General features: G+C 37.7%; 50 protein-coding genes and 1 pseudogene (1 of these 51 only partly in view). 26 read left to right on the top strand and 25 right to left on the bottom strand.

Annotated elements, in window-relative coordinates; translation table 11 throughout:
• Positions 1 to 31 precede the first annotated feature (31 nt).
• Together O0931_RS03400 and O0931_RS03405 are read left to right on the top strand one after the other, a co-directional pair.
• Positions 32 to 625 (top strand): LOG family protein, encoded by a 594-nt coding sequence (locus tag O0931_RS03400; RefSeq protein WP_269414140.1) that lies wholly within the window; start codon positions 32 to 34, stop codon positions 623 to 625.
• Positions 626 to 703: 78 nt separating this feature from the next.
• A complete protein-coding gene (locus O0931_RS03405; protein ID WP_269414141.1) occupies positions 704 to 1,168 on the top strand; it encodes a MaoC family dehydratase in 465 nt (154 codons plus the stop codon).
• Positions 1,169 to 1,241: 73 nt separating this feature from the next.
• Here the strand turns inward: O0931_RS03405 and O0931_RS03410 are convergent, their stop codons facing one another.
• The gene (locus O0931_RS03410) at positions 1,242 to 1,685 is read right to left on the bottom strand and encodes a DUF2721 domain-containing protein (protein WP_269414142.1); all 444 of its coding nucleotides are present in this window, start codon (positions 1,683 to 1,685) and stop codon (positions 1,242 to 1,244) included.
• Between the two features lie 630 nt (positions 1,686 to 2,315).
• On the opposite strand from O0931_RS03410, the gene O0931_RS03415 reads away from it, so the two are divergent.
• From O0931_RS03415 to O0931_RS03440, 6 genes and pseudogenes are all read left to right on the top strand, one after another.
• The gene (locus tag O0931_RS03415) at positions 2,316 to 3,944 is read left to right on the top strand and encodes an acyl-CoA carboxylase subunit beta (protein WP_269414143.1); all 1,629 of its coding nucleotides are present in this window, start codon (positions 2,316 to 2,318) and stop codon (positions 3,942 to 3,944) included.
• A 558-nt stretch (positions 3,945 to 4,502) separates the two neighbouring features.
• Positions 4,503 to 5,459 carry a thioredoxin-disulfide reductase gene (gene trxB, locus O0931_RS03420; protein ID WP_269414144.1) on the top strand — a complete coding sequence of 319 codons (957 nt, stop codon included), beginning with the start codon at positions 4,503 to 4,505 and terminating at the stop codon, positions 5,457 to 5,459.
• Between the two features lie 184 nt (positions 5,460 to 5,643).
• Positions 5,644 to 7,554, top strand: a complete 1,911-nt coding sequence (locus tag O0931_RS03425; protein WP_269414145.1) for a beta-N-acetylhexosaminidase — start codon at positions 5,644 to 5,646, stop codon at positions 7,552 to 7,554.
• Positions 7,555 to 7,614: 60 nt separating this feature from the next.
• Entirely contained in the window at positions 7,615 to 8,217 is a 603-nt protein-coding gene (locus tag O0931_RS03430) for a hypothetical protein (protein ID WP_269414146.1), read from the top strand.
• A 162-nt stretch (positions 8,218 to 8,379) separates the two neighbouring features.
• Positions 8,380 to 8,757: pseudogene (locus tag O0931_RS03435) on the top strand (GxxExxY protein).
• A gap of 111 nt (positions 8,758 to 8,868) precedes the next feature.
• Positions 8,869 to 9,240 (top strand): diacylglycerol kinase family protein, encoded by a 372-nt coding sequence (locus O0931_RS03440; RefSeq protein WP_269414147.1) that lies wholly within the window; start codon positions 8,869 to 8,871, stop codon positions 9,238 to 9,240.
• Here the strand turns inward: O0931_RS03440 and O0931_RS03445 are convergent.
• The 3 genes from O0931_RS03445 to O0931_RS03455 are packed head-to-tail and all read right to left on the bottom strand — an operon-like array spanning position 9,232 to position 10,905.
• Positions 9,232 to 9,789, bottom strand: coding sequence for a DUF922 domain-containing protein (locus O0931_RS03445; protein ID WP_269414148.1), 558 nt, complete (start codon positions 9,787 to 9,789; stop codon positions 9,232 to 9,234). The two genes, O0931_RS03440 and O0931_RS03445, sit on opposite strands and share 9 nt — an antisense overlap.
• A 32-nt stretch (positions 9,790 to 9,821) precedes the next feature.
• On the bottom strand, positions 9,822 to 10,421 hold the full coding sequence (locus O0931_RS03450; protein ID WP_269414149.1) for a hypothetical protein: 600 nt from the start codon (positions 10,419 to 10,421) through the stop codon (positions 9,822 to 9,824).
• Positions 10,408 to 10,905, bottom strand: a complete 498-nt coding sequence (locus O0931_RS03455) for an RNA polymerase sigma factor (RefSeq protein ID WP_138821654.1) — start codon at positions 10,903 to 10,905, stop codon at positions 10,408 to 10,410. Before O0931_RS03455 ends, O0931_RS03450 begins: the two co-directional genes overlap by 14 nt.
• A 160-nt stretch (positions 10,906 to 11,065) precedes the next feature.
• Between O0931_RS03455 and O0931_RS03460 the strand changes: the two genes are divergently transcribed.
• The 4 genes from O0931_RS03460 (at position 11,066) to O0931_RS03475 (ending at position 15,049) form a co-directional block, all read left to right on the top strand.
• Complete coding sequence (locus tag O0931_RS03460; protein ID WP_269414150.1) at positions 11,066 to 12,442, top strand: dicarboxylate/amino acid:cation symporter; 1,377 nt, start codon at positions 11,066 to 11,068, stop codon at positions 12,440 to 12,442.
• A 198-nt stretch (positions 12,443 to 12,640) separates the two neighbouring features.
• The gene (locus tag O0931_RS03465) at positions 12,641 to 13,090 is read left to right on the top strand and encodes a hypothetical protein (RefSeq protein WP_269414151.1); all 450 of its coding nucleotides are present in this window, start codon (positions 12,641 to 12,643) and stop codon (positions 13,088 to 13,090) included.
• Between the two features lie 116 nt (positions 13,091 to 13,206).
• On the top strand, positions 13,207 to 13,569 hold the full coding sequence (locus O0931_RS03470; protein WP_269414152.1) for a BlaI/MecI/CopY family transcriptional regulator: 363 nt from the start codon (positions 13,207 to 13,209) through the stop codon (positions 13,567 to 13,569).
• 4 nt (positions 13,570 to 13,573) lie between these two features.
• On the top strand, positions 13,574 to 15,049 hold the full coding sequence (locus tag O0931_RS03475; RefSeq protein ID WP_269414153.1) for a M56 family metallopeptidase: 1,476 nt from the start codon (positions 13,574 to 13,576) through the stop codon (positions 15,047 to 15,049).
• Between the two features lie 36 nt (positions 15,050 to 15,085).
• Here O0931_RS03475 and O0931_RS03480 read toward each other — a convergent pair whose 3' ends face one another.
• Both O0931_RS03480 and O0931_RS03485 read right to left on the bottom strand, forming a co-directional pair.
• Positions 15,086 to 17,752 (bottom strand): TonB-dependent receptor, encoded by a 2,667-nt coding sequence (locus O0931_RS03480; protein ID WP_269414154.1) that lies wholly within the window; start codon positions 17,750 to 17,752, stop codon positions 15,086 to 15,088.
• Complete coding sequence (locus tag O0931_RS03485) at positions 17,749 to 18,711, bottom strand: GLPGLI family protein (protein WP_269414155.1); 963 nt, start codon at positions 18,709 to 18,711, stop codon at positions 17,749 to 17,751. Before O0931_RS03485 ends, O0931_RS03480 begins: the two co-directional genes overlap by 4 nt.
• 421 nt (positions 18,712 to 19,132) lie before the next feature.
• On the opposite strand from O0931_RS03485, the gene rplU reads away from it, so the two are divergent.
• The 3 genes from rplU (at position 19,133) to O0931_RS03500 (ending at position 20,904) form a co-directional block, all read left to right on the top strand.
• The gene (gene rplU / locus O0931_RS03490; RefSeq protein ID WP_056090270.1) at positions 19,133 to 19,444 is read left to right on the top strand and encodes a 50S ribosomal protein L21; all 312 of its coding nucleotides are present in this window, start codon (positions 19,133 to 19,135) and stop codon (positions 19,442 to 19,444) included.
• A 52-nt stretch (positions 19,445 to 19,496) separates the two neighbouring features.
• Entirely contained in the window at positions 19,497 to 19,913 is a 417-nt protein-coding gene (gene rpmA, locus O0931_RS03495; RefSeq protein ID WP_269414156.1) for a 50S ribosomal protein L27, read from the top strand.
• Positions 19,914 to 20,052: 139 nt separating this feature from the next.
• Positions 20,053 to 20,904: a hypothetical protein gene (locus O0931_RS03500; RefSeq protein WP_269414158.1), complete on the top strand. Its 852-nt coding sequence runs from the start codon at positions 20,053 to 20,055 to the stop codon at positions 20,902 to 20,904.
• A 46-nt stretch (positions 20,905 to 20,950) separates the two neighbouring features.
• Here O0931_RS03500 and O0931_RS03505 read toward each other — a convergent pair whose 3' ends face one another.
• The 6 genes from O0931_RS03505 to O0931_RS03530 form a co-directional block, all read right to left on the bottom strand.
• Entirely contained in the window at positions 20,951 to 21,925 is a 975-nt protein-coding gene (locus O0931_RS03505; protein WP_269414159.1) for a polyprenyl synthetase family protein, read from the bottom strand.
• Positions 21,926 to 21,933: 8 nt separating this feature from the next.
• On the bottom strand, positions 21,934 to 23,133 hold the full coding sequence (locus O0931_RS03510) for a carboxypeptidase-like regulatory domain-containing protein (protein ID WP_269414160.1): 1,200 nt from the start codon (positions 23,131 to 23,133) through the stop codon (positions 21,934 to 21,936).
• On the bottom strand, positions 23,134 to 25,263 hold the full coding sequence (gene rnr, locus O0931_RS03515) for a ribonuclease R (protein WP_269414161.1): 2,130 nt from the start codon (positions 25,261 to 25,263) through the stop codon (positions 23,134 to 23,136).
• A gap of 103 nt (positions 25,264 to 25,366) precedes the next feature.
• Positions 25,367 to 26,425 carry a sialidase family protein gene (locus O0931_RS03520; protein ID WP_269414162.1) on the bottom strand — a complete coding sequence of 353 codons (1,059 nt, stop codon included), beginning with the start codon at positions 26,423 to 26,425 and terminating at the stop codon, positions 25,367 to 25,369.
• On the bottom strand, positions 26,406 to 28,109 hold the full coding sequence (locus O0931_RS03525) for an ABC transporter ATP-binding protein (RefSeq protein ID WP_269414163.1): 1,704 nt from the start codon (positions 28,107 to 28,109) through the stop codon (positions 26,406 to 26,408). Before O0931_RS03525 ends, O0931_RS03520 begins: the two co-directional genes overlap by 20 nt.
• Positions 28,109 to 28,822 carry a 3'-5' exonuclease gene (locus tag O0931_RS03530; protein WP_269414164.1) on the bottom strand — a complete coding sequence of 238 codons (714 nt, stop codon included), beginning with the start codon at positions 28,820 to 28,822 and terminating at the stop codon, positions 28,109 to 28,111. Before O0931_RS03530 ends, O0931_RS03525 begins: the two co-directional genes overlap by 1 nt.
• A 99-nt stretch (positions 28,823 to 28,921) precedes the next feature.
• Here O0931_RS03530 and O0931_RS03535 point away from each other — a divergent pair, with 99 nt between their 5' ends.
• On the top strand, positions 28,922 to 29,422 hold the full coding sequence (locus O0931_RS03535) for a DUF1579 domain-containing protein (RefSeq protein WP_269414166.1): 501 nt from the start codon (positions 28,922 to 28,924) through the stop codon (positions 29,420 to 29,422).
• Between the two features lie 74 nt (positions 29,423 to 29,496).
• Here O0931_RS03535 and O0931_RS03540 read toward each other — a convergent pair whose 3' ends face one another.
• From O0931_RS03540 to O0931_RS03555, 4 genes are all read right to left on the bottom strand, one after another.
• A complete protein-coding gene (locus tag O0931_RS03540; protein ID WP_269414167.1) occupies positions 29,497 to 30,399 on the bottom strand; it encodes a DUF72 domain-containing protein in 903 nt (300 codons plus the stop codon).
• 274 nt (positions 30,400 to 30,673) lie between these two features.
• Positions 30,674 to 32,062, bottom strand: coding sequence for an arginine decarboxylase (locus O0931_RS03545; protein WP_269414168.1), 1,389 nt, complete (start codon positions 32,060 to 32,062; stop codon positions 30,674 to 30,676).
• Between the two features lie 152 nt (positions 32,063 to 32,214).
• Complete coding sequence (gene ctlX, locus O0931_RS03550; protein ID WP_269414169.1) at positions 32,215 to 33,126, bottom strand: citrulline utilization hydrolase CtlX; 912 nt, start codon at positions 33,124 to 33,126, stop codon at positions 32,215 to 32,217.
• A gap of 301 nt (positions 33,127 to 33,427) precedes the next feature.
• Positions 33,428 to 34,873, bottom strand: a complete 1,446-nt coding sequence (locus O0931_RS03555; RefSeq protein WP_269414170.1) for an arginine deiminase family protein — start codon at positions 34,871 to 34,873, stop codon at positions 33,428 to 33,430.
• A gap of 227 nt (positions 34,874 to 35,100) precedes the next feature.
• Between O0931_RS03555 and argS the strand changes: the two genes are divergently transcribed.
• A complete protein-coding gene (argS, locus tag O0931_RS03560; protein WP_269414171.1) occupies positions 35,101 to 36,873 on the top strand; it encodes an arginine--tRNA ligase in 1,773 nt (590 codons plus the stop codon).
• 258 nt (positions 36,874 to 37,131) lie between these two features.
• Positions 37,132 to 37,782, top strand: coding sequence for a DNA-3-methyladenine glycosylase family protein (locus O0931_RS03565; RefSeq protein WP_269414172.1), 651 nt, complete (start codon positions 37,132 to 37,134; stop codon positions 37,780 to 37,782).
• Between the two features lie 67 nt (positions 37,783 to 37,849).
• Here the strand turns inward: O0931_RS03565 and O0931_RS03570 are convergent, their stop codons facing one another.
• Together O0931_RS03570 and O0931_RS03575 are read right to left on the bottom strand one after the other, a co-directional pair.
• Positions 37,850 to 38,050: a YtxH domain-containing protein gene (locus O0931_RS03570; protein WP_269414173.1), complete on the bottom strand. Its 201-nt coding sequence runs from the start codon at positions 38,048 to 38,050 to the stop codon at positions 37,850 to 37,852.
• Positions 38,051 to 38,116: 66 nt separating this feature from the next.
• Positions 38,117 to 39,241: an AI-2E family transporter gene (locus O0931_RS03575; RefSeq protein WP_269414174.1), complete on the bottom strand. Its 1,125-nt coding sequence runs from the start codon at positions 39,239 to 39,241 to the stop codon at positions 38,117 to 38,119.
• A gap of 469 nt (positions 39,242 to 39,710) precedes the next feature.
• Here O0931_RS03575 and mnmE point away from each other — a divergent pair, with 469 nt between their 5' ends.
• A complete protein-coding gene (mnmE, locus tag O0931_RS03580) occupies positions 39,711 to 41,069 on the top strand; it encodes a tRNA uridine-5-carboxymethylaminomethyl(34) synthesis GTPase MnmE (protein WP_269414175.1) in 1,359 nt (452 codons plus the stop codon).
• A 76-nt stretch (positions 41,070 to 41,145) separates the two neighbouring features.
• On the opposite strand, the gene O0931_RS03585 is transcribed toward mnmE, so the two are convergent.
• Positions 41,146 to 41,367, bottom strand: coding sequence for a hypothetical protein (locus O0931_RS03585; protein ID WP_269414176.1), 222 nt, complete (start codon positions 41,365 to 41,367; stop codon positions 41,146 to 41,148).
• 311 nt (positions 41,368 to 41,678) lie between these two features.
• Between O0931_RS03585 and O0931_RS03590 the strand changes: the two genes are divergently transcribed.
• The gene (locus O0931_RS03590; protein WP_269414177.1) at positions 41,679 to 41,891 is read left to right on the top strand and encodes a hypothetical protein; all 213 of its coding nucleotides are present in this window, start codon (positions 41,679 to 41,681) and stop codon (positions 41,889 to 41,891) included.
• A gap of 70 nt (positions 41,892 to 41,961) precedes the next feature.
• On the opposite strand, the gene O0931_RS03595 is transcribed toward O0931_RS03590, so the two are convergent.
• Both O0931_RS03595 and O0931_RS20110 read right to left on the bottom strand, forming a co-directional pair.
• Positions 41,962 to 43,014: a hypothetical protein gene (locus O0931_RS03595; protein WP_269414178.1), complete on the bottom strand. Its 1,053-nt coding sequence runs from the start codon at positions 43,012 to 43,014 to the stop codon at positions 41,962 to 41,964.
• 39 nt (positions 43,015 to 43,053) lie between these two features.
• Complete coding sequence (locus O0931_RS20110; RefSeq protein WP_428982638.1) at positions 43,054 to 43,230, bottom strand: peptidoglycan-binding domain-containing protein; 177 nt, start codon at positions 43,228 to 43,230, stop codon at positions 43,054 to 43,056.
• Positions 43,231 to 43,598: 368 nt separating this feature from the next.
• Here O0931_RS20110 and O0931_RS03600 point away from each other — a divergent pair, with 368 nt between their 5' ends.
• The 5 genes from O0931_RS03600 (at position 43,599) to O0931_RS03620 (ending at position 48,824) form a co-directional block, all read left to right on the top strand.
• The gene (locus O0931_RS03600) at positions 43,599 to 46,037 is read left to right on the top strand and encodes a bifunctional YncE family protein/alkaline phosphatase family protein (RefSeq protein ID WP_269414179.1); all 2,439 of its coding nucleotides are present in this window, start codon (positions 43,599 to 43,601) and stop codon (positions 46,035 to 46,037) included.
• Positions 46,038 to 46,063: 26 nt separating this feature from the next.
• The gene (locus O0931_RS03605) at positions 46,064 to 46,906 is read left to right on the top strand and encodes a metallophosphoesterase family protein (protein WP_269414180.1); all 843 of its coding nucleotides are present in this window, start codon (positions 46,064 to 46,066) and stop codon (positions 46,904 to 46,906) included.
• Positions 46,907 to 47,345: 439 nt separating this feature from the next.
• Complete coding sequence (locus O0931_RS03610; RefSeq protein ID WP_269414181.1) at positions 47,346 to 47,552, top strand: helix-turn-helix domain-containing protein; 207 nt, start codon at positions 47,346 to 47,348, stop codon at positions 47,550 to 47,552.
• Positions 47,549 to 47,881 (top strand): HipA N-terminal domain-containing protein, encoded by a 333-nt coding sequence (locus O0931_RS03615; RefSeq protein ID WP_269414182.1) that lies wholly within the window; start codon positions 47,549 to 47,551, stop codon positions 47,879 to 47,881. The genes O0931_RS03610 and O0931_RS03615 overlap by 4 nt, the downstream gene beginning before the upstream one ends.
• Before the next feature lie 121 nt (positions 47,882 to 48,002).
• Positions 48,003 to 48,824: a HipA domain-containing protein gene (locus tag O0931_RS03620; RefSeq protein WP_269414183.1), complete on the top strand. Its 822-nt coding sequence runs from the start codon at positions 48,003 to 48,005 to the stop codon at positions 48,822 to 48,824.
• Between the two features lie 43 nt (positions 48,825 to 48,867).
• Here the strand turns inward: O0931_RS03620 and O0931_RS03625 are convergent, their stop codons facing one another.
• The 4 genes from O0931_RS03625 to treZ form a co-directional block, all read right to left on the bottom strand.
• Entirely contained in the window at positions 48,868 to 49,968 is a 1,101-nt protein-coding gene (locus O0931_RS03625) for an AI-2E family transporter (RefSeq protein WP_269414184.1), read from the bottom strand.
• Positions 49,969 to 50,016: 48 nt separating this feature from the next.
• The gene (locus O0931_RS03630; protein ID WP_269414185.1) at positions 50,017 to 50,547 is read right to left on the bottom strand and encodes a sigma-70 family RNA polymerase sigma factor; all 531 of its coding nucleotides are present in this window, start codon (positions 50,545 to 50,547) and stop codon (positions 50,017 to 50,019) included.
• Between the two features lie 393 nt (positions 50,548 to 50,940).
• A complete protein-coding gene (treY, locus tag O0931_RS03635; protein WP_269414186.1) occupies positions 50,941 to 54,993 on the bottom strand; it encodes a malto-oligosyltrehalose synthase in 4,053 nt (1,350 codons plus the stop codon).
• The gene (treZ, locus tag O0931_RS03640) at positions 54,986 to 56,857 is read right to left on the bottom strand and encodes a malto-oligosyltrehalose trehalohydrolase (protein WP_269414187.1); all 1,872 of its coding nucleotides are present in this window, start codon (positions 56,855 to 56,857) and stop codon (positions 54,986 to 54,988) included. Before treZ ends, treY begins: the two co-directional genes overlap by 8 nt.
• A gap of 297 nt (positions 56,858 to 57,154) precedes the next feature.
• On the opposite strand from treZ, the gene O0931_RS03645 reads away from it, so the two are divergent.
• A protein-coding gene (locus tag O0931_RS03645) for a glycoside hydrolase family 125 protein (protein WP_269414188.1) crosses the window boundary here: on the top strand, positions 57,155 to 57,671 show its 5' portion. It continues 908 nt past the right edge of the window; 517 of the gene's 1,425 nt are visible here — the first part of the coding sequence; it begins with the start codon at positions 57,155 to 57,157; the stop codon falls past the right edge of the window.

Raw genomic sequence — 57,671 nt, forward strand, 5'->3', positions numbered from 1 at the left:
AAGTATTAACTTCGGTAAATTTTTAATCTAAATGAATAAGCTTAAAGCAGTTTGTGTGTATTGCGGTTCAAATTTTAACGGCGATGTGCAATTGCGTAAGGCCATAAAACAGCTGGCAGAAACACTTGTAAAAGAAGAAATCAGGTTAGTTTACGGCGGTGGCAGTGTTGGCGTGATGGGTGTTTTGGCCAATGACGTTTTGGAATTGGGTGGTTTAGTTACCGGTGTAATTCCCCAATTTTTGATGGATAAAGAAGTAGGACACAAAGGTGTTACTGAAATGCTTGTGACCGAAAATATGCATCAGCGCAAGCAAAAAATGGCCGATTTAAGTGATGGTTTCGTAATTCTTCCGGGTGGTTTCGGTACACTAGAAGAATTTTTTGAAGTACTTACCTGGTTGCAATTAGGGCTACATAATAAACCAATTGGTGTATTAAATATAAATGGTTTTTACGATCCGTTGTTTGCGCAGATGGAAATGATGGTTCAAAGTAAATTTCTGAAACCGGCTAACCGGGACTTGGTTTTTAATGAGGCAGACGCCGGAACCTTAATCGATAAAATGGATAATTTTTCCGCAATACCGGATGAAGTCTGGTTTAAAGAAAGAAACTTAACTTAATTCAGGGATGGCAATTTTCGGTTTGCTAAACAGACAAATTAACAATACAACAATTCAGTAATCAATCATTTCATAAAAATGCAAATCATTACTTCTCACGCAGAATTTGAACAACATTTAGGTAAAGAGTTAGGTGTATCTTCATGGCACACCATTACCCAGGAACAAATCAACAAATTTGCAGATGCAACGTTAGATTATCAGTGGATTCATACCGATGAGGAAAAAGCAAAAAATGAGGGACCATTCGGTTCTACGATTGCTCATGGTTATTTAACGCTGTCGTTAATCCCTTATTTATGGAAAGAAATTGTTGATATCCAGAACCTGAAAATGGAAATCAATTATGGTATTGAAAGCTTAAGATTTGCACAACCGGTAATTGTAAACAGCAAAATCAGACTGAAAGCAAAACTGGCCTCGATCGTGAACTTGCGTGGTGTTACTAAAGTACATATGGGTATTGAAATGGAAATTGAAGGCCAGAAGAAACCTGCTTTTACCGGCGAGGTCGTATTCTTATATCACTTTATCACAGCTTAATATTTTATGATATAGGAATATAAGCTTTCGTGTAAACATTAAGCTTTCTTAAATGCCTTATATGATATATTTTTTAATCTTTCTTAAATTTCTTTTTAATTAATCCGCCCAGCGATTCATCTTCTAAATCTTCGAGTGTACTTAGCTCGAGTTCTAATGCTTTTGTGCTAATCTGAATTTCTATAAGGGAGATAATCAGCGAAATCATAAAGAATATCAAACTTAAAGCGAATAAAATTTCTGCTATTGTTTTCAAATCCAGGTAAATAAAGAACATGCAGAATAAACATGCACAAAAGCTCAGCACACCGAAAGCCTGCATATTTTTGATTAATCTTAACCGGTAGCGGAGGTTTTTAATCTGATTCTGCAAGCCTATATTTTTTTCACCCTCTTCGTATTTCGCTTTTAAACTCCGTACTAAAGCAGCCAAAGCCAGAAAGCGATTGGTATAAGCCAGCATAATTAAGCTGATGGCAGGAAATAATAGTGCGGGGATATTAACGGTTAACTCCATTTGATGAGATTTGTTCAAAAATATTATTTTAAATGGATATCCGTTTATTTAACCGCAAAGGGCGCTAAGTTTTTTCGCGAAGAACGCAAAGTTGGATGGTCAGATTAGTTTATTAAGAATTTACCACAGAGGGCACCGAGTTTGCACAGAGAAACACCGAGCCGGAAAAAATCTTTATGTGCTGTGATTTTTCTTCGTGTGCTTTTTGGTTATTATTTAACAGGCATGCTTTTTTTCCACAGAGGGCACCGATTTTTCACAAAGAAACACCGAGCCGGAAAAAATCTTTGTGTGCTGTGATTTTTCTTCGTGTGCTTTGTGGTTATTATTTAACAGGCGTGCTTTTTTACCACAGAGGGCACCGATTTTTCACAAAGAAACACAAAGCTTGTAAAATCGGTTCATCATAATTTTTAATCAGTAAGTTAAATAATTATTATCGTGCCTCACAATGACATTGGCTTTATTAAAAACGTAAACTTATTAATTATATAAAATTTTCTCCGTGGTACTTTGTGTATATTTCTTTGTGTCCTCTGTGGTTTAATTTCTTTGCGGTTAAACAAACCAGTAGACCAGAAACCAAATCAGTCTCCACGATTTTTATAAAATAAAATTTAAATTGCCTGCATGAATATCGAATTCAATAAAAATGAGGATGTAAATAAACAGCTGGTTTACGAGCTGAAGACCAAACTCAAAAAGATTTATCAGGGCGGCGGCGAGAAAAATGCGGCTAAACAAAAAGAAAAAGGCAAACTTTTGGCTCGGGAACGCATTGCTTACCTGATTGATAAGGGGACAGATTTTTTAGAAATCGGCGCTTTTACAGCTGATGGTATGTATGCTGAACAAGGTGGCTGCCCGTCTGCCGGCGTGATTTGCGGCATTGGCTACGTTAGTGGCAGGCAATGTATGATAGTGGCCAACGATGCAACTGTTAAAGCAGGTGCCTGGTTCCCGATGACCGCAAAGAAAAATCTCCGGGCACAGGAAATTGCGATGGAAAACCGATTGCCGGTGATTTATCTGGTTGATAGTGCCGGTGTTTATTTGCCGATGCAAGATGAGATTTTTCCTGATAAAGAGCATTTTGGCAGGATGTTTCGCAATAATGCAATGATGTCTTCAGAAGGAATTGTACAAATTTCAGCGATTATGGGTGCTTGTGTTGCTGGTGGCGCATACCTGCCGATAATGAGCGATGAAGCCATGATAGTCGATAAAACAGGTTCCGTTTTTCTGGCTGGTTCGTATCTGGTAAAATCCGCCATCGGCGAAGAAGTTGATAATGAAACACTAGGCGGCGCAACAACGCATTGCGAAATTTCCGGCGTTACCGATTATAAACATCCTAATGATGAGGCTTGTCTGGATAGTATCCGTAACATCATGGGTATGTTAGGGGCGCCTCAACATGCAGGTTTTGACAGAATTAAGTCAGCAAAGCCAAAAGAAAACGAAAAAGAATTGTATGGCATTATTCCGGAAAACCGGGACAAGCAATATGAGATCATGGACATCATCAGCCGTTTGGTTGATAACTCTGAATTCGAAGAATATAAACAAGGTTACGGACAAAGCATCGTTTGTGGTTTAGGGCGTATTGATGGTTGGGCGGTTGGCATTGTGGCCAACCAGCGCAAGGTGGTAAAGTCGAAAAAAGGAGAGATGCAGTTTGGTGGTGTAATTTATTCTGATAGTGCAGATAAAGCGACACGTTTTATCATGAACTGCAACCAGAAAAAAATTCCCCTGGTTTTCTTGCAGGATGTAACGGGCTTTATGGTTGGCAGTCGGTCGGAACATGGCGGTATTATAAAAGATGGTGCCAAAATGGTTAATGCTGTAGCTAATTCCGTTGTACCGAAGTTTACCATTATTATTGGCAATTCCTATGGTGCCGGCAATTATGCCATGTGCGGCAAAGCTTACGACCCCAGATTAATTTACGCCTGGCCAACCGCAAAAATTGCCGTGATGGGCGGCGCACAGGCTGCGAAAACTTTATTGCAAATTCAGGAGGCATCTTTAAAGGCTAAAGGCGAAGTTATTACACCGGAAAAAGAAGCCGAACTTTTAAAAGAAATTACAGATAGATACGATAGCCAAACAACACCATATTACGCGGCATCGCGACTTTGGGTAGATGGAATTATTGACCCGTTAGAAACCAGAAAAGTAATTTCTATGGGCATTGAAGCTGCAAATCAGTCGCCGGTTACACGGAAGTTTAATGTTGGTGTGATACAAACTTAAAAAATCACCACCTAAGGTACCTTAGGATTTCGAACTAATAACTAAGGTGTCTCAGGTGGTAATAAAAATCAGATGACGCCATATTTTACTACCTTCGCGGCTTTGGGTAGATGGAATTATCAATCAATTAGAAACCAGAAAAGTAATTTATACGGGCATTGAGGCTGCAAATCAGTTGCCGGTTATGAAGAAATTTAATTTAGGGGTGATCCAAAAGTAAGAAGAATTACGAAATATCATTATTGGCGATGGACCGGTTGGCGGAGCAAGCCAACTCAAAAAAACGCAAAATTTCCTTAGAGGAAATGCGAAAGCACGCCTCAGAATTAAAAAATAAGAGTATTTCAAAATGAAGAAACAGCGTTTTCAGACGCTTATTAATTTTTACGCGACTAAATCAAATATTGCTGTCTCCGCATGAAACGCTTAGCGCCATGCGCCATGCCTTTCTAACGCACATTGTTAATAAGTAAACTATGTTGACAATGCCCACTTGCCAACAAATATTTAAAGCATTAAATTTGCTTTTCAATTAATGAATTTCAAACACACTAGGTAATGTCACAAGAAAACGAACACGTTCAGTGTTTAATTATAGGTTCTGGTCCGGCAGGTTATACTGCAGCAATTTACGCAGCAAGGGCAGATTTAAAGCCAATTATGTATACGGGTATGCAAGCTGGTGGTCAGCTAACACAAACAACTGATGTAGAAAACTTTCCTGGTTATCCGCAAGGGATTATGGGGCCTGAAATGATGGAAGATTTTCGTAAGCAGGCAGAACGTTTTGGTACAGATATCCGTTTTGGTTATGTAAGTTCGGTCGATTTTTCTTCCGCTCCGCATAAAATTGTAGTAGATGAAATAAAAACCATTACCGCTGATACCGTAATTATCGCGACCGGTGCAACCGCGAAATGGCTGGGTTTGCCAAGTGAGCAACAATATAACGGTTTTGGTGTTTCGGCTTGTGCGGTTTGTGATGGTTTCTTTTTCAAAGGACAAGATGTTGCAATCGTAGGTGCAGGTGATACCGCTGCTGAAGAGGCAACTTATTTAGCTAAACTTTGTAAAACCGTTCATTTATTGGTTCGCAGAGATGAATTCCGGGCATCGAAAGCCATGGTGAGCCGTGTTTTAGCTACGCCGAATATTATAGTGCATTATAATACCGAAACGCAGGAGATTTTAGGTAATGGCAAAAATGTAACGGCAGTTAAAGTCGTAAATAATAAAACCAATGAAGAAACGGATATCGCTGTTGAAGGTTTCTTTGTGGCAATAGGCCATAAACCAAATACCGATATTTTTAAAGGTCAGCTGGATATGGATGAAACTGGTTATTTATTAACAAAACCGGGTTCTACATTAACCAATATCGAAGGTGTTTTTGCCTGTGGTGATGTTCAGGATATGTATTACCGCCAGGCGGTTACGGCTGCAGGTTCGGGTTGTATGGCAGCTTTAGATGCCGAACGATATTTAGCAGCTAAAGAGCATCCTGTAGAAGCATAATTTAAGCTAAAATAATATTGAAAATCGCACTGATTAATTTCTGAGCGATTTTTTTTTGTGCGCTGATAGGTAAATGCAAACGTTTGATATGAATTGTAACAAAAATGTGGGATTTAGAATCTTTGTATAATCTCTATCTTAGGCTAATTTAAACAAAAAAGATATTCTAATTTAAAAAACCATCATGAACAAAGTATTATCGATTTTTATTGGCGTATTAATAAGCACCAGCGTCTTCGCGCAGCGTGATCCTAATCTTGGAATCATACCGGCACCGGTATCCGTTACAAGAGCCAATGGTAATTTCATTTTAGATAAAACAACTGTTTTAATTAATCAAAGTATCGATGGTGCGAAGTCAGCTGATTTATTAAATGCATTTATTGTTACAAAAGCTGGTTTTGCTTTAAGAGAAACTAAAATTGCCCAGCCAAATCAAAAGAGCATTCTTTTGACATCGGTTGGTGCAGATGTATTGCCTGCAGAGGGTTATACCATAAAAGTTACGCCAAACCAAATTATTCTTACCGGAAAAGGAGCAGGCTTATTTTATGCGATACAATCAGTAATGCAGATGATGCCTGATAAAATTGCGGATAAAATAATCATCCCCGCAGTTGATATAAATGATTATCCGCGTTTCACTTATCGTGGAACAATGCTCGACGTTGGCCGCCATTTCTTTCCGATTTCATTTATCAAAAAGTACATCGATCAATTAGCCTATTACAAAATAAACACCTTTCACTGGCATTTAACTGATGACCAGGGCTGGAGATTAGAAATAAAAAAATACCCTAAATTAACTTCAGTTGGCTCTGTCAGAAATGGTACTATAATTGGACATTATCCAGGAGATGGAAATTATTTAACAGAAGTAAAGGGCTTTTACACACAAAACGAAGCCAAAGAAATTGTTAAATATGCAGCGGAACGTTACATTACGGTTATCCCTGAAATTGAATTGCCGGGCCATGCTTCTGCAGCAATCGCAGCCTATCCCGAATTAAGTTGTTTTCCGGACAGAGATACTTTTATAAGCGATAAAACACCTTGGTCGGGTAGCAGAAAAGGAAAACAGGTGCAACAAACCTGGGGCGTTTTTGACGATATTTTTGTGCCTTCAGAAAACACATTCAATTTCTTAAATAATATTCTGGATGAGGTGATTGCTGTTTTTCCTTCAAAGTATATACATATTGGTGGAGATGAAGCACCTAAAACGTATTGGAAAGAATCTCCGTTTTGCCAGGCTTTGATGAAAGAAAAAGGATTGAAAGATGAGCATGAATTACAAAGTTATTTCATTCAGACTATTGAAAAGCACGTAAATGCAAAAGGCCGTTCTATTATTGGTTGGGATGAGATTCTAGAAGGCGGATTAGCACCAAATGCGACCGTAATGAGCTGGAGGGGAGAAGCTGGTGGAATTGCTGCTGCTCAGCAAAATCACGATGTAATTATGACACCAGGTTCGATGGGTTTATATATCGATCATAAACAATCAAATTCACCTGATGAACCAGTAACGATTGGCGGTTTTGCACCTTATCAAAAAATTTATGCTTATGATCCGATTCCAAAAGTGCTTACAGATGATCAAAGAAAATACATAAAAGGCGTGCAAGCCAACTTGTGGTCGGAATATATTAAAACCCCTGAAAAAGCAGAAAATCATGCTTTCCCGAGGTTGTTAGCACTTTCTGAAATCGCCTGGTCGCCGGTTGATCGTAAAGATTTAAAAAACTTTTCTGAAGAGCGTTTACCTGTTCACTTGGCTCGTTTGGATAAGATGAACATTAATTTATGGGTACCTACTCCAATTGGACAAAGCGATAAAACCTTAACAGGCGGCGATTTTACTATCGACTTGAAAGTACCGGTTACCGGAGGTAAAATATATTATTCACTGGACGAGTCGCGTCCTTCTGAAAATGCATTTTTGTATACCGCACCAGTTAAAATTACTGTTCCTAAAGGCGAAAAGAGAACATTGAAAACAATTGTTATTGCGCCAAGTGGCAGAAGGAGTGTAACAAACGAAACAATATTAAACAATGGTGCGCCTGATGTTAAAACAGAGGTGAAAAAATAAAACACTTTGTTTTAAAATGCTATTTTCTTACTTTGGTGCAAACATAAATGCCCCAAAAGAATGAAAAAAAAGAACTATACTTTACAGCATCTTTTGCTTTTAGCAGGGATGCTGTTTTGTTTTGCATGTACCGAAGAAAAGCCGGCAGAAGTTAAAATTGAAAAAACTAAAATCGAAAAAAATCCATTTCGGTTTTATAAAGATATTGAAGTGAAACCCGGATTAAATTTTGAAATATTAAGTTGGGGAAAAGGTGCAGATTCTATAGGAGGGTACCAGATTTTGATGTCTGATTCGGTTAAAAATAATTATAAATCAGCTGCTGTTGAACGTAAAGGTATCATGACAGATGCCTGGAATATGGATTTGGATAACGACGGAAACCCGGAATTATATATCCAGTTGTTAAGCAAGAAAAATACTTCCGATTTAAATGTTTTTGAATATGCCGGAAATAACTTTAATAAAATCAGCTTTCCTTCGTTAACTTCTAATCAGAAAAAGGGTTATGCAGGCAATGATAAGTTTTTTATTAAAAACGGCGATTTGTTTCGTTCTTTCCCTGCTAAAGATGCGGAGGACACGACCAAAACAATTGCCAAAACCTATCAATACAAACTAAGCGGAAACAGCTTTTCGACCAGTGAGGTAAAACCTGAGTAATGTTAACTTACCAATTTGAAATTTTAAACCAGCCTGGGCCAATTAGTTGCCAATAGATATTAGCCACAGATTAACAGATTAAAATTGAAAGAATTAACAACGGCTATTAAAATAAATTAACGACTAATCTGTAGGAATACTGGCATCTATACTGATCTAAAAATGGCTAAAATTTATAATCAAGATGAAACCTACAGAATTATTGGTATTGCTATGGAGATTCATAGAATGTTAGGCAAAGGATTGTTAGAAGTTGTATATAAAGACGCTCTTGAATATGAACTGATCAAGAGAAATATACCATATCAACTTGAAAAAGAATGTATTATAAAATATAAAGATACTATCTTACCACATAAATTTTATGTCGATTTTTTAGTTTATAATCAAATAATTGTTGAAATAAAATCAAAGGCTGGAATTATTGAATAACATTATGCTCAAGTAATTAATTATCTAGGTATAACAAAATTAGAAGTTGGTTTAATTATCAATTTCAATGAGAAATCTTTAAAATATAAAAGGGTAATAAATAATTAACAGATGTTAACTTCAATTAAAAAAAATCTGTTAATCTGTGGCAAGTTGATAATATTTGATTTTTTCTGGTAGAAATCAATTATAATTAGAATCAGTTTTTATATCTCATAAATGGAAGAAAATCAGAAATTTTCAATTATTGCCAGACTTAAAAGCTTTAAATACGCTTTTAACGGATTAAAGCTGTTTTTTATAAATGAACATAATGCAAGAATACATTTCATTGCTGCGGTTTTAGCAATTGCACTAGCAGTTTATTTACAGCTTTCGCCTTTAGAATGGGTTGCAATACTGGCTGTTATTTCAGCAGTTTTTGTTGCCGAAATACTAAATTCATCAATAGAAAAATTAGCTGATGTGGTTGCTCCGGAAATTCATCCTAAAATAAAAATGGTTAAAGATTTAGCCGCCGGGGCAGTTTTGGTTACGGCCTTATTGGCGCTGGCAACCGGTGCACTTATTTTTCTGCCAAAGCTATTTTGAATTACTGGCCGCAATCGACTCTTCCATTTTATCGCTTATAATCCGATCCCATTCCGCCTGCATTTTGTGATTACTGCCATGCTCGGTTTCTTCATCATAGTTTTTTTGCATGGTATCGAAATAATTGCTGATCTCGTTAGCCAGTTGAGAAATTTGCGTCTTATAAGTTTTAACTGAATAGTTTCTGTTTTTTAAAACTCTGTCTGCCTCCAGGTATAAAATGTACTGAATATTAACATGGCCCTGTTCATGATGCAAGAGATTTTGTCGGCCCTCTTCAGTTCTAACTTTATCAAGTTTAACCCATGAACGGTTTCTATCAATGCTGATTTCGTTTTGTAATTTTATTTCAACCCGGTTTCTGTAAACGGTGGAAGCATAACTGTACTTCCAGGTCATTGCGGTCAGGGCATAAAAAGGTGAGTTATTATCCGGTTTTCCTTTAAAATGAATCGCCCAGTCTAACTGCTCAGGTTCTTTAAAATCCTGCCTGAACGACAATAAAGGCATAACAATTAATAAACTTAGAATAATGAACAGTGTTTTCATAAGCAGAAGTGAATGAAAAAACCGTGCCTAAATTATTCTAAAGCTGCAAATTGGCCGCTGATACGCTCAAACTTTTCGATAAGTAATGCTATTCGCTCTTTTTCACGTTTGATAACGGCTTTCCTTAAAATTGTTGAACAGAAAGTTATCCAGATGGCCGTTAAACCAACAGCAATTATTTTTTGAATTGTGTTAAAGTGTGTTAGAATTTCTACGAAATAAAAAATAAGTCCTAACGACAAAGCCACAACATAGAACCAATAAAGCGAATTATAAAGCTTATATCTGTTTAATTGATAGGTTTTTAAACTGCGAAGGTATTCGTTAGGATGGACGGTATAATCACTTTTTGCAATTAACCTGTGGTCGCGATATAAAATTAAGGTATAAACGCCAATCGCAATCATAGTAATGCTAATTCCAACATGTGTTGTCCAGGATTCAAAGTGATAATAAATCCAAATTGCCGCTATTGCCAAAAAGGAAGCTGTCATACCCAAAATGTTTAAGGTAGATTTAAGCTTCAACCCATTAACTTCCTTTTTAGCCTGTTGCAGCATCTCATCAGCAGAAACTTTAACTTCTACCTCGTGCTTTTGCCACAACTCCTGTATTTGATCAAACGCTTGCATACTGGTTATATAGTTCTGTTAATTTTTGTTTTATACGGTGAATTTTTACCCTTAAGTTGCCTTCACTGATGCCAGAGATATCAGCAATTTCATGGTACGGTAATTCATCCAAAACCATAGTGATGATTAAGCGATCGTTTTCTTCAAGTTTTGAAATACAGGTATATAATAAGGCTACCTGTTCATTTTTTTCAGAAAACTCTTCAATTTTATTTTCAATTATATTATCAGTTAATTCATCTTTTGCCTGGCGTTTCTCGGAGCGCAAATAGGTTAAGCAGGTATTCACGGCAATTCTGTATATCCAGGTAGATATTAAAGACTTGTTCCTGAACTTATCCAGGTTCTGCCAGACTTTTAAAAAAGTTTCCTGTAAAAGATCATTTGCTGCATCGGTATCACCTGTATAACCATAACATAAATGGAATATTTTTTTGGAATTCGAATCGAAGATTTGCTTAAATAACTTGTCTTTTTGTTCCATTTAACGGGTTATAATTACTTTTTAGATGGTCGGTAATATTTTTTGTTACAGGGAAAATCAAAAATAGATTAATTTTTCATTACCAGAAAAATCAAAATTTGTTACAAGCGCTAAATATCGTAGTTTTACCAAATTAAAAGAGCCATCAACTTAATTATTCATGAAGAAAAACAAACTCACGCTTTTTATTTTTATAGCGCTGATTGCAGGTATTGCTTTGGGCTACATTTTAAATGTTAATTCTATTGATGTTTATAATCAGAATATACTTAATGCCGACGCCAAGGTTAAAAGCATTGAAGTTAATATTGCTAAAACGACCGATACAACTACGGTTACCTATGCTCAATTAAAGGCAGATAAAAAAGTAAACTCAAAAATTAAAAGAGAAAACGAAGAAATCCGGGAAAAAAAGCTCGAATATTTTACTTTGCTAAGTGATATTTTTCTTCGACTGATAAAAATGATTGTTGCACCTTTAGTATTTACCACGCTTGTTGTAGGCGTGGCTAAAGTTGGCGATATAAAGGCGGTTGGCCGGATTGGCGGTAAAACCTTGGGTTGGTTTGTGGCCATGTCGTTGATGTCGCTGGTTCTTGGATTAATCCTGGTTAACTTGTTCGAGCCTGGGAAACACATGAAGTTAACCTTACCTGACCAATTGGTTAACACCGGCATTCAAAAAACGGCCATGAGTGTTAAAGATTTTATTGCCCATGTTTTTCCGAAAAGCATAGCCGAATCTATGGCAACAAACGAGATCCTGCAGATTGTTGTATTTTCTTTATTTTTTGGTGTGGCTACAGCAGCAATCGGCGATTTAGGTCAGGTCGTAATTAAAGCATTTGATGCAATTGCACATGTTATTTTAAAAATGACAGGTTATGTAATGAACTTTGCACCGCTTGCGGTTTTCGGCGCCATGACTGCAATTGTAGCTAAACAGGGTTTGAACGTTTTAAATACGTATGCCATATTTATAGGCGAGTTTTATTTCGGCTTGGCTATCCTTTGGACAATGCTTATTTTCCTAGGGTTTTTAGTGCTGAAGAAACGAATTTTTCGTTTAGTAGGTGATATGAAAGAACCTGCTTTACTGGCATTCAGTACAGCAAGCAGCGAGGCGGCATATCCAAAAACAATGATGCTTTTAGAGCGTTTCGGCTGTAAGGATAAAATTGTAAGTTTTGTTTTACCATTGGGTTATTCCTTTAATCTGGATGGTTCGATGATGTATATGACTTTCGCTTCCTTATTTATAGCACAGGCCTACGGTATACATTTAGGTTTTGAACAGCAAATATCTATGCTTTTAATCTTAATGTTAACCAGTAAAGGCATCGCAGGTGTTCCACGGGCATCGCTCGTTGTAATTGCAGGTACAATTGCCAGTTTTAACATTCCCGAAGCTGGCTTAGCCTTGTTAATCGGTATCGATCCATTATTGGATATGGGTCGCTCGGCAACAAATGTTGTGGGTAATAGCATTGCTACGGCCGTAGTTAGTAAATGGGAGGGTGAACTTAAAGAGGGCTAGGATTTTAGGATTGTATTCTGATCAAATTATTTTGATTTTAAGATGTCATGATAATCAATAAAATTTTTAAGCTTTGCATTGTTTTTGAAGAAACCGTTGCTTATCCATTCATTCAAAATTCAATTACTCAATAATTAAAAAAGAACTGTGTCAAATAAAGGAAAAAAGATCTTCTTGGCGTTAACCATCATCGTACCGATGATAATTTACTGTTACATTTATTACAAACCAATTATTCAGAATGCACCATTTCGTAAGAACGATTTCGTGTCTATGAATTACAAATGGGGGGTAAAAGATACTTTAGAAAATCAGTATGATTCTAAAACCGGTGCCTATCAGTATGTAAACAGTCAGGATTCTACCATTAAAAAGAAAGTGTTTTTTAATAACGATGATGTCCTTTATATACATGGTAAAGCAAATGAAATAGGCCTGTGGAATTTTCCGGATACGATAGGTAAGAAAAGTGCCAAATCTATGGCGGTGCCGCGTTACGATATGTTCTTCAAATACAAAGAGAAATCAAAGCATGTTGTAATTTATGGTGATTTTGATGGAAATCCTAAACTTTTAGATGCTGCAATGCAGATGAGAAAGGTTATCGAAGAAACGATAAATCAAGCGGAGAAAAGAAGCGGTAAGTAAAGTAATCTTCTTCCGAAATAAGTTCCGGGCTTTAATAAAATGTAATGATAAACATTTTATTAAAGCCTTTTTTGGTTTAAAGTTATTTCGTATATTTACGATATATTCGTAATTAAATGGAGAAATTAACCTTACAGGAAGAAGAGGCAATGCTTGCGGTTTGGCAAATAAAAAAGGGCTTTATAAAAGATTTTATGGATGTTTTGCCTGAACCAAAACCACCCTATACAACTTTAGCCTCAACCGTAAAAAACCTGGAGCGTAAAGGTTATTTAATAAGCGAGCGGTTCGCAAATGCTAATCGCTACAGTGCAAAGGTTAAAGAAGCAGATTATAAAAAGCGTTTCATGAGTGGTTTTGTAGATAACTATTTCAAAAGCTCTTATAAAGAATTGGTTGCTTTTTTTGCAAAAGACAAAAAGATTAGTGCCGAAGAGTTGAAAGAGATAATTCACCTTATCGAAAATCCTGAAAAGTAATGTTATGCCACATTTCTTTATCATTCTATTCAAAATAAATCTGGTTTTGGTGCTTTTTGCAGCAGCTTACTACCTGGTGCTTCGAAGGCTAACTTTTTATGTTATCAACCGCATTTTTTTATTGTTTGGAATTTTATTTTCTACCCTTTATCCTTTCATAAATTTAACCGGGTTCTTCAACAGTTTCAAGTCTGCCCCGGCTTTTTTACCTCAATTAAATCAAAACGTTAATCAATTTGTGCAGCAAGAATCCATTTCTTTTTTCTGGCAAATTTTGACTTTTGTTTTTTATGCAGGTGTGCTTTTTATGGCTTCAAGATTAACGATCCAGTTTATTTCTCTGCGCCGTGTGCATAAAAATTCAAATCCGGGGCGGGTTGATGAATTTGATGTACGCATTCTGAATGATGAGGTAAGTCCGTTTTCCTTTTGGCAAACCATTTACGTTAATCCGCTTTTGCATAAAAAAGAAGATTTGAAAAATATCATCGAGCACGAAAGCGTGCATGTGGAGGAGTGGCATACATTAGATATCATCCTCGCAGAAATAAGCCTGGTTTTTTACTGGTTTAACCCTGGCGTTTGGTTAATGAAAAAAGCTGTTCGCGAAAATATTGAATTCATTACCGACGCTAAAATTTTAAAAAAAGGTATTGATAAAAAAGCTTATCAGTATAGTTTATTAGGCGTTGGCGCCTTAAACCCATCTGTAGCGATTGTAAATAATTTCAATCTTTCCGATCTTAAAAAAAGAATTAAAATGATGAATGCCAGGCGTTCATCCAATATTAATCTGGCCAGGTATTTATTTATTTTACCAATTTTGTTGATAACAACTTTAGCTTTTACTATTGATAAAAAGGATGTAGAGAAAAGTTTGATGCCATTAAAAACAATTGTTGACAAGGTAATTCCTGAAAAAAAACCAGAACCGTTGAGGATTCAGGTAAATCAGTTAAAAAAGCCTGTAAAAAAGGTTTTGCAAAAACCAAAGTTTGTAGATACGACAAAAAACATAACCTTAATTTTAAATCAAGATATACGCGACAGCAATTCAGTACATAAAATTCTGAACTTGTTTCTGAAAGATAAGAATGATAAAGCGCCTGCAAAGTTCAAAGCTGACCGCAAAATTTTTATAAGCAATTTTGTGTTTAATGACACGGTAAAAAATGGTGAAACACCTGAAGTCAGGAATATTAAAATCACAATGAATACCGATAAAGACAGTCAGTATTCGTTTTCAGATGGTAAAAGGATCATCAATGTGGTTAAAGTTGTTGAAACAGGTAATAGCAGACAAGATTCTTTAACTAAACCGGATACAAAGAAGCATTTTTTCTTTACTCAATCTACCTCATATTCTTTGGATGGGAACAAAGTTTCTGCTGCGGATTTAAGCAGGTTAGATGCAAAACAAATAGAAAATATCATCATTTCTCATGGTGGCATGATGGATATAAAAACCAAACAAAAATAAGCTAAACCTCATCCAATGTCGGATGAGGTTTTTTTATTAAAAATTAAATCTTGCCCTTAGCATTGCTACTCTTCCGGGAATGTAGTAAGTGCCGGTTGTTAATGAATTGGCAGAAAGGTATATGGCATCGAAAGTCTTAATGTTTGCTAAATTCGTTATGCCAAATTCCAAATCTGTTTTAAGTTTGACTATTTTGTATTTTACATTGGCATCGGCAAAAAGGTAATTTAAATTTGGCTGCGTTGATTGATGTGTAAACAAATGTTCTGCAGAGAGGTTTACATAAACGTTTTTAACGGTTGTAAAAGACAAAGCAGATTGCTGCCTTAATTGCTGAAAATTGGTTTTAATGGCATTTTCTGTTTGAGTTTTATTGTTTGTTATTGAATAAGTGGCATTGTACGACCAATTTATAAAGCTAGTTAACTTGGCATCAATTCCGGCTTTATAGGTAATGGTTTGGGTATTTATCGGCAGCAAATCATTGTTCTGAAGTTGCTGATAGTCGCTTTGAGCAAAACTCACACCGGCATTAACCGTGCTTCTGAAGTTAAACAGGTATTTACTGGCGTTGGCAGTTAACGATAAACTTTTAACATGGTTTGATAAAGGCAATACAACCCTTTGCTGAATATTGTTCGTTAGCGTATAGGATGAAATTGTATTTAATTCGGCATCGCTGTATCCGGCATTTACATTAATAAATAACATTTGCATCGCTTTTCTAAAGTTAAACCCTGCGCCAATTGAATGTATTTTACTTTCTGAGATGGGGGCATCGTTGGCGAAAAGCGAACGGTAGTTACGCAGAACAGTTCCTTTGTAAACATCATCAATCCCGCCTAAATCATTTTTAAAAGAATAGTTGGCCGAAACATAGTTTTCCGGGCTGGTTTGATATTTAAGATTCATTGATGGATTAACAAAAAATCTTACTAAGCTTTTATCCAAATTGTTTCCCCGGTCTTCATAGTTTATCAGATTATAACTTAAAGGCAAGGAAAGGTTAACTTTTAGTTTATCTCCGGTAAAGTCATAGCTGCCTTCCGTGTAAAATTTCGTTTTAAGCCAGTCTAAATCATTTACCGCATTTTGCGATACCAACTCAATCGTATGATTGTTCTGAATTTTGTATAACTCGGCGTTTAAATTCTGACTTTGAACATTAAAACCAACCCTGTAAGTTTGCATAAATTTGTTGCTAAACAATGCGTAGGAGATATAATTGTTTGTGTAAGAAGTTGGCAGCTTCGTGTATTGATTTAAGCCTGCATAGGCTTGCCCGTTGTTCAGGATATCTGCATTTAAACCCGGAGTAATATTTAAACTTTCGGGCTGCGTTGTGCGATTTAGGTAGGAATAAAAGTTTAAGACATCGTCAGATTTGAGTTTCTTCCGGTAGCTGAATTCGTTTGAAACATCAAGCGTTTCTTGCTTGAGGATTTGATAAGCAGGTATACTATTAATCACTATTCCTGAATTTGTTTTGAAAGGAACATAGTCCAATACAAAATTGTTATTCAGGTAGTACTTATCCGCATTGCCATTTAAATTAAATTGTGCCCGTAATTTTTGCGGATTGACAGCATTGCTTTGAATTTCTGTATACTTTACCGTTTCCGTAGGTAAATACGTTTTTGAAAACTTATTGTATTGTTGGGTTCGTTCATCATACAAATAGTAGAGATTGGCTCGCAGCTGTAAATCATCATTAAATTTATAGAGGTTGTTCAGGTTGATTAAACCTGCTTTATTAAACAGATACCGGCTTTGAGGTAACGATGGAACGCCTGCGGCACCTGTAGAAAGTAATCCGGATGGTTTGTCGTTATCCAGTCTTTTCAGGTAATCAGAAAAATTATGTGAGGTTAAGTCAATTCCGGGGTCGATGCCAATATTATTGCCTTTAATATTATTGATGAATTTCAATTTTTTGTTGAATAACATTGCTGTTAAATTTTCATCAAAGCGGTTGGGTGTGCCGGCACCAACAGTTGCATCGCCCATCACTTTAAGCTTAGCCTCATCCTTCAATACCAGATTAAGTGCAACATCATCACTGGTGTTGTTTTTGCGCATCATCTTAATGGGTTGGTCGTTCTGAATTACCTGTACTTTATCAACGGCACCCTGCGGAATACTTTTAGTGCCGATGTTGTATTTATCATCGAGGAGGTTATCACCATCTACATATAAATTTGAAATTGCCTTTCCGTTGTAGCTCACTTTTCCGTCTTCGGCAACTTCAATTCCCGGCATTTTCTTCAGAACATCGCCAATGCTTCTGTCTTGCTTATCTGCAAAATCCGATGGCCTGTAATTTAACGTGTCGCCGTTGGATGTTAATTTTGGCCGGTTTTTAACCGTTACGGTTTCAAGGTTAATTTCTCCGTTTTGAAGGACTAAATCGTAGCTTTTGTTTACATCATCTATTTTGACAGCTGTTTTTTTATAACCGATGCTGGATGCTTCAAGGTTATAATTAATAACATTTTCATTTTTAAGGCTGATTGAAAAATCGCCCTTGCTATCTGACCGGTTAAAGCTTACGATATTACCTTCCGTATCTTTTAAAGTAACGTTAACTGATGAAATTCCCTTGCCCGAAATGTCCTTAACCTTTCCTTTCAATTGTTTTTGCCCGAATACTGCAGTAAAGCTTAGCAATGCTGAACATATAATTATTGCAGATAGTCCTCTCATTTTTTCTCAGGAAGTTCGATTGGATTATTAATGGTTGTTTTTGACAATGAAGTTATGCCGCCGGATGGTCGGGGCGCTGTCGATGTTTTAAATGAACCTTGCATACCGCTTGCGGCCATTTGTGCCTGCATAAAACCCTGAGGATCTTTATCTCTTGCTTCTTTCAGCCTGTCGAATTCTTTTTTTGTGGTTTTTATGGCATCGGCAGGGAGTTTAATTTCAGATTCGAAATAAGGATTTCCGATATCCATGCCAACAATTTTAACCGTACCAACAGCACCATTTGGCATGGTTAGTTTTGGCTCGCCATTTTCTGTTGCTTTCGCAGCTTCTTCTTTAACGTTTTCCAGACCTGCGAATTCAAATTTTACTTCTTTTTTTTCATCATAAGCCTCGATAATTAAGCCTGGCAAACCATTTAATTTCCATGGGCCACTTTGAAAAGGAATTTCGGTGGCAAACCAGGCTATCCAGTTTCTACCCTTGAAGTGCGTGGTCGCTTTCTGGCAATGAATTCCTGAAAAACTTGTCGTGTCTTTTAGTATTTTCCAGTCTATAACTGGTGCGGTTTCCTCGATAAGGTAATTATTAAACAAGCGCTCTTTAGTTATTAATTTATGTTCAGCAGCGAAGTAAAAATAATCAGATTGTGTTAACGGGCCTTTAGTTTCGCTTTTTATATTGATGGTAAAGTTGTTGCTGCCGGCTTGATTTTTCATTTGTTCCTGCATTTGTTTCTGCATGTTCATGCTCTGATTAATCTTGTCGTAACTTGTATATACCGATGCATTATTACCGGTAACGAGCAGCATGTTCTCTTTTGCGGGTTTATCTTTTTGCGTGGTATCCTGAATGTGGGTGAAGGTGTACCGAACCCGGGCCAGTGCTTTATCGGGTTTTTGTGCATGAATGGTTAATGACAGCATGGCTGCACAGCAGGTTGTTAAAATAGTTTTCATAATACTTATTTAGATTATTTAATTTTCGTAAATCTACGAAATATTCGTAATACAAAAATGCTTTAACATTTTTTAACAACGAGGTACCGCCTGAATTTTTTTGAGCTTCAGATTAACCGGGTGGAGGGGAAGCTGCCGAAATTTTGAAATGCCGGCCTGCGTAAAATAAACCTGATGGTAATGGAAAGCCCGGAGCGTAGCGAGGAATGGAATGAACAGCAGGGCAGGAATTACCTAAGAATTACCAGACCTAGCTTTTCAAAAATAGCATGTAAAATGATCCTAAAATCTTTAAATCCTAGTAACCAAGGTTCCGGAGGATTTTAGTGAAAAATATTTTCAGTATGTGTTTGTGTGTTAACTGAATTTGTTCTATATTTGCACCTCGTTAAATAAAAATTAAAAAACTAATATTTAAACAATGTACGCAATAGTAAATATAGCAGGACAGCAATTTAAGGTTGCTAAAGACCAGCACCTTTTTGTACACAGGTTACAAGGAGATGAAGGCGCTAGTATTGAATTTGATAACGTATTGTTGGTTGATAATGGTGGTGCAATCACTGTAGGTGCTCCTGCGGTTAAAGGTGCTAAAGTTTCAGCTACTATCGTATCTCATTTAAAAGGTGATAAAGTAATTATTTTCCACAAAAAACGTAGAAAAGGTTACAAAAAGAAAAATGGTCACCGCCAGTTTTTCACAAAGATTCAGATTTCTGACATCACGCTATAATTAATTTGTTAACCCAATAATTCGCTTTTAGCGAGTTAAAAAATATAAAATCATGGCACACAAAAAAGGAGCCGGTAGTTCGAAAAACGGACGTGAATCGCATAGTAAGCGTTTAGGTATTAAAATTTTCGGTGGTCAGGAAGCTATCGCCGGAAATATCTTAGTACGTCAACGCGGAACCAAACACCACCCGGATAAAGGTGTTGGTATTGGTAAAGACCACACTTTATTTGCTTTAGTTGATGGTACTGTTATTTTCAAAAAGAAACAAGATAACAAATCTTATGTTTCTGTACTTCCTGCAGTAGCTAAAGCTGAGGTTGTTGAGCAAGTAGCTAAAGCACCGGCTGTTAAAAAAGAAGCTGTAGCTAAAGAAGTTGTTGAAGAAGCACCAGTGAAGAAAGCGCCTGCTAAAAAAGCAACAGCAAAAAAAGAAGAATCTGCTGAAGAAGCTGCACTTGCAGAATAATTAGTAATTAACTTATATTAAAAAGCTCCCGGATGTATTCGGGAGCTTTTTGCGTTTAATGATTTTTAACAGCGTTAAACTCTGTTAAATAACATTTTTTAACAATTCATCGGGATAAATTAGCACAAAATATAGCACGATGAACGTTAAAATTGTAAACTTGTTTGCATTTGCTATTCTTCTGACAAGCTTTTCTTTGAAGGCACAAAATGTTGAAGAAAATATCCGGATGGTAAAACCATTTAAAGCAGATGGCTTATCTAATGAATGGGAAGAGCCGCTTAATCAATACAACGATGCGACAAAGCTCGCTTTCGCATTAGCTAATGATGATACAAACCTTTACATTATTATAGAGTCGCTGGATCCTCAAACAACCTTCAGTGTTTTGCGTGGCGGGATAACGCTGAACATTAATACCCAGGGCAAAAAGAAAGATGGTATCAAATTGATTTTTCCATTGATTGAAAGGCCGCCAATGCTCAAAGACGGTGAAATGCCTGAAGGCAAAGATGGTGCTCCGCCGCAGTGGCAGGAAGACAGAAGTGGTGAGCAGCCCGTAATGAAAAGTATTAAAATTTTCGGCTTTAAGAATATTAAGGATGGTAACCTGCCTGTTGTGAATGAAGAAGGTATTGAAACCGGCATGGGTATTCGGCCAAACAAAGACCTTACTTACGAACTGAGCATACCACTGGCGCAATTAGAAGTAAGTTTAGATATGAAGACACCTTTGGTTTATAACATAAAAATTAACCAGCCTAACAGGCCTGATTTTAAGAAAGGTGGCGATAGACCGGAAGGCGAGGGCAGGCCCGGAAGCAGAGGCGGAATGGGTGGTGGTGGAATGGGCGGCGGACGTGGCGGTATGGAGCGCAGCGTCGGAAAAATGGGCGGTGGAAGTGGTGGCAGACCTCCCGGAGCGGGTATGGATGGACCGGAAAATAGAAAGTCTGATTTCTGGATAAAATATAAACTTGTAAAAGCTTAACCCAATAAATACAGTTAAAAAAGCCGGTTTTAATTAACCGGCTTTTTTAGTGCTGACGAGCCATTAACTGATTTGTTAAATTTAAAATATTGGCTTTGGCTTCGTTGCTGACATTAATTTGTGCCATTAATGCAAGGGCTTTATCCATGTAATTATCCATGGTTTCCATTGCAATGTTTCGAATATTTAAGGCGTCATAAACCTGTTTAACAGCATTAACTTTCTCTTTAACATCAAATGTTTCGTAGTTGGTCCAGGTTTGAAGCGACTGAAGATTATCTTTTTCAGCGAGTTCAAAAGCTTTTAGTAAAAGGAAAGTTTTTTTATTTGCAATAATATCTCCGCCAACCTGCTTACCAAATTTTTCAGGATCGGCATAAACATCCAGAATATCGTCCTGAAGCTGAAAAGCAATTCCTATATTTTCACCAAACTGATATATTAAATCGGCATCTTTTGCTGAAGCTTCCGCGATAATGGCGCCAAGTTTTAAGGCACCGCCCAGCAAAACAGCCGTTTTTAACCTTATCATATCAATGTATTCTGCAATGGTTACATCATCCCGGTCTTCAAATTCCATATCGAGTTGCTGACCTTCACATACTCCTTGAGCGGTCGAATTGAAGGTTTCAAGCACATCTTTTAAAAAGATTGGATTAACTTTAGCTAAGTTTTTATTTGCCTCTACCATCATTACATCACCACTTAAAATAGCCGTATTTGTGCTCCATTTTTCATGAACAGTCGCTTTGCCCCTGCGCAGCGGTGCATTATCCATGATGTCATCGTGAACCAGTGTAAAGTTATGAAATACCTCAATTGCCATAGCAGCATGAATGGCATCGTTCGGATTTTTACCAAATAATTCGGTCGACATTAATACAAGCAGCGGGCGAATTCTTTTGCCACCAAGATTAATAATGTATGTTATCGGATCGTAAAGTTGTTTTGGATTTTCAGGAAACTTTAAATTCTTAATGGCCGTTTCTAAAATTTCCTGTAACTGTAATATGTCAGACATTTTTTGTTTTATGGGTTAATCATTGTGCCAAAGGCATTCTGGCCTTCCATCATCTTGCTGAATTTATCTTCAAGCGATGTTTGCTTAACAATCGGATTATTTTGCCAAAAATCGGCATTATATTTTATAGATTCTACTACATTTTTATCTTTGGTATCTCTTCTTACATTTTGAAAACTTTCATTTTGCAAAGTGTTATCTTCCTGATAAACGGTTAGTAAGGAACTTATAATAGCGCTTAAATCATTAGCGCGCATTCTATCCATATAACTTACGGCCAAATACATCTTAGTTGATATGCTTTCCAGTATGTTAATATCAGTTGATCCACTTTTAAAAGTGGCAATTGTTTTTACAATAGGTGGATATTTAAAAACCGCTCCGGCAGCTAAATCCATAGGCAGGTTCAGGATATTATTTTCTACCCTGTAGATTTTAAGATCCTTAGTGCCAACATAAAAAGCAGAATTTGCATAAAATTGATTTTTCCCGGCCTTTTTTATGGTACAGGTAACAACTGCAATATCCTGATCAGCTTGTTCAATATAACGTTCAATTTCAATCGTATACTTGTCGAGGGTTTTTTCAGTAACAAAGGTGCCTGAATTTGGGACGGTAAGGTATCCGCTCGAACTGAACGTAAAATACGACTGATTGCTTAAATCAAAACCAGACTGATTTTTACTTTCGGCAAACCGGGTTTGTCTGGCAATCCAGCCCGAAGTACGGGTAACATTCCATTTAATATCATAAAAAATCTCATGGATTTTAGTCGGGTTATTGTTTACGGAAGTTAATTGCCTGTAAAAGGCTTTTAGATAATGGTTATCATCTTTATATTTAGCGGCCTTTTCAAAAGCGCTTTTTAATAACTTTTTTCCCTGATAGGGATCTACCGTTATTTCGGCTAAATTGATGGCTGCTTGTTTAAGCTTAATGATTAAGTTATCCGAAGCATTTTTTACTTCCGTTTCATCGCTCAGATAACTTACATGGCTAAACTTTAATTTTACCGGAAGCGTAGCAGCTTTAATTACGAAATCCCCGTTTTCATTTGTAATTGAAGTAGTTTGTGTGCCGATAATCATTAAAGAGACAAAAGGTATTGGCTCACCGGAAACTTCGTCTATAACTTTGCCTTGTATGGTTTGCGAATGGCTTTTTACCGCACAAGAAAAAAGTATAAACAGGATAATATTTTTTATCATTTATAAAACTAACGAAAAATCTATTTGTCGTTTAGCAAGATCCACTTTTTTAACTTTTATTGTCACTTCATCACCTAATTGATACTTTTTCTTCTTGCGTTGCCCGACAATACAGTAATTCTTTTCATCGAGTACATAAAAATCATCTGAAATTTCACGCAGGCGAACCATACCTTCGCATTTATTTTCTTCAATTTCTACATACATACCCCATTCTGTAACACCGGTAATAATACCCTGGTAAATGTTTCCGACATTTTCTTCCAGGTATTCGGCTTGTTTATACTTTATGGAGGCACGTTCTGCTTCGGCGGCTCTTTTTTCCATTGCAGATGAATGCGCACTTGCTACTTCGTAAAATTCAGCGTCGGCAGATTTTTCTCCGGCCAGATAATCCTGCAATAAGCGATGTACCATAACATCCGGATAACGACGGATAGGTGAGGTGAAGTGGGTATAATAGTCAAAAGCTAACCCATAATGACTGGTTTTCTTGGTTGTATAAATCGCTTTAGCCATCGAGCGAATAGCTAAAGAAGTTAATACATTTTGTTCTTTTTTACCTTCAACATCGGCCATTAAATGGTTTAAGGATTTCGCAATTTCTTTATCAGATTTTGTGTTGATTTTATAGCCGAAACGCGATGCGAAATTCGCGAAGGTATTCAGGGTTTCCATATTCGGAGAATCGTGAACCCGGTAAACAAATGTTAGTTTATTTTTTCCTTTCAGTTTTGTGGCAATAAATTCGGCTACTTTTCTGTTGGCCAAAAGCATATAATCTTCGATAAGTTTGTGCGCATCTTTTCGTTCCTTAACATATACACCTATCGGTTTACCATTTTCATCGAGTTTAAATTTAACTTCGGTACTTTCAAAACTGATGGCGCCGTTTTTAAATTTCCTTTCACGAAGAATATGAGCCAGTTCATTTAATTTAAGTATTTCGGTAGCATAATCGCCGGCTTTGTTTTCTATAACTTCCTGAGCTTCTTCATAACTGAAACGTCTGTCGGAGTGAATAGCTGTTTTTCCATACCATTCAGATTTAATGTTTGCCTGGTCATCTACTTCAAAAACAGCGGCAAAGCATAATTTATCTTCATGCGGACGTAATGAGCATACACCGTTACTTAACCTTTCAGGAAGCATCGGAATAACCCTGTCGACCAGGTAAACCGATGTAGCACGACTATAAGCTTCCTTATCCAGCTCAGTTCCCCGGATAACATAATGAGAGACATCAGCAATATGAACACCAATTTCGTGATTTCCATTGGGTAATTTCCGGTAAGAAATGGCATCATCGAAATCTTTCGCATCAGCAGGGTCTATGGTAAAAGTTAATACATTACGAAAATCTCTGCGTTTGGCAATTTCAGTTTCCGAAATTTCTTCCGGAATTGCATTGGCTTCTTTTTCTACGGCAGGAGGGAATGATAACGGGAAGCCATATTGCGCCAGAATTGCATTCATTTCAGTATTATTCTCACCTTGGTCGCCCAGCACATGCTTCACCGTTCCGATTGGGTTCTTAGCTCCTTCAGGCCAGTCGGTTAAACCCACCAAAACCCTTTGTCCGTTTTTAGCGCCTAACGTATCCGATAGCGGCACAAAAATATCGTGCATCATCTTTTTATCATCAGCAATTACAAAGGCAAAACGTTCGGATATTTTTATAACACCCGTGAAGTCAGATTTTGCTCTCTTAATGATTTCAACAACTTCGCCATCATTTTTGCGGCCGTTCTTTTTAGCAAAAACATAAACCTTTACCAAATCGCCATGTAAGGCGTTTTTAAGTTTACGTGGCGCAACAAAAACATCTTTTTCAAATTCATCATCAGGAATAATGTAGGCTGAACCATCCGCCGTCATATCTACACGACCTGTCAGAAAGTTTTGTAATTCTTTTAACTTGAATTTTCCTTTTTCCGGTTCCAGAAATATTCCGGCACTTTTTCCTTCTTTTAAAACTTCGAGAATGGTGTCGCGGGATTTCTGATCGTTGAGGTTTAATTTGGCTGAAACCTGTTTATAATTTAGTGTTTGATTACTGTTTTTTTCGAAGACATCACTAACCAGTTGATTCAGAACCAATTTTATATTTGCGGATTTCTTTTTTGCCATGTGTTAAATGTATTTTACCGAAGATACAGAAAAGAAAGAAATGAAGGTTAGGAAGTAGCCGGAAAATGTGATAGCAATGATGTTGTTGCTATTAAAAAATCTTTTAATCGATTAACAATTCTACGTATTTAATCTTTTTTCGAAGCGAGGTATAACTAAGGTGAATGTGGTCATTTATACCTTGGATTATTGCCGGATAGCTGTATTCGCCTTCTGTGTGATTTTCCAATGTGTAAATGTCTTTCCAGTTTTTTCCGTCATCAGAAATTGCTAATTTTAAAACTGAACGACCCTCCCACCAGTTTTTTCCAGCTTCTAAAGGGTTATAAATGAGTAATTGCCTACCGCTTCTTAAGGTTACGGCGTCGCTACCAGAATTTGGATTAGGTAAATTCGTTTTGGAGAGTTTTGACCAGGTTTCGCCATTATCATCAGACCAGCTTTGAACAATAACATTTTGCCTGCTCCGGCACAGCAGCTGAAGTGTTCCATTGGGATAGGTCAAAATGGATGGCTGAATTACGCCAAAAGTATCGCAATCAATCTCGATTTTTTTCCAATTATGTCCATTCTTGTCCGATTGTTCGATGTGAATTAACCATTTCTTTTCATCTAAACTTTCAGTACTCGATGGGTAGAGGATATTGCCATTTGCAAGTTGAACAGGTTTATTTTTTATCGGACCTAAAAATCCGTCGGGTAATTTCTTTGCTGCTGACCATGTTTTTCCGTTATCGGATGAAGTTTTGTATTCAGCCCACCACGATCTCGGGTTGGGGCCTACTTTGTAGTGCAGGTACAATACACCGTTTATGGCTTTAAACAATACCGGATTCCAACAAGGATAGCGTAAACTATCATTTTGTATGCCGTTGGCAATTTCCACCGGTTTGGACCATTTGTTATCGGATCTGGTTGAAGACCAAATGGAAACGTCTTTACTGCCTTCAAATTTACCTCCGAACCAGGCACACCTAATTTTATTGTCTGTTAAAATTACTAGTGTTGATGCATGGCAAGCTGCAAAAGGAGCGTTATCAAAAATAAACCCGGATTGAATTAATTTAATTGGTTTTACTTGTGCTTTTGAATCGGCTGAAGAGACCAATAGTAGAAGCACTAAATAAGTAGATGTTAATTTTTTAATTGCCAGGAATTGCATCAATTAATTTTTTAGTATAAGCCGCTTTTGGTGAATTAAATATGTAATCGGGAAAACCCTCTTCTTCAATTTTTCCTTTGTTCATCACTAAAATACGGTCGGAAATGTGTTTTACCACGGCTAAATCGTGAGAAATGAAAATATAGGTTAAGCCAAATTCGCGTTGCAAATCTTTGATCAGATTTAACACCTGTGCCTGTACGGAAACATCCAAGGCCGAAACAGATTCATCGCAAATGATAAACTTTGGTTCTAAAGCGAGGGCTCTGGCAATAACGACACGCTGGCGTTGCCCACCACTAAATTCGTGCGGGTAACGGTTGTAATGTTCTTCTTTTAAACCAACTTTATTCAATAATTCCAAAACTTTTGCTTTTCTTTCAGTTTCATTTTTGAAGAGACTGTGTACTGTTAAAGGTTCAAGGATTGATTGACCAATAGTTAGTTTTGGATTAAGTGAGGCGTAGGGATCCTGAAAAATGATTTGAATATCTTTTCTTAATTTTCTCATTTCAGCCTTGCTGACATGGGTGATGTCTTTCCCATCGAAAATAATATTGCCTGATGTTGGTTGAATCAAGCGTAAAATACTCCGGCCTAAAGTGGTTTTTCCACAACCGGATTCCCCAACCAAGCCCAGGGTTTCGCCAGGAAAAACATCAAAATTAATCTGGTCTACAGCTTTAACATATTCTTTATTCTTACTGAAAAAACCATTGTTTATTGGGTACCATGTAGATAAATTCTTTATTTCAAGCAATGGTTTTTTAGCGTATAATGAACTGCGCCTGGCCTGCGTTTCTGCTGCTGTTATTTGATTAGACGGATTTAAATGAGCCAACGCATCGTCGACTATACCTGTCAGGAAATCGGCTACTACAGGTAATTTTTTTAACTGTAATGCTGGTGACGGCCGGCAAGCCAGTAAGCCTTTTGTATACGGATGCTGAGGATTTTGAAAGATTGATTTTGCATTTCCTTGTTCCACGATTTCGCCTTTATACATTACAGCAACCTCATCCGCAATTTCGTGTACCACACCTAAATCGTGCGAGATGAAAATCATCGCCATATCGCGTTCTTCTTTAAGCTTCAGAAGTAATTGTAAGATGGTTTTCTGAACAGTAACATCTAACGCAGTGGTTGGTTCATCAGCGATTAAAAGCTTTGGATTACAACTCAAAGCCATCGCAATCATCACACGCTGTTTCTGTCCGCCAGAAATTTGATGCGGGTAACTTTCAAATATCTTTTCCGGTCGGGGCAATTGGACTTCTTTAAAAAGTTCTATTGTCTGGCGTTTTGCTTCTTCTTTAGCAACTTTTTGATGCAGAATAATTGCCTCAGCAACCTGATAACCGCAAGTGAACACCGGGTTAAGTGAGGTCATCGGCTCCTGAAAAATCATCGAAATTTGATTCCCACGGTATTGCCTGATTTCGTTGGCATTTAAATTAAGTAAACTTATGCTATCGAAATCCACCTGGCCGGTTATTTTGGCCAAACGTTCATCGTGTAAACGCATAATCGAAAAAGAAGTTACCGATTTTCCCGAACCCGATTCACCGACAATTCCGAGAACAGTTCCTTTTTTTACATGGAAACTTATCTGTTTTACAGCTTTGAACCAGGTTTTTTCATCCTGATTGAAGAAATCGATAGTTAAATTTTCTACGTTTAGCATCAGGTTACAATTGTAATGTTTTCTGGCGGAATTATATTCATGCCTTTAAATTTTAACAGCACCTGAGCGGTAGTAATTACATCTTTCTGGCAATAGGTTACAATGCGCGGTAAGTTTTTTTCTTCATAATAAACCTGTCGTACCATACTTCCGTCGATGTCGTCTTTTGGTGTTGGTACATTTAAAATGGCCGCAAGCAGATTTAATGAAGTATAATGTTTATAATCGCCGAATTTCCAGAGTTCCATTGTATCCAGATGGTTTATTTCCCAGGGTTTTTTGCCTGAAATTTGAAGCTGAACCGGGATTTCAATACCATTAATTAATAAACGTCTGCACAGATAAGGAAAATCAAATTCTTTACCGTTATGTGCACAAAACATTAATGTTGATAACTGCTTTTCCAGCACAGTGGCAAAATCTTTCAAAATCTCTTTTTCATCGTTTCCATAAATTGATTTTACCCGTAGATATTGATTTTTATCCTGTGTGTAAAAAATGCCCATGCTTATACAGATTATTTTGCCAAATTCTGCCAGTATACCGGCCCGCTCGTAAAAATCGTCGGGACTTTGTTCCGGCTTTCGCTGATAATGCGTTTTTTGTTCCCAAAGATCCTGTAAATGAGGCGGCAATTCGTCGTAAAATGCATATTGAGGCACAGTTTCGATATCGATAACCATAACCTGATTGAGATCGACCGTTTTTAGCATAAAACAATATACGGAAATACTTTTTAGTTCGCAATTTTCAATTTCATTGCGACAATAAATCAATTTAACAATCTGACAATATTTTTTTAAGTTTGATATATGGCAAAAAGCAAATTTGAAATATCCTTGGAAGAAGGTTCACACAAAATTCTATCGGGTTTGATAGGAGATTGGGAAGGTACATCTAAAACCTGGTTTGAAAAAGACGTGCTCGCTGATGAATCAGCGGCGAAGGGCGTATTTTCTTCAATTTTAGGGAGCAGGTTTGTTTCTTATGATTACAAGGGAAGTCTGGATGGTAAACCTTTAGCAGGAAAAATGATCATTGGCTTTGATATTCCATACCAGCGATTTACAAGCAGCTGGATGGATAGCTTCCACATGGGTACACAAATTATGCTTTCCAGCGGAGTTGCTACTGATAAAGGGTTTTCAATATTAGGAACTTATGGAAGTCCTGAATATGGTGAACAGCTCTGGGGATGGCGAACAGCTTTAGAAATCTTAAACGATAATGAAATTATAATTTCTGCTTATAATATTTCGCCTGAAGGGGAAGAGGCTAAGGCAACTGAAACGGTTTTGAAAAGAATTTTATAACAGTTATTCTGTCATGTTGAGCTTGTCGAAACATCTTCTTTAAGTTCTTCGACAAGCTCAGAATGACAATATTATTAAAATAAAGTTGGCGATTGTGCAGAACCATTTGCCATAACCGGAATTTTTAAATCTGTACCAATGGCTTTATTTAACTTTTCTGTAAAATAGGCAGAAAATAATGGCGATGAAAGCTCCACATTTTGGTGAACAAAAAAGTATAGGTTTTCGAGGCCTTGCTTTTTCCATTCCACTATTCTTTCAACCCAGTCATCTAAACGTTTTTTATCAATTGCATCGTCATTTGCACCGACAAAGCGGATAAAGGCGTTAGGAGAGGTTAACCGCATGTGGAGCATATCTCTTCTGCCCGAAGTGTCTACAATAATGTTTGCAATACCGTTTTCTTCAAATAATGTGGCAAACTCGTTTGCAATTGCGGGGTTTGAAAACCATTCTTCGTTTCTAACTTCAACAGCTAAAGGAATCACCTTTGGAAATTCTTTTACAACGATTTTAAGTCGTTCGAAATCTTTTGGCTTAAAATTATCATGCAGCTGAAGAAAAGCCATGCCTAACTTATCTTCAAAATTGCTGATGGCATCACAATATTGTTCAACAGGTTCTTTAACATTGATTAATCTTTTAAAGTGACTTATCGTATTGGTGAGTTTCGGAAAGAACTTGAAATCAGCCGGTGTTTTTTGAGTCCAGGTGATTACCTGTTCGCTGCTTGGCATTCCGTAAAAAGTCGCATTCAGTTCAATTGAATTAAACTGCGTAGCATAATAAGTTAATTCATCTTTGGTACCTTTCGGATAAAAACCTTTCAAATCCGCTTTGTTCCATTTGGCACAACCTACATAAGCCCGGAAATTCTGTTTGGGTTTATTGGCCTTTAAAATAGCTTCCGTTTGCGGCGCATCTGCCGGAAGAGTGAAATCTATTATCGAAGGGTCTTCTACTTTACCGAATTGCATATGATGTTATTTAACTAACCGCTAAGTTAGCAAAGAAAATTGCGCAAAGAAACACAAAGGAAATATTTGCACCATCATTTCATCTGACAGCTATCGGAAGCGAGGCACGGCGCAATCTTAATGCGGCAGACAGGTTCGATACATTACTATAGTTGTAAGATAGCCTGTCTGCGTTGGGCAGGCTTCTTGCCTCGCAATAGCGGATTTAAAAAAAAGGCGCCAAGTATAAACCCGGCGCGCTTTGCGAAAAACTTTGTGCCCTTTGCGGTTAATCTCAGTAACCCAGAATTTTTAAAACCTGTTTACTATTTTGTTCCTCTCCAAAAACCTCAAAATTGAAGCTTTCATCGCGGTTTCTACGGATTAAAACATGTTTGGGACTCGGCAATAAGCAATGGTGAATGCCTCCGTAACCACTTAAAACCTCCTGGTAAGCACCTGTGTGGAAGAAACCTAAATATTGTACTTTACGTGTTTTCGGCATGAACACACTATTCATATGCGCTTCCTGGTTGTAATAATCCTGACCATCACATGTAATGCCACCTAAGTTAACACGCTCGTATTCAGCGTCCCAATTGTTAATTGGTAATAAAATATATTTTTGGTTCAATGCCCAGACATCTGGCAGGTTGGTAATGAAAGAACCATCTAACATTAACCAGCGTTCACGGTCGTTTTGTTGTTTACGCCCTAAAACTTTGTATAAAATACCCGATGCTTCAGCAACTGTATATTTACCGAATTCAGTAATAATATCAGGCTCCATTACATCGTGGATGGCGCAGATTTCTTTGATCCTTTTTACAATTTCGTTTACCATGTACTCGTAATCGAAATCGAAAACCAATGAATCTTTAAACGGCATGCCGCCACCGATATCCAAAGTATCTAAATCTGGATTAATTTTCTTGAACTTGCAGTAAAGCGTTACATATTTCTCCAGCTCGTTCCAATAATATGGCGAATCGGTAATACCTGAGTTTATGAAAAAGTGTAATAATTTTACACGGAAATTCGGGTTATGAACAATTTTATTATTATAAAAATCAATAATATCTTCCATACGAACACCTAAGCGTGAGGTGTAAAACTGAGAATCTGGTTGTTCCTCTGCTGCAATACGGATACCTAAATTACAAGGTGTATCGATATCAACCTCATCATCAAAAAGGTTAAACTCTTCTTTATTATCCAGTACCGGGATGATGTTTTTATAACCATCATGCAACATATCAATAATATATTGCTTGTACTGGTAGGTTTTAAAACCATTGCAGATGATGGTTGTATCTTTAGTTAAATGTCCTTTTTTTTCTAAAGCATCAACCATTGGCATATCAAAAGCTGAAGAAGTTTCCAGGTGGATGTTATTCTTCAATGCTTCTTCTACAATATGCCGGAAGTGCGAGCTTTTTGTACAGTAACAATATTTATAGTCACCACGATAATTGTTCTTTAAAATGGCAGTCTGGAAAAGAATTTTCGCTTGCTGAATTTTCTTACTTACCATAGGCAAGTAGGTGAAACGTAGGGGAGTACCATAAGTTTCAATCATTTCCATCAGGTTTAAATCCTGAAAATATAATTCATCATCTATAACATCAAAGCCATCTTGCGGAAAGCCAACGCTTAGATCGAGAAATTCTGAGTAACTCTGCATTTACTTTTAAATAATTTTTGCAAAAATGTAATTTTAAATCGAGAATTAATCTTTATTGAAAATATTTTTACGGTAGGGAAACGCTTTAAAGGTGAACGATTTGGTTTTCCGCAGATTTTTTCGTGCCTTGCAACGGAGAAGTAATACATTATTTACTTCACCGGCAAATGAATTTCAGCCAGCATACACCTTGCACTACCACCGCCATTTTTTTCGATGGTGTAAATCGGTGCATAAATGATTCTGCTATGCTTTTCCAATTTAGCCAGCTGTTCAGCATTTAGTGACAAATATGCCTGCTCAGACATCACCAATAAACTTTCGCCTTTATTATTAGCCACTTGCAGCATGTTACCGGCAAAGCGGTTCATTTGTTCAAGCGATAGCTCAATAATTTCTTTTCCGCTATTTATTAAACTTAAAGCAACTTTTTCCTTTTCTTCAGGGTCTGGAATCGACTCCATACAAATCACTGCAAATTTATCGCCAACACACATCATCACGTTAGTGTGGTAAATCGGGAATTTAGAGCCGTCAACTGCCTGAAAAGAAACCGGCTGATAACCTGTAAGCATACAAAAGTTGTTTAATACTTCCTCATCGGTACGAACACTTAAGCAGGCATAGGCGATTTTATTAATTCTATCCAGAACCATACTTCCGGTTCCTTCCAGAAAGGCGTACTGCTGTTCGTAAAAACTTATATCGCTGATATGGCTAACCAGAAACTTATCTTTTAATCCATCCAATATCTCATGCCGACGTTCCTGCCTGCGGTTTTCAGAAAACATCGGGTATAGAAAAACAGAACCATCCTCGTGAAAAGAAACCCAGTTATTCGGAAAAACAGAATCGGGTGTTTCAGGTTGCAAAGTATCGTCGACAACAGTTACATCAACCTCGTTTTTTCTCAACATCGAAACAAAGCCGTCAAACTCCTGTAAAGCCTGTGCCTGTACATTCCTTTCTGCTGATGCAACCTGGAATTTATTATTGCCTGCGGTTTGTTCGTTGAACTTAAAATTAACCGGGCGTATCATTAAGATGTGGTTGGTTGTTTGCATTTTAGTATCAAGTAGTTAGTATCAAGTATCGAGTATTTAGTATCAAGTATTGAGTATCAAGTATCAAGTTAGAGTGGGCCGCCTGCTATAATCCATCGTCCATCTTACCTTCTCCATATTAGAGTATCAAGTATCAAGTAGTTAGTATCAAGTATCGAGTATCAAGTTAGAGTGGGCGGACAACTATAATCCATCATCCATTTTACTTTTTCCATATTAGAGTATTAAGTATCGAGTATCAAGTATCAAGATAGAGAGGTGATCAAGCCATTATCCATCAACCATCTTACCTTTTACATTCCTATAAATCATCTCTTAAAATTGGTAAACTCATACAATGGAAACCGCCGCGGGCACGGGATAATTCAGCAGAAGGCATCAAAATCAAGGTATCGGTTATGGTTTCTGCATCTGCTTTGCCGCTTTCTAAATCCTGAATTAAATCTTTCACATCAACAATTGCAAAACCGGCGTTTTTAAATGCATCAACGGTTTTATCATTTCTGTCGTAACCTAAAACAACGCCTTCCTTAATGGCCAGCAGGTTGCAGGAGTCTGTCCACTGTTCTCTCGAATCGTAAGGGAAAGTGTTGTTTCCGCTATAAATAATCCTGGTTGGTTCGGTGCTTTTTAAATCGTTCTGACTAATATCATTTAATAAGGCCTCAACATGTTCGAAATGTTTAGGCTCCTGCGGATTGGCTTTTGTGAATTGGATTGCTGTTGTTGCCTCCAGTTTTTCAGGCTCCTTTAAAAAATTAATCGGCTCATACGGATTGTATTTCGGCGAATGTGCAATAGAATTTAAGATGACCCAGGTATTGCGCTTAACCTGCGTAAAAACAGTATCCAGGTGCATATAATCACGTTTACTAGGGATTTTTACAACGGTTACTTTTTCCACTACATCATTATCGAACAATAATTTAATGGCTTCATTTGCACCATGTTCTGATGTTCTTTCGCTGCAACCAATAAGCACGTGGTTCGGACTTACCATCATTACATCGCCACCTTCCAAAGTTGTGCTGAATGCCGGTTCATCGCCCGGGCGCAAAAAGTGCATCGTAACATCGGGAATTTCCAGAATGTTATCGCGATAGCCTTCGAAAAGCGGGTGGTTAAAGAAAATATAACGCATTAAAAGTGTTTCGCGAACGCGGGCCTTTTTCGCGGGTTTATTTAATAAAATATGGTTATTTATGGTGATGCCGACATCCCGGGTAAAAATTAAATTTGGGATGGGTGGAAAAATCATGGTATCGTTTGCCAGGGTTCCGGAGATAAAAATTTCAGCCAGTTCTTTTGGGTCGGTGTTTGTTAACGCCATTTGAACCTTATAAGTACAACCCTCAATTGCACAAACTGCAGCAACCAGTTTTTTACGGATGGATTCATTTTCAAGCATTTCGCTTAATAGATTCTGAATCTCAATTACAGCGGTAGAATTATGAAAATCCGGGTGATTTGGTTTATAAAAATTACGGTTATCTTCTTCCGAATCTATTTTGGCAAGCTTGCCCTTAATTCTTTCAGGGTCGAGGAAGTACATCAGTAATTTGATGTAGTAATCGTATTCATCCTTACGAATGGTATCCAAATGTACAATATCTTCAAAAAGCCAGTCCTGCGCTTTTGATGGAACAACTTTACCCAAACCACTGTCTGGACTATGGATTAACAACTTACGCAATCTGCCGATCTCGGTTTTTACGTTGACTTTAAAATTTTGATTCTGTCCGCTCATAAATAAGTTAGATGTACAAAGCTATTAGAATTTCATGGAGTATCAAGTGGTAAGTAGCAAGTATCGAGTAGCGAGTAGTGAGTAGCAAGTATCAAGTAGTGAGTATCAAGTAGCAAGTATCAAGTAAGGAGTGGCAAATATCAAGATAAGCCTTTATGCTTTGGTTTCTGGAATTGAACCTTCAACATCGGACCTGTGACTTTCGGACTTTTTCACTATTTTTGGCCATGAATTTTATTATTACTGCAACGCTTGATGCCATTAAACAACTTTACAATGAAGAAGTAGCTGAAAGCGTAATCAACATACAAGAAACCCGTAAAGAATTTGAAGGCCAGGTAACAATTGTTGTTTTTCCGATTACAAAAATCTCTAAGAAATCGCCTGAGCAGACCGCACAAGCGATTGGCGAATATTTGGTGGACAAAGTTGAAGATGTAACTGCTTTTAATGTTGTTAAAGGTTTCTTAAACCTGAGTATTGCGGAAAGTTATTTCCTTAGCCAATTTAATGCGGAAATTTTAGCACCTGAATTTGGTGTTTACCAGCCAAATGGCAAAAAGGTTATGGTTGAATATTCTTCACCCAACACCAACAAACCGCTTCACTTAGGTCACGTTCGTAATAATTTATTAGGTTATTCGGTTGCTGAATTACTGAAAGCATATGGTTATGAGGTAACAAAAGTGAATCTGGTAAACGACAGGGGCATTCACATTTGTAAATCGATGCTGGCCTGGCAAAAGTGGGGTAATGGTGAAACACCGGAAAGTTCGGGCTTAAAAGGCGATCACCTGGTTGGCAAGTATTATGTCATTTTTGATAAGGAATACAAGAAAGAAATTGATGTTTTAAAGGCGGAAGGGCAAACCGAAGAAGAAGCTAAAAAAAATGCACCACTGATTAAAGAGGCGCAAGTTATGCTTCAGCAGTGGGAAGCTGGTGATGAAGCGGTTGTTTCGCTTTGGAAAACCATGAATGGCTGGGTTTACGATGGTTTTGCGATTACCTATAAAAACCTCGGTGTAGATTTCGATAAGTTTTATTACGAAAGCAATACTTATTTGTTAGGAAAAGATACCGTTGAAGAAGGTCTGGAAAAAGGGGTTTTCTTTAAAAAAGAAGATGGCTCGGTCTGGATAGATTTAACGGCTGATGGTTTAGATCAAAAACTGGTTTTACGTGCCGATGGGACCTCGGTTTACATTACGCAGGATTTGGGAACGGCCAAAATGAAATTTGATGACTTCGGAATGGATGAATCGATTTATGTGGTCGGAAACGAGCAGGATTACCATTTTAAAGTTTTATTTTTAATTCTGGAGAAACTAGGTAAAAGCTGGGCGAAAGGCCTTTATCATTTATCCTACGGGATGGTTGATTTACCTAACGGAAAGATGAAAAGCCGCGAAGGAACCGTTGTTGACGCAGATGAATTAATTGCTGATATGATCGCCACGGCTCAGGAAAAAACCGAAGAATTGGGTAAAACAAATGATTTTACCGTTGCAGACAAAGCTGAGTTGTACAGGAATATCGGTTTAGGTGCTTTAAAATACTTCCTTTTAAAAGTAGAACCGAAAAAACGTTTATTATTTGATCCTAATGAAAGTATTGATTTTCAAGGTAATACAGGTCCGTTCATACAATATACCCATGCACGTATAAGATCATTATTGAGCAAAGCAGGTTACCAGTTTGCAGTTACCGGTAATCAGTTTTCAGGAATTTCAGCTGTTGAGCTGGAAATGATTATGCAGCTGGCTAAATTTCCTTCGGAAATAGAAATTGCCGCTAAAGCACACAGCCCTGCAAGTTTGGCTAATTATTTATATGAGCTCGCTAAGCTATTCAACAAGTTTTACCACGAAGTTCCGCCGATTGTAAAAACCGAAGCAGGCGACGCTAAACAATTCCGTTTAAACCTGAGCAAAAAAACAGCGGATATTATTCATAAAGGTATGTTGATTCTGGGTATTACTTCGCCGGAGAGAATGTAGTTTGATGGAAGAGGTAAGATGGAAGATGGAAGAGGTATGATGGAAGAGGTAAGATGGAAGATGTAAGATGGAAGATGGAAGAGGTAAGATGGATAAAGACTCATTCAGTCCTCTTGATACTTTATACTAAATACTTGATACTTTGACATGGAAGAGGTAGGATGGAGATGGAAAGTCGGGCAGATAGAAGTGCTGAAATGAAAAATAGAATGAATAGCTTTACTCCTCTTAAAACCTTATCCTCTTAAAATCTTATCTATGTTTGAGGTTTTTAGTAAAGAGAATTTTCATCAGATTTGTGATAGGCTTGCGGAAAAAGATGAGGCGCTTAAGCATGTCATCAATCTGTTTGGTTACCCGCCATTCTGGTCGAGGCCAAATACTTTCGAGTCGCTTGTTCATATTATTCTGGAACAACAGGTTTCTCTGGCTTCTGCATTGGCTGCCCTGAATAAACTCAGAGCTAAAATAGTTGATATCACACCTGAAAATTTCTTGTTGCTTACAGACGAAGAGCTAAGGGCTTGCTATTTCAGTCGTCAAAAAACCATTTATGTCAGGCATCTTGCTAAAAGTATGGTTGCGGGAGAAATCGTTTTGGAATCGCTGGTTTCGAAGGATGATGCTGAAATAAGGACTTCTTTAACAAAAATTAAAGGTATAGGTAATTGGACCGTAGATATTTACCTAATTTTTATCCTTCATCATTGTGATGTTTTTCCGTTGGGCGATTTGGCAGCGGTTAATGCATTAAAGAAAATAAAAAGGCTGGATATACGGACAGCACCAGAAATCATGTTAGAGACCATTTCTCATTGGAAGCCTTATCGTACAATTGGCACTATGCTGCTATGGCATTATTACCTTGAAGAAAGAAAGCCTTCAGCTAAATTGAAAGGCATATTTTAGCATAAAAAAAGCACTTTTGGCTTAAACCAAAAGTGCTTTTTCGTTTCGTAATTAGTAACGAATAACCCTAAATTCCTAAATCATCTTTAGCATAAGATGCCCTGGTTTCGAATTCGCTTTTATAATCTTTAGCTTTTTCCATCCATTCAGGTGCTTTGTCCTTTAAATCATCCACGACCGATTTACCTGTAATCGGATCTTTCTTTGTGATATATTTGATGCCTGCATAAATCGCAGCACCAACAATTGCTGTTTTTAATAGTCCCATTTTTATAATTTTTATATTAACAGAACACCAGACCCTGTTGAATGGTTTTAATTTTTAAAGGATAAATTATCCTTTTTCGATTCCGGATTTTACAGGTACAGGCTTTTTCTTTCTGAAGCTTGGGAAATTCATGGGGCTGCGGGCAGGTCGCTCATCGCCCAATAAGGCACCCCATTGTTTAAATGATTCTGTACGGTCGAAAATTACTTTTAAAACAGCTACAATAGGTAAAGCCAGGAACATTCCCGAAATTCCGGCAATGCTTCCGCCTATAAATACACCAAGAATTGCAAACAGTGCATTTATCTTCACTTTAGAACCCACGATACGGGGCATTAAAATATTATTATCTAAAAACTGAACAAAAGCAATAACACCCAATACGGTGATAACCGGCCATAATTCCTGAGAAGAAGTTAAAGTTAACAGAACGCCTATCAGGTTTCCGATTAAGGCACCAACGTAAGGAATCAGGTTAAGGATCGCGAATACAACACCAATCAAAAGCGCATGTTTTATGCCTATCAGCATTAAAATTCCGCCCAATAAGATGGTCATATAGGTAACCTGAATAAGCAGTCCAATCAGATAACTTTTTATAATGGATTCTGTTTCATAAATGGCTTCTTTTACTTTAGGGTGGTCGTTCGATGTAAACCACATAAAGATAAATCTTAGTAATATATCCTTATAAAAAAGCATTAAATAAATGTAAATCGGCAGTAAACCGATAAATACAAATATTCCGCTTAACGTTACCGCTGCTCCACCGGCAAGCGAAGTCCCCATATTCATTAAGTCCTCGCTTTTATCCTGAATAAAAGCCTTTTGCTGTTTATCGTCATAATGTGTTATCCGGCTTATCCAATCGCTTAACGAATTTATATGTTGTGTTACATTGTTTTTTATCTGTGGAAAATCTTTAACCAGCATGCCAATCTGATTGGAAAAGAACCAGACAATCAAGGCGACAAAAAGTGCAACCAGTAAAATTGCAAGGATGATGGACAAGGTTTCCGGCACCTTTCTTTTTTTCAGAAACCGGTAAACCGGAAGCAACACAATACTGATGAAAAATGCCATTAAGAGCGGCATGATGATATCTCGGCCAATAACGATTACGGTTACAAGGGCAATTAGTCCAAGTAATTCAATAGATCTTTTTACGGTGAGGGGTAAATTATTAATCATAGTTTTCCGGTTTTCAGATTAAACATGCTTCAGCCGTAAATGTTTTAGGAATGAAGTAAAATTGGTAAACCCCATCCGCCCAACTGCACCTTCGTTCTTGAATAGGAAGGTCCAAGAGCGGGGGATAAGCGCCCTCCTTCATTTCAAGGAGGGGTTGAGGCAATTCATTAACTTAAGCATTAATGTTGTCAGTCTGAGTTTGTCGAAGACCATTTAATGAAAAAATAAAAAATATTTGTTTTCCGACAGGCTCAGGATGACCGTATTTTTATGTTTTTTTGCTTAAGTTAGTGACATTGGAGGCGGTTCTTTCCTTTATTTTCTCTAAACCTCCATCCACCTGCCGGCACGTTTCTCAAAGGAGAAGGATTCAAGAGCAGGATTTAACAAAGGGCATGACAAAAAATTACCTCGTACTAGTAATATACCGGGGGATTAACTTTATTTTTGCGCTTTCGACAACATCAACATGAACAATCAGGATACTATTATTGCTTTGTCTACGCCTCCGGGCTCGGGTGCTATTGGCGTTATCCGCCTTTCCGGACCGGATGCAATTACTCTAACCAACTCAGTTTTTGCGGGTAAGGATTTAGAAAAGCAGGCTTCGCATACTTTACATTTCGGATTGATAAAGGATGGCGAACAAATTGTTGACGAAGTTGTCGCAGGATTATTTGTTGCGCCAAAATCTTATACTAAAGAAAACGTGGTGGAAATATCCTGTCATGGTTCAAATTACATCATTCAGCAAGTTATTAATTTATTAATCAGCAAAGGGGCAAGGTCAGCTAAACCCGGTGAATTTACCTTACGTGCTTTTTTAAACGGTGCTTTTGATTTGAGTCAGGCCGAAGCGGTTGCCGATTTAATTGCTTCTAACTCTAAAGCTTCGCATGATGTAGCCATGCAGCAAATGCGTGGTGGTTTTGCCAACGAGTTAAAAGCGCTGCGGGAGCAGCTGATTCATTTTGCCTCGATGATTGAACTGGAACTGGATTTTGCAGAAGAAGACGTCGAATTTGCAAACCGGGAACAATTGCGAAACCTGGTGACTAAAATTAACCGGGTGCTGAATCGCCTGATTTCATCTTTCGAACTGGGTAATGTAATCAAAAATGGTGTGCCGGTTGTAATCGCAGGTAAGCCTAACGTAGGTAAATCGACCTTACTCAATGCTTTATTGAATGAGGAACGGGCAATCGTTTCTGACATCGCCGGAACCACCCGCGATACGATTGAAGATGAACTAACCATTGGTGGCATTGTTTTCCGTTTTATTGATACGGCAGGGATTCGCGATACCGCTGACGTAATTGAAGCCCTGGGGGTAGAGCGTACGCTGGAGAAAATGAAGCTGGCAAAGCTGATTATATACATGGCCGATGCAGCCCAAAGTACAAGCGAAATTGAAGAACAGGTGAGGGGTTTGGCAAAGCTCGACATTCCATACCTGATTTTATTGAACAAAGCGGATTTACTATCACCGGATAAACGCAATGCCTTTGCGAAATTGAATGTCGTTTTTATCTCTGCAAAGGAAAAACTGGGCATTGATGAATTGAAGGAAACGCTTTTAGAACAGGTTAACCTGCACCACATCAACACCAGCGAAACCCTGGTTACGAACATCCGGCATGTGGAAGCATTGAAGCAAACTGAAAACGCCTTAAAGCGTGTACTGGATAACGTTGACAATCCGGTTACTTCCGATTTCCTGGCTATGGATATTAAGCAAGCGCTCCATTACCTGGGCGAAATTACCGGAACGGTAACAACTGATGATTTGCTTGAGAATATTTTTACGAAGTTTTGTATCGGGAAGTAACTTAATTTATTCATTGTATTGATTATTTTCCTTGCCGTCTATAATCAATAAAATAAGGCTGTTACAGGCCTTCAAATTACTCCATCTTTTTCTCGCCACCCGGCATTCTCGGTGCATTCGTAGTACTATCTGGAAAACCCTTTGTATTAACACTGTCTTTACCGGTCGTATCAACCGTTGCTTTATTGGTATCTGTATACTGGTACATGCTGTCTGCATTTTCTTTATCGGCTTTATTGCCCGAGCAGCCAAAGGTTGCTGAAGCCGCCAGGGCCATAACGATTATTATTTTTCTCATGTTGTGTCAGTTTTATAGTTATAATCTTTTTTTTAAATAATTGTTTGAATTATTAACTATCCGGCAAGATATTTAGTAAATTAGATAGGTAATTCAATTCCTGAATTGTTTAAAATTGAATTATTCGAAAAGGCCTTAAACAAATAGTTTTTTAAAATTTTGAGTTCCTGTATTTCCTGATTAAATAGATAAGTGATTGATTTCATATTTTTTACGAAAAAAGTACTTTTCCAGTATTGTAAATAAATCACGAAGGTTTAGCCCGGAGCGTCTCAGTTAATGCTTTAAGATCTCACAATAAAATTTCAGACATGAGAACAGGTATTATTTTATCTATAAATCGGGTTGCAGGCGTGGGTATTCTGAAAGATTTTAACAATCAAACCATCAGGTTTTATGTGGAAGATTCAGAGAAAAACATTTGCAGGGGAGATACGGTAAACTTCGATATTTTTTTTAAACAACGTGGTTTGGTCGCAGTTAATATCCGGAAATGTATCATGAATGACAATATTGATGTTTAGTTCTCAATTACGACTTCATTTATATTGATGTTCTGAGTTGCTTCGTTATTCTTCCTCGCAAGGAGAGCGTTTATTTTGGTTTCTGGCCGGCACGTCTTACGTTAACAAGTTTAGACATCAAATCGAACCAAAATGGTGCGCCCATCGAAATTCCTGCTGCGCCAATGAGTAATCCGGTTATCATTAACAAGAAATCGACCGGGGTTTTGTTTACGGTTTTTCCTGTAACGGGATCTATTTTTTTAAAGGGTTGGCATTCCCAGTTAAAGGGTAAATCCTTGCTCCGGATTTCTTCCAGGTATTCTTTTTTTATGGAGTTGAGCTTATCCTCATAGGCAATGGCTAGTTTTAATTGTTCCGCTTCTTTTTCCTTTTTTAAGGTTTCTTTTATCGTAGGGCTGGTGGTTGAGTCGGCCAGTTTATCGGCATATTTTTTATTCAGGGCAGTTGTATCGCTCACATAATTGGTGTTATACAGGGTAGCCGTTGTGCCGGCACTGGTCACTTTTCGTTCTGCGATTTCGTTTAATGAAATGCGAAGGGCAGAATTGGTAAAAATCTCCTGAGTAATGGCGATCATATTGAGGTTAAAAACCAAGGCAACGCCTATGGCAATTAGCCGGGTTATCCATGTATTGTTATTTTTATACCAACCGGAAACCCGCTCCATGTATTCATTAAACCATTTTTCGATTTCAAGTTGCAGGGTTTGGATGTTATTTGAATTTGCATAGATGCTGCTCAATATGGTTTCGAGATTTGGGTTTGTGGTTTTAAGGTTTTGCAATCCGGCCTGGAACCCGGCAAAGGTAGGTCCCGTATTTATGCCAGCCTGTTTACAAACTAAATCAATAATAGCCATGGAAAAATTAGCCGCCGGGATATAGGAAGTAAGGCTTTTAGTCGTTTTATTCAGGGTTTCTATCTGGGGGTGACTGAGCAGTGAGGTGGTAAAGGCTGTTAGGCCGCCTTTAGCCTCGATTAGCTGCTGAATTGATTTTTTCAGCAGCTTGCCTCTCAATTGCAGGTTAATGGCGATTAATTCCTGAAAGATATAGGCTACGGTACTGAATACAAAAAAGATAAGGGCAATGGCAATACCTGTTTCTAAATAGTTGTTCATATTTAATTGCTTAATAGAAATTAATGCATGTTAAAAGTTTTAGTTAAGCTCAGCGAGTGTAATTGGTCCGGCCACGCCATCTACTACTTCTTTTCCAAAAGCACTTTGCTGGACATTGATTACAGCTTTATGTGTTCTGTCGCCAAAATCACCATCATAAATTATTTTGAGGTAAAAAAAGTTTACCGGGCTTAAGTAATTGTTGGTTAATGCAATTTAAAGATTCGGAAAGGCGTATAAAATACTTAGTTTTAAGTATTTTTAACAGAAAAGGATTGTTTGTTAATTAGCTTTAGTTTGGTAAAACCTTAATCTCTTTGTCTGGATAGCATGGTAGAAACCTATATTTTTTGCGGATTTATACGTAAATGGTTATTCTTGCGCCTTCGGGAATTTTAATGCTGGCATTCTTTTCAAATAGCTCGTCCGTTAACGATGTAATATTTGTGTTCGCATCCCTTTGGTTAATATGAATTTAACATAGGGTGATTACATTTGAATGTAGTTCGATAGAAAATGACGGGTGTTTATTACAGGTGTCCTGAAATCGTGCTTCAAACCAATTCACAATATAAATATTTACCATGATAAAGTATCTTTTTACTTTAATAGCGACATGCCTGATGCATAATGCGTTTGCACAATGGCCGGGTACAATTAAAGAAACCAAACAGATTTTGTTACCCAATGGGTGGAAGCTTAGTCCGGCTGGGCATTCCGTTCAGCTTGGCGATTTGCCGCTGAATATGCAGCCGAGTTCATCGGGAAAATATATTGCGGTTACGAATAACGGACAAAGCACACAATCTGTTCAACTTATTGATACACGTACGGAACAAATCCTGGATGAGAAAATCTTAAAAAAATCCTGGTATGGACTGGCTTTCAGTAAAGATGAAAAACACCTTTATGTATCCGGTGGGAATGATAATATCATTATCAATTTTAAAATTACAGCAAATAAACTCGCAGCAAGTGATACGATAAAACTGGGCGAAGTTTGGCCGAAAGGTAAAATCAGTCCTGCGGGAATTGCAGTGAATAAGGCAAATAATAAACTTTTCACGGTAACAAAGGAGGATAGCAGTCTTTACGTGATTGATCCGATAGAAAAAAGAATTATAAAAAAGATTCAGCTTCCGGCAATTGCTTACAGTTGTGTACTTTCTCCCGATGAAAATCAATTATATGTATCGCTCTGGGGCGGGCGTGCAGTTGCAATTATAAATTTAGCAGAAGAGAAAATAGGCAGTCTTATACCGGTAGGCGATCATCCGAACGAACTGTTGTTAAATAAGAAAGGTACTTGCCTTTTTGTTGCAAATGCGAATGATAACACGGTTTCGGTTATCAATACCACTACTAATAAGGTTATTGAAACCATTGCCACAACCTTATATGCCACGCAATTAACAGGTTCCACAACAAACGGGCTTGCCTTGAGCACCAATGAGAAAACCTTATACATCGCCAATGCAGATAACAATTGCCTGGCTGTTTTCGATGTAAGTACCCCGGGAACCAGCCAGAGCCAGGGTTTTATTCCGGTAGGCTGGTATCCGACCAGCGTGAAGGTAGCCGGTTCTAAAATATTAGTTACGAATGGGAAGGGCAATACGTCTATGGCCAACCCACAGGGGCCGCAACCGATATCAAAAGCGGATAACAGCGGCTACCAGATGGGCAGTACCGCAAATAATAGATTACAATATATTGCCGGATTGTTTAAGGGAACCCTATCTTTTATTGATGTACCCAAACCGGAGCAATTAAAAACATATACCAGCCAGGTTTATGCCAATACACCGTTTACCGATAAACGAACGGTAACTGCCGATGGTGAGGAGGGCAACCCGATTCCCAGGAAGCAGGGTGAAAAATCGCCGATAAAGCATGTGTTTTATATCATTAAGGAGAACAGAACTTACGACCAGGTACTCGGCGATGTAGCTAAGGGTAACGGCGATTCTACTTTAACGCTTTTCGGTAAAAAGATTACACCTAACCAGCATGCTTTTGCTGAAAATTATGTGTTGCTTGATAATTTTTATGTTGATGCGGAGGTAAGTGCCGACGGGCACAACTGGAGTATGGCCGCATATGCGACTGATGTAGTGGAGAAAACCTGGCCAACAAGTTATGGTTCACGGGGTGGAACAACTAATTATGAAGGTGGACGACCGGTGACCTATCCTAAGGATGGTTTTATCTGGGATTATTGCCAGCGGGCAGGAATTTCTTACCGCAGTTATGGCGAATTCGGCGATTATGGCAAGGCGAATATTAAATCGTTACAAGGGCATATGTGTCCGAATTCACCGGGTTTTGATATGGATATTCCAGATCAGGTTCGGGCAGATGCCTGGATAAATGATTTTGATTCCTTATTGGTTGTGAACGCTGTTCCGCAATTCAGCACGTTAAGGGTATCTAACGATCATACCAGCGGACAGAAAAAAGGGAAAGTTTCACCACAATCGGCTGTTGCGGATAATGATTTAGCCGTTGGACGGATATTAGACAAACTTTCTCACAGCCCGATATGGAAAGAATCGGTGGTATTTATTCTGGAAGATGATGCCCAGAACGGCCCTGACCATGTTGATGCGCACCGTTCGCCCGCCTATGTTGTAGGGCCTTATGTAAAAAGAAATGCTGCCATACACACGATGTATTCTACTTCTGGTTTTCTGCGAACAATGGAACTGATTTTAGGCTTACCGCCAATGAGTCAATATGATGCTGCGGCAATTCCGTTATTTGAATGTTTTACGAACAAGCCCGATTTTACACCTTATAACGTGATTAAGCCTTCAATAAACCTGAATAACCGAAATGTAGCGGTTAATGAAAGCAGTAAGCGTTCGGAACTTTTTAATTTTGCAAAGGAAGATTCGGCACCTGATTTAGATTTGAATGAAGTGGTCTGGAAATCGGTTAAGGGTGAAAATTCAATTATGCCAGCTCCAAAAAGAAGCGCTTTTGTGATACTGGAGAAGAAGAAAAAGGATGATGACGATTAGTCTTATTAAATTATAAAAAAATACGTATGTCGGATAGGAGGTTTTTTATAAAAAGTGGTTTGGCTTCGGTAATTATGGCCAGCCTTGCTCCAATGGTTTCAATTGCCGGTGAAAAGCCCGGTGGCATTTTATCAAATGGTAACAAGGCCAAATTGCGTTTTGCAATTGCTTCTGATGGTCATTACGGTCAGCCGGGAACAGATTTTAAGAAAGACCATGAAAACATTGTGCGCTGGCTTAATGAGGCACATACAAAAACACCGCTTGATTTTGTAATTATTAATGGCGATTTGGTTCACGATCGCCCTGAATTGTTGAGCGAGGTTAAAAAAGATTATTATGATAGATTAAAGGTTCCATTTTATGCGATACCGGGTAATCATGACCATGCGGATGCTAAAATATGGAAGTCGGTTTTTGGTTATGAGGATAATTTTTCTTTTGAAAAGAATGGAATCGGTTTTGTATTGGCAAATACCTCTGATACCAAGGGTACCTACCGCTGCCCGGACAATAAATTTTTAAAGCAGGAATTTGATAAGTTTAAGGGCCTTAATACTGTTTTTGTAATCTTACATATCCCGCCGCATTTCTGGGTACCGGAAAGTCCTTTTGTCGAATGCCCGGATACTGTTGCGTTATTGCATGAGTACCCAAATATTAAGGCTGTGTTTCATGGTCATGATCACAGTCTGGATTCGATTTTTTACACCAATAAGCTCCCTCATTTTTTCGATTCACACATTGGCGGCAACTGGGGAACTGCCTATAAAGGCTATCGGATTGTGGAAATTTCTGAAGAAAATAAAATTTCTACCTACCAGGTTAATGCGAGTGATAGCCCGGTACTCAACGAGGTGAGGTTTTAGGGGGTTAAATTTGCAGGAGGAGCCAGATAGTGTTATCAAAAGGAGTAAACAAAAAATATTGTGAATCCTGAATTAGCTAGCACTGAGCGAAGCCGAAGTGAAGGACAATTATTTTTAATTGTAAAAAGGTATTCTACAAGCTACCATTAATGTATACAATGTTTGGTCAGATCGTCATCCGATTGCTTTCGGATCGAAAGGACGATTTTCTTAATTAACGCTATTTACATTGATTTTTATAAAATAAATTATCGCTCACTGACATAACAATTAATTAATTTAAACCAAAGTTCAGAGCATTAAATTAAATTATTTTCAGCATACTAAATATTTAAAAAAAATTATATTTATTTGCATATAAAATTATAATTTATTTTGTTTTTATACGTTTATGCATATAATTTTTTATTTTTGATTCAAATACGAGTAATTGCATATAATGAAACACTTAGCTGAGTTCATCAAACAAAAGAGAAAAGAAGAAAACCTAACTCAAGAACAATTTGCCGATAGGGCAGGTGTTGCCCTTACGGTAATACGTAAAATTGAGCAGGGAAAAGAAAATCTCAATTTATCTAGCATTAACCAGGTGCTAAAGATGTTCGGCTATATACTTGCGCCCATTGAAGGGAGTGATGCATCATGAGAAAGGCCGAAATTTTTTATCAAGATATATTGGCAGGAATACTCATTGAAACAAATGACGGCGATTATACTTTCGAGTATGAAACCGATTATATAGAAAGCTATCCAAACCAATTTATTACTTTCTCAATGCCTGTAATTAAAGGTAAATACAAAGAGAATAGATTGTTTCCATTTTTTGAGGGATTAATACCCGAAGGATGGCTTTTAGATATTGCATCAAAAAATTGGAAGATTAATCCTAATGATAGAATGGGCTTACTTTTAGCTTGTTGCCAAAATTGCATAGGTGCCGTAAGTGTTAAACCTATAAGTACAGCAGATGAGTAAGAACTGTTTATATTGTTATAATCAACTACCCCAAGAAACGAGCGGAGATTTCCACGAGCATTGCAGTTTAGATTTTTTTGGCACAAAAAAACAGCCTGATTTTTCTTATTCTTTAGCGCAGATGGATGAATTAGCAAAGAATATAATAGAAAGAAGTATCGCTGTTCCTGGAGTGCAACCGAAATTGTCGTTAACTATGATTAATTCTGCTTTAGATGATGGTAAAAACGGTAGACTGACTGTTGTTGGTGCTTTGGGAGGTAATTATATCTTCAAACCACCTTCGTCAATATTTCCAGAAATGCCGCAGAATGAACATGTAACCATGAGAATGGCTGAAGCTTTCGGGATGAAAACTGCTAAATCGAGTTTGATCCGTTTAAAATCTGGAGAACTTTCTTACATCACCAAAAGATTTGACCGAACCGATTTGGGCGAAAAGAAACACATGATCGATATGTTTCAGATTTTGGAAGCTTTTGATAAATACAAAAGCTCAATGGAAAAGGTTGGTAAAGCTGTTGGGCAATATTCCAATCGCTCGGCATTTGATAAACTCTATTATTTTGAATTAACTGTTTTCAGTTTTTTAACTGGAAACAATGATATGCACCTCAAAAATTTCTCATTACTATTAGATAATGATAGGTGGAGTTTATCCCCAGCTTACGATTTGCTTAATGTTGCTATTGTTAATCCTGAAGATAAAGAAGAACTGGCACTAACATTAGAAGGTAAAAAGAAAAAGCTAACACTTGGACATTTTAAGTGCTTAGGAACTAAACTGGATCTTAATGATAAACAAATCAGACGAGTTTTTGAACGATTTAGTGATTTTCGTAAAAAGGCTCACCAATGGATAGACCATTCTTTTCTTTCAAAAGAATTTAAAGAAAAATATATCATTTTATTAGAAGAACGTTATAAAATCTTATATAAATAGCTATTTTCTGGTATCTGCCATTTGTGCGGGTGTAACGACCAAACTAATTTTTCTCCGTACTGACGGTACTCTTTTTCCTGCGCATGCGTTTCAGCTGCCCCATGTGTTCTGTAGGCACGGTATCGCCCAATAATTTGCCCCATGGTTTCAGTCCATCTATTCTATCAAATATGATTTTAAGTACAGCAATAAACGGAATAGACAGGAACATTCCGGGAACACCCCAAAGTGCTGCGCCGAGCAAAACAATTATAATAGAGATAAGTGCATTGATTTGAACCTTTGAAGAAACGATTCTGGGTACGAGGATATTGTTATCAATAAATTGTATTAACGCATAGGCGGCAATAATAAGCAATTGTGTAGTATAGCCATCAGTTGTCAGGGTTGCCATTAATACCGGAAGCGCAATGGCAATGATACCACCGATGTAGGGTAGCAGGTTTAGGATCGCGCCAATAACACCTATCAGTATTGCATTTTGTACACCAAGTATTAGTAATGCAGTGGAATTTAAAACGGCAACAATCGAAGTTTCGATTAACAGGCCGATGATATAGCTTTGTATTGCAGCTTTTGTTTCAGTTAAAATTTCGGCCACTTTACGTGTATTTTCTTCTGAAAATACTTCGTATATAAAATTCAGAATCAATGTTTTATACAACATGATCAGAAAAGTATAAACCGGTATCAGGAAAACAACACTTAAAATGCCAAGAACACCGGTCAGGGTTTGTCCAATCATTGCCTTACTGTTCTTTGCGGCCTCATTAAGCATTTCTACCTGTTTTTTATCGGTAATACCGAATTGATGTTCAAGCCATTGTTGTATGGTATGAAGCAGTTCGGTAAGCTTTTGACGCATCGCATCGACATTGTCGAAAAAGTGTGCAATTTGTGAAGATAAAAAGTACATAACGCCAAATAATACCAGAACAGCAATAAGCATTGAAAGTATAATGCTTACGATTTTAGGTAAGCGACGTTCTAAACGATTGGAGAGCGGGTTAAGTAGTATGGCAATCAGCGCCGCGAAGGCGAGTGGTATAAGAACATCTCTCAAAACACTCATTATAAATACCGTTATCACCAATCCTAAAAGGATTACCGGAACCTTAATGTAAAAGGGAAAGTTTTTAACCATTTTGATTTGACCTGACTGACTATTTTAGAATGCTTATTGGAATGATAATTATGCCTGACCTTTTTTGTAATCGTATTTGGCGTATGTAACCAGGTAATTTTTAAGCAGTCCTCTTGCTACATGTATACGCGTTTTAACCGTGCCAATCGGGATGTTTAAATCTTCAGCAATTTCGTGGTATTTATAGCCTTCGAAGAAGCGTACAAAGGGTTGCGCGTAAACTTCCGGTAAACTATCAATTGCTGTTTTAATGTCTTTCATGATAAAACTGCCCTCAGCATCATTTCGGGTAGCGCTGTTGGATAGGTTCGCCGAACTTAACTCATCATTCTGAATAATAAGTGCATTTGTTTTAACACGTCTTCTGTAATCGTTTATAAATGTATTTTTCATTATGGTAAAGAGCCATCCCTTAAGGTTACTTCCCATTTCAAATTGCTGGTAATAGCGTATGGCTTTTACGAGGGTATCTTGTACAAGGTCATTTGCATCTTCAGCATCTTTCGTGAAATTCATGGCATAAGATTTAAGAAACGGCGCAAGAACAGAAGCCTGCATGGAAAATTCATTTTGTGTCATAACATTGGGTTTTGATGGTGAATCCTTTATAACAAAATTGATACCATAAGCAGTAAATTTTCTGATGTGTTGTAATTAAAGTGAATACCCTGGCTTTGTATACGTCATAAGATTATCTGGAAGGCACTTTAAATAAGTTTTTATTTATCAACGCGGAGTTCCTTTAAATTCATAAAGTATTAATTTTTAGTTGTTATTGGTGTTTTTTGCATTAAAATGCCTGCATTACCATGAAAAACGACCTATGGGCTTTATGAGCGTGCTACTTCAAGTCGTCATTCCCAACGTGGTTGGGCATCTTAAAACAGTGACTTTTGTATTTCCATTGCATTAAGATTTCCGCCTGCGCGGGAAAGACGATTTGAGGAGATGATAAATTAGGGAGCACCGCAACTACGCTCTTCCATAAAGTTCAGTTTGAAAACGCAGCCAGGAGCACACTTTTTTGTTAAGGGCTTCGGGTGTAAGTCTCCAGCTCCAGTTATTGCTGCCTGTTCCGGGAACATTCATTCTGGCATTACCGTCTAACTTCAAAACATCCTGAATAGGCAAGATGGCTAACCGGGCAACAGATGCGTAACATAGACGGATAATGACGCTGTTGATGTTTTTTTTTGTAACTATCACTCCCGTGTATGCCGAAATCCGTTTACGCAATGTGGCGTTTGTTTCCGCTTCAAACCAGCCTTTAATGGTATTGTTATCATGTGTTCCCGAATATACAATGCACTCGGGCGATTCGAAATTATGGGGGCTGTGGCTGGAACTGGCAACATGCTCATCAAAAGCAAATTGAAGAATTTTCATCCCCGGTAATTTAAATTCCTTAATTAATTCTTCAACTTCCTGAGCGCTTTCGCCCAAATCTTCTGCAATAAATGGCAGTTTGCCTAATCCGGCTTTGATGGTTTCAAAAAAAGCAGCACCTGCACCTTTTTGCCAGGTTCCGTTAATTGCATCTTTATTTTCTGCGGGAACCTGCCAGTAGGAAGCAAATGCCCTGAAATGATCCAGCCGGAGCAGATCATACAATTCCATATTTTTTTTCAGCCGGTTTAACCACCAGGAATAGTGGTCTGTTTTCATCAGTTCCCAGTTAAATATTGGCATGCCCCAAAGTTGGCCTTGTGTATTAAAATAATCGGGCGGTACACCGGCAACCTGCGTTTTATTCAGCTTTTCATCCAGAAGAAAATTTTCAGGAGATGACCATACCTCTACCGAATCGTAATCGAGGTAAAAAGGCAAGTCACCGATTATCTGAATCCCTTTATTATTCGCATAATTTTTAATTTCATGCCACTGCCGAAAAAAAATGAACTGTTGCCATTTGATTTCTTCAATTTCCTTATGATGGGTTTTCTCAAAGTTTGTTAGGGTTTCGGTTGTCCGGTATTTAAATTTTTCCGGCCATTTATACCATTCCAAATAATTAAGGTGTTGCTTTAATGCCGTATAGATAGCGAAATTATCAAGCCAGTTGCTTTCTGTTATACAAAATGAATCGAATTCTTTTTGAAGATCATCATTTTTGGTAATCGTAAAATTCAGGTATGCTTTTTTAAGCAATTTCCGTTTTACACGTTCTGCTTTTTTAAAATGAATGTGTTCTGTTATGGGTAACTGCGCAGCTTTCAGCTGTTTCGCCGTGAGTAAGCCATCATCATATAAGCCTTCCGGACTGATTAACAAAATGTTACCGGCCATGGCAGAATTGCTGGAATAGGGCGAATAACCATTTTCCGCTTTAGTCGGGTTAAGTGGTAAAAGTTGCCAGTATTTTTGTCTGGATTGCTGTAGGAAATCAATAAAACGAAATGCACTTGTACCCATATCCCCGATGCCAAAATCAGATGGTAAGGAACTGATGTGCATCAGGATTCCCGCAGAACGTGTGTTTTTTTTAGGAATTAGTTTTAAAATGGCCATCGGCAAGTCTTTAAAAAGCTGGATAACCGGTATCCCTTCCGCGTTTACATCTTTATGGCCACCTTTATCGTCCAGTAAATTTTTCCATTCTAAAGGTGCCTCGACAGGCAAAATCAACCGGGTATCTGCCCAATCTATATTTTCGACCGGTTTATTTTGAATTTCAGAAAGTTTTGCAAGCCCCAGTGGTACAACCGTAATTATCCAGTCTTCCTTCAGCTGTCTGGCAAATGCAAAAACATAATCCGAAAATTTGCCTTTGATTTCCAAAGGAACGTAAGCGCCTGCTTCAAAAAGTTCTTGTTCTGTTTTTCTTATTTTAAATAAAACCTGTGTAAGCCAAAGTTTAATGTTCCCCAAAAATCTATCTGCCCAAAGTTTTTGTATGGATGTGTTTTTAATGGCTTTTAAACTGTTGGTTCTGAATTCATAATCTACAGGTCGCCTGTTGTCGGGGTCGACCAGGCTCAAATCCCAAAGTTCGGTTCCCTGGTATACATCGGGTATGCCGGGACAGGTGAATTTTAAAGTTTGCTGGGCCAGACTGTTTATGACGGCAAAATCTGCAATTTTATTTAAGAAATTATTTATCAGCATCCTGCTTTCCTGTTTTTTATCCAGTAAAACATGCGTGAATTTTTTTAATTTATTTTCATAGGCTTCATCCGGTTCGGCCCAATCCGAACGTTTTTTAGCTTCGCGTAATGCTTTTTGTATAAACTGTTCTAGCCGGTTATCAATATCATCTCTATCTTCTCCCGGAAAAGGCAGCGCACCGATAATGGTTTGAATGATCAGGTAAATATCATTTTTATGCAGCAATCTGAAATCGGGATATGTTTTCTGAATTTTCGCTATAGCATTATTCAGCTTGGCGATGAATTTTATCCATTGTTCAGGAATATCAGAAAGAATATTTAACCTGGCACGTACATCTTCGCCTTTTTTAGTGTCGTGTGTAGAACTTCCATTCATTGTTAAGGGCCAGTGTTTTTGGCGCGCTATCATTTTATTGTGAAATGCTGCAGTACTGAATCCGAAAGCATGTGGGGCATCGCCAACCTCCGCATGGCCAACGAAACGATTGTAGGTAAACATCAAGGTATCTTCCACACCTTTTGCCATCAATGGTCCGGTAAATTGCATGCACCGCTGATAAAACTTGCCCAACTTTTTATTGTAATTTAGGTTTGCTGTTGAAGGGTTTTCTATGAATACCTGATAAAGTACATGACCTGCAGCTGCTGTCTTCTTTTGATTAATGATTGGCAAAAGCAAGTGTTTAACTTTTTCGGTATCTTCATCACTCAAAGGAAAATTATAATTGTAATAGCGGTAAACAGGCATCCGAATTAAAAATTCCGCAAGGGCAGCTTTTAATTCTTCAGGATTAGTTTCTCCTGCATCTGTAAAACCGGAGGCAGAAAATAAATGGTAAAGGTTATCGAGTTCACCATGCATGTGGTTCAGCAAAATGGCTTTTTTCTTCTGATAAATTAAATCTTCGGGATTGAGCTTTTTACCGATGATGTTCTGATAAAGTTTGCTGAATGGTTTTTCTGAATTTTGATTGGTGAACAGGTTATTCGCCATCGACATAAAATCATATCCTGTATTTCCCTGGATATCCCAGTTTAAAGGCATATCTTCTCCTTCTTCAAGTATTTTCTCAATCACGATGTAGATATCATCTCCAACAGCTTTCCGTAACCGGGTTAAATATGCTTCAGGATCATACAGACCGTCGACATGGTCTATTCTCAACCCCTGAAATATACCTTTTTCAATAAGTTCGAAAATATATTTGTGGTATTGATTAAAAACTTCTTTTTGCTGAATGTTGAGGCAGATTAAACTGTTAACCGTAAAAAACCTGCGGTAATTTATTTTGCTGTTTGTTTCCTGCCAATTGCTTAGGCGATAATGTTGTGCAGCTATAATTTTTTTTAAAAAAGCAGGGTCATCATTTCTCTTTTTCAGGTTTTCTTTTGGTAAATTTCGAGCAGTATTTTCATTTACCGGCCAATTGGCATCTCCCGTACTTAAAAAGAATTCCTTATTTATTTCTGTTAAGTGAACGGATTTGTTTTCAATAGCAGATGCTAAATCTTCACCCAAAAATGGCACCATTAACCGGCCATCCGCCTGGTTAAAATCAATATCAAAATAGGCGGCGAATGCCGATGCCTGACCTTTTTTTAATACATCCATGAGCAAGCTGTTTGCCGGATGAAAAGCCATGTGGTTAGGTACAATATCCTGGATCCAGCCGATTCCTGCACTTTTCAATTTTTCAGAAATTGCTGAAAGTTCTTCTTCAGTACCGATTTCAGGATTTATCCGCAGTGGATTTACAACATCATAGCCGTGAGTACTCCCCGGAATGGCTTCGAAAATAGGAGAGGCATATAGCGTATCTATTCCTAAATCAATGAGATAAGGAATAATTTTATCAAAAGACTGAAAGTTAAAATCCTTATGAAACTGAATTCGATAAGTGGAGGCAGGTTTATTCATCTGTTTTCGAGAAGATTAGTATAGATTCGGGTGAAATATTAATTTGTCCGTTTGCTACAATGTGATGCTGATTTTGACCGGTAAATTCGGGTACGGCAGAATCCATCAGCAATAGCCAGTGACCAGTAAAGTCGGCTGCGGGGATATTTTGCTTTTTATTTGAGAAATTTAAAACGATAATCAGATGCTGACTTTTACCGTTACGTTTCAGTAGCACAATTTTTTGATCTGTAAGGGCTTCCGCATGGGTATTTATCCGGTCTAATGTGTTTAGCACAGGGTTTTCCTTTCTTAGCCGAATTAGTTTTTTATAGTAGCTGTGCATGATTTTGTGCTTGCCAGGTACAGTTTTTGTCCAATCTAATTTTGATTGATTAAATGTTGATTCGGCCTGGGGATCGGGTGTTTCTTGTTCATTATGGAAGGCTGCAAATTCGGCTTTTCTGCCTTTCCGAACAGCTTCGATTAATTCCTGATCACTGTGACTGATGAAGAATTGAAAGGGGTTGGTTTCAGCCCATTCTTCACCCATAAAAATTAGGGGTAAAAAAGGCGCACAAAAAACAGCACCCGCCATTAATTTCATCATTTCGAAGCTTACCAGTGTACTTGTGCGCTCGCCAAGCATCCGGTTGCCAACCTGATCGTGATTTTGGGAAAATACAATAAACTGTTCACCAGGATTATTTTTTGCCGGAAGACCAAATTTTCGTTGCCGGTGCGCCGAATATTGCCCGTCGTATACATACGCATCGTTATACGATTTTGCCAGGTGTTCTACACCATTGAAATCGGCATAATAACCAGTTTGTTCCTGTCCGGCCGAAACCCTAAGCGCATGGTGGAATTCATCAATCCACTGCCCGTCCATTCCATAACCACCCTGTAACTGTGAATTAATAAAACGGTTATCGTTTAAATCCAGTTCAGCGATTAGCTTGTACGGTTTACCGGTAAACTCAGAAAGTTTTTGGGTATAGGTTTTTATTTCTGATAAAATATGGATAGGACTGAAATCCTTGATGGCATGTACAGCATCCAGGCGGAGTGCATCAACATGAAAATCGCGGAACCACATCAATGCATTTTCGATGAAGAATGTCCTTACCGCATCGCAGCCCGCATCATCATAGTTAATTGCGCTGCCCCAGGGCGTATGGTACTTATCCGTAAAATAGGGGCCAAATTCGGTAAAGGAATTTCCTTCAGGACCAAAATGGTTGTATACCACATCTAAAATTACGGCTATTCCTTTTTGATGACAGCTGTTTACCAATTGTTGTAAGGCATTTGGCCCGCCATATGTGTTTTGAACGGCGAAAGGATATACACCGTCGTAGCCCCAGTTTCTGTTACCAGGGAACTGGGCCACCGGCATAATTTCTATCGCGGTTATTCCTAAATCAACTAAATAATCGAGTTTGTTGATTATCGATGAAAAATTTCCATCCGCTGTAAAAGTCCCGGTATGCAGTTCATAAATAATAAAATCTTTTAATTCGATGCCCTTCCAGTTCTGGTCGGTCCATTTAAAAGCTTTCAGATCGAAAGCGTTTGAGGGACCTGATACACCGTTATTTTGCAGTAAGGATGCAGGGTCGGCCCAGGTTTGTGATTTCTTCTTTGTGTATTCTTGTTTTTCTGGAATTGGTATCAGTTCAAAAGAATATTCGTCAAGCGGACTTATCTTATCGGTTTGTAAAAACCAGTAACCAAGCTCTTGTTTAGACATTTCTAATGAATGCTTAAGTTTTTTAACATGAATTAGAATGGTTAAAAAATCTGGTGCCCAAAGCCATATTTCAGCCAGACCTTCCTCGTTAAAATTTAAACCAATTTTTCGTCGTTCTATATTTATCTGCATCTGCTATTTTAGAATCAACAAATAAAAAAGTGCAAAAGTTTGGCAAAACATTCTGAAAATGAGTTTCGGTCTGTGAGGCATAAACTCAGGACCTGGTCATCTAAATCTTTTGAAACAATAAAGAAAAAACGATTTAGTAATACTCTAATTGCCTTTTTTCGTTTTGAACTTCAAAGTATTTTAATATATATTTGTTTCAGCTCTAACCAGATTGATGTTTGGATAAAATTAAAAAAGCTGATGGTTAGAATTTACGAAAGAATGCTTATCTAAAGAATACATAACATATAAATAATAATGAAAAGGAGAACCTTTATACATAATACAGGCCTTTTAGGGGCTGGCCTGGTTGCTTCAAAGCTTTCTTTTGCTGCGGATTTAGTTTCGGAATTTCCTGTTGTAAGGGTTGCCGAAGGTAAAAGACATTTTAAAAGTAAAGCCGTTGATGATGCCATAAAAACGTTCCAGGCAAATGTGAAAAACCCTGAATTGAACTGGTTATTTGAAAACTGTTTTCCGAATACACTTGACACAACGGTTTATCATTCAGAAAAAAATGGCAGGCCTGATACTTATGTTATTACAGGCGATATTGATGCCATGTGGTTGCGGGATAGTTCTGCGCAGGTTTGGCCTTATCTACAATTTGTAAATGAAGATGCCCCCCTTAAAAAACTTATTGCAGGTGTTATTATTCATCAAACACAATGCGTTTTAAAAGATCCCTATGCAAATGCTTTTTATGGAGATGAAAATAAAGTGGGGGAATGGAAAACCGATAAAACAGCGATGCAGCCGGGGGTTCACGAACGCA

The sequence above is a fragment of the Pedobacter rhodius genome, from assembly GCF_027213645.1.
GTDB classification, from domain to species: Bacteria; Bacteroidota; Bacteroidia; order Sphingobacteriales; family Sphingobacteriaceae; genus Pedobacter; species Pedobacter rhodius.

Bases quoted from the DNA above. Each gene is read 5' to 3' on its own strand.
- O0931_RS03500 (WP_269414158.1), top strand. From the start codon at position 20,053: ATGAACGTTAAAATTGTAAACTTGTTTGCATTTGCTATTCTTCTGACA.
- O0931_RS03460 (WP_269414150.1), top strand. From the start codon at position 11,066: ATGAAGAAAAACAAACTCACGCTTTTTATTTTTATAGCGCTGATTGCA.
- O0931_RS03405 (WP_269414141.1), top strand. From the start codon at position 704: ATGCAAATCATTACTTCTCACGCAGAATTTGAACAACATTTAGGTAAA.
- O0931_RS03535 (WP_269414166.1), top strand. From the start codon at position 28,922: ATGGCAAAAAGCAAATTTGAAATATCCTTGGAAGAAGGTTCACACAAA.
- O0931_RS03520 (WP_269414162.1), bottom strand. From the start codon at position 26,425: ATGCAATTCCTGGCAATTAAAAAATTAACATCTACTTATTTAGTGCTT.
- O0931_RS03605 (WP_269414180.1), top strand. From the start codon at position 46,064: ATGTCGGATAGGAGGTTTTTTATAAAAAGTGGTTTGGCTTCGGTAATT.
- O0931_RS03575 (WP_269414174.1), bottom strand. From the start codon at position 39,241: ATGATTAATAATTTACCCCTCACCGTAAAAAGATCTATTGAATTACTT.
- O0931_RS03485 (WP_269414155.1), bottom strand. From the start codon at position 18,711: ATGAAAACTATTTTAACAACCTGCTGTGCAGCCATGCTGTCATTAACC.
- argS (WP_269414171.1), top strand. From the start codon at position 35,101: ATGAATTTTATTATTACTGCAACGCTTGATGCCATTAAACAACTTTAC.
- O0931_RS03625 (WP_269414184.1), bottom strand. From the start codon at position 49,968: ATGGTTAAAAACTTTCCCTTTTACATTAAGGTTCCGGTAATCCTTTTA.
- O0931_RS03505 (WP_269414159.1), bottom strand. From the start codon at position 21,925: ATGTCTGACATATTACAGTTACAGGAAATTTTAGAAACGGCCATTAAG.
- O0931_RS03445 (WP_269414148.1), bottom strand. From the start codon at position 9,789: ATGAAAACACTGTTCATTATTCTAAGTTTATTAATTGTTATGCCTTTA.
- O0931_RS03530 (WP_269414164.1), bottom strand. From the start codon at position 28,822: ATGCTAAAAACGGTCGATCTCAATCAGGTTATGGTTATCGATATCGAA.
- O0931_RS03585 (WP_269414176.1), bottom strand. From the start codon at position 41,367: ATGAGAAAAATAATAATCGTTATGGCCCTGGCGGCTTCAGCAACCTTT.
- O0931_RS03465 (WP_269414151.1), top strand. From the start codon at position 12,641: ATGATAATTTACTGTTACATTTATTACAAACCAATTATTCAGAATGCA.
- O0931_RS03425 (WP_269414145.1), top strand. From the start codon at position 5,644: ATGAACAAAGTATTATCGATTTTTATTGGCGTATTAATAAGCACCAGC.
- O0931_RS03510 (WP_269414160.1), bottom strand. From the start codon at position 23,133: ATGATAAAAAATATTATCCTGTTTATACTTTTTTCTTGTGCGGTAAAA.
- ctlX (WP_269414169.1), bottom strand. From the start codon at position 33,126: ATGCAAACAACCAACCACATCTTAATGATACGCCCGGTTAATTTTAAG.
- rnr (WP_269414161.1), bottom strand. From the start codon at position 25,263: ATGGCAAAAAAGAAATCCGCAAATATAAAATTGGTTCTGAATCAACTG.
- O0931_RS03415 (WP_269414143.1), top strand. From the start codon at position 2,316: ATGAATATCGAATTCAATAAAAATGAGGATGTAAATAAACAGCTGGTT.
- trxB (WP_269414144.1), top strand. From the start codon at position 4,503: ATGTCACAAGAAAACGAACACGTTCAGTGTTTAATTATAGGTTCTGGT.
- O0931_RS03615 (WP_269414182.1), top strand. From the start codon at position 47,549: ATGAGAAAGGCCGAAATTTTTTATCAAGATATATTGGCAGGAATACTC.
- treY (WP_269414186.1), bottom strand. From the start codon at position 54,993: ATGAATAAACCTGCCTCCACTTATCGAATTCAGTTTCATAAGGATTTT.
- O0931_RS03470 (WP_269414152.1), top strand. From the start codon at position 13,207: ATGGAGAAATTAACCTTACAGGAAGAAGAGGCAATGCTTGCGGTTTGG.
- O0931_RS03455 (WP_138821654.1), bottom strand. From the start codon at position 10,905: ATGGAACAAAAAGACAAGTTATTTAAGCAAATCTTCGATTCGAATTCC.
- rplU (WP_056090270.1), top strand. From the start codon at position 19,133: ATGTACGCAATAGTAAATATAGCAGGACAGCAATTTAAGGTTGCTAAA.
- O0931_RS03410 (WP_269414142.1), bottom strand. From the start codon at position 1,685: ATGGAGTTAACCGTTAATATCCCCGCACTATTATTTCCTGCCATCAGC.
- O0931_RS03630 (WP_269414185.1), bottom strand. From the start codon at position 50,547: ATGACACAAAATGAATTTTCCATGCAGGCTTCTGTTCTTGCGCCGTTT.
- O0931_RS03540 (WP_269414167.1), bottom strand. From the start codon at position 30,399: ATGCAATTCGGTAAAGTAGAAGACCCTTCGATAATAGATTTCACTCTT.
- O0931_RS03400 (WP_269414140.1), top strand. From the start codon at position 32: ATGAATAAGCTTAAAGCAGTTTGTGTGTATTGCGGTTCAAATTTTAAC.
- rpmA (WP_269414156.1), top strand. From the start codon at position 19,497: ATGGCACACAAAAAAGGAGCCGGTAGTTCGAAAAACGGACGTGAATCG.
- O0931_RS03600 (WP_269414179.1), top strand. From the start codon at position 43,599: ATGATAAAGTATCTTTTTACTTTAATAGCGACATGCCTGATGCATAAT.
- O0931_RS03450 (WP_269414149.1), bottom strand. From the start codon at position 10,421: ATGCAAGCGTTTGATCAAATACAGGAGTTGTGGCAAAAGCACGAGGTA.
- O0931_RS03620 (WP_269414183.1), top strand. From the start codon at position 48,003: ATGGATGAATTAGCAAAGAATATAATAGAAAGAAGTATCGCTGTTCCT.
- O0931_RS03610 (WP_269414181.1), top strand. From the start codon at position 47,346: ATGAAACACTTAGCTGAGTTCATCAAACAAAAGAGAAAAGAAGAAAAC.
- O0931_RS03440 (WP_269414147.1), top strand. From the start codon at position 8,869: ATGGAAGAAAATCAGAAATTTTCAATTATTGCCAGACTTAAAAGCTTT.
- treZ (WP_269414187.1), bottom strand. From the start codon at position 56,857: ATGCAGATAAATATAGAACGACGAAAAATTGGTTTAAATTTTAACGAG.
- O0931_RS03565 (WP_269414172.1), top strand. From the start codon at position 37,132: ATGTTTGAGGTTTTTAGTAAAGAGAATTTTCATCAGATTTGTGATAGG.
- O0931_RS03430 (WP_269414146.1), top strand. From the start codon at position 7,615: ATGAAAAAAAAGAACTATACTTTACAGCATCTTTTGCTTTTAGCAGGG.
- O0931_RS03480 (WP_269414154.1), bottom strand. From the start codon at position 17,752: ATGAGAGGACTATCTGCAATAATTATATGTTCAGCATTGCTAAGCTTT.
- O0931_RS03525 (WP_269414163.1), bottom strand. From the start codon at position 28,109: ATGCTAAACGTAGAAAATTTAACTATCGATTTCTTCAATCAGGATGAA.
- O0931_RS03595 (WP_269414178.1), bottom strand. From the start codon at position 43,014: ATGAACAACTATTTAGAAACAGGTATTGCCATTGCCCTTATCTTTTTT.
- O0931_RS03590 (WP_269414177.1), top strand. From the start codon at position 41,679: ATGAGAACAGGTATTATTTTATCTATAAATCGGGTTGCAGGCGTGGGT.
- O0931_RS03570 (WP_269414173.1), bottom strand. From the start codon at position 38,050: ATGGGACTATTAAAAACAGCAATTGTTGGTGCTGCGATTTATGCAGGC.
- O0931_RS03475 (WP_269414153.1), top strand. From the start codon at position 13,574: ATGCCACATTTCTTTATCATTCTATTCAAAATAAATCTGGTTTTGGTG.
- O0931_RS03555 (WP_269414170.1), bottom strand. From the start codon at position 34,873: ATGAGCGGACAGAATCAAAATTTTAAAGTCAACGTAAAAACCGAGATC.
- mnmE (WP_269414175.1), top strand. From the start codon at position 39,711: ATGAACAATCAGGATACTATTATTGCTTTGTCTACGCCTCCGGGCTCG.
- O0931_RS03545 (WP_269414168.1), bottom strand. From the start codon at position 32,062: ATGCAGAGTTACTCAGAATTTCTCGATCTAAGCGTTGGCTTTCCGCAA.